The 41,987-nt window shown below is 42.7% G+C and carries 35 protein-coding genes and 2 pseudogenes; 28 read left to right on the forward strand and 9 right to left on the reverse strand.

Features of this window, described 5'->3' with window-relative positions; all coding sequences use genetic code 11:
• The 5 genes and pseudogenes from AC5JM2_RS10460 to AC5JM2_RS10480 form a co-directional block, all read left to right on the forward strand.
• Positions 1-1,973: COR domain-containing protein (locus AC5JM2_RS10460; RefSeq protein WP_495834825.1), on the forward strand; the 1,973-nt coding region annotated here is incomplete at its 5' end.
• Between the two features lie 20 nt (positions 1,974-1,993).
• Positions 1,994-2,284 (forward strand): DUF6883 domain-containing protein, encoded by a 291-nt coding sequence (locus AC5JM2_RS10465; RefSeq protein ID WP_495834857.1) that lies wholly within the window; start codon positions 1,994-1,996, stop codon positions 2,282-2,284.
• 5 nt (positions 2,285-2,289) lie between these two features.
• Entirely contained in the window at positions 2,290-2,976 is a 687-nt protein-coding gene (locus tag AC5JM2_RS10470; protein ID WP_495834826.1) for a DUF4926 domain-containing protein, read from the forward strand.
• Between the two features lie 739 nt (positions 2,977-3,715).
• Positions 3,716-5,389, forward strand: a complete 1,674-nt coding sequence (locus AC5JM2_RS10475) for a right-handed parallel beta-helix repeat-containing protein (protein ID WP_495834827.1) — start codon at positions 3,716-3,718, stop codon at positions 5,387-5,389.
• A 39-nt stretch (positions 5,390-5,428) separates the two neighbouring features.
• Positions 5,429-5,566, forward strand: a pseudogene (locus AC5JM2_RS10480) (choice-of-anchor Q domain-containing protein); the annotation flags it as partial.
• Positions 5,567-6,149: 583 nt separating this feature from the next.
• On the opposite strand, the gene AC5JM2_RS10485 reads toward AC5JM2_RS10480, so the two are convergent.
• Both AC5JM2_RS10485 and AC5JM2_RS10490 read right to left on the reverse strand, forming a co-directional pair.
• Entirely contained in the window at positions 6,150-6,377 is a 228-nt protein-coding gene (locus AC5JM2_RS10485) for a hypothetical protein (protein ID WP_495834828.1), read from the reverse strand.
• A 557-nt stretch (positions 6,378-6,934) separates the two neighbouring features.
• Positions 6,935-7,426, reverse strand: a complete 492-nt coding sequence (locus AC5JM2_RS10490) for an orange carotenoid protein N-terminal domain-containing protein (RefSeq protein WP_495834829.1) — start codon at positions 7,424-7,426, stop codon at positions 6,935-6,937.
• A gap of 295 nt (positions 7,427-7,721) precedes the next feature.
• Here AC5JM2_RS10490 and AC5JM2_RS10495 point away from each other — a divergent pair, with 295 nt between their 5' ends.
• The gene (locus AC5JM2_RS10495; RefSeq protein ID WP_495834858.1) at positions 7,722-7,934 is read left to right on the forward strand and encodes an SDR family NAD(P)-dependent oxidoreductase; all 213 of its coding nucleotides are present in this window, start codon (positions 7,722-7,724) and stop codon (positions 7,932-7,934) included.
• 55 nt (positions 7,935-7,989) lie between these two features.
• Here AC5JM2_RS10495 and AC5JM2_RS10500 read toward each other — a convergent pair whose 3' ends face one another.
• Positions 7,990-8,406, reverse strand: coding sequence for a DUF6335 family protein (locus AC5JM2_RS10500; protein ID WP_495834830.1), 417 nt, complete (start codon positions 8,404-8,406; stop codon positions 7,990-7,992).
• A gap of 749 nt (positions 8,407-9,155) precedes the next feature.
• Between AC5JM2_RS10500 and AC5JM2_RS10505 the strand changes: the two genes are divergently transcribed.
• From AC5JM2_RS10505 to AC5JM2_RS10545, 9 genes and pseudogenes are all read left to right on the forward strand, one after another.
• Positions 9,156-10,247 (forward strand): DJ-1/PfpI/YhbO family deglycase/protease, encoded by a 1,092-nt coding sequence (locus tag AC5JM2_RS10505; protein WP_495834831.1) that lies wholly within the window; start codon positions 9,156-9,158, stop codon positions 10,245-10,247.
• A gap of 214 nt (positions 10,248-10,461) precedes the next feature.
• Positions 10,462-10,989, forward strand: a pseudogene (locus tag AC5JM2_RS10510) (SRPBCC family protein); the annotation flags it as partial.
• A 156-nt stretch (positions 10,990-11,145) separates the two neighbouring features.
• On the forward strand, positions 11,146-11,667 hold the full coding sequence (locus AC5JM2_RS10515) for a hypothetical protein (protein WP_495834832.1): 522 nt from the start codon (positions 11,146-11,148) through the stop codon (positions 11,665-11,667).
• A gap of 76 nt (positions 11,668-11,743) precedes the next feature.
• A complete protein-coding gene (locus tag AC5JM2_RS10520; protein WP_495834833.1) occupies positions 11,744-12,913 on the forward strand; it encodes a zinc-dependent alcohol dehydrogenase in 1,170 nt (389 codons plus the stop codon).
• A 95-nt stretch (positions 12,914-13,008) separates the two neighbouring features.
• Positions 13,009-14,193, forward strand: coding sequence for a Gfo/Idh/MocA family protein (locus AC5JM2_RS10525; protein ID WP_495834834.1), 1,185 nt, complete (start codon positions 13,009-13,011; stop codon positions 14,191-14,193).
• 103 nt (positions 14,194-14,296) lie between these two features.
• Entirely contained in the window at positions 14,297-14,638 is a 342-nt protein-coding gene (locus tag AC5JM2_RS10530) for a cupin domain-containing protein (protein WP_210616558.1), read from the forward strand.
• A 355-nt stretch (positions 14,639-14,993) separates the two neighbouring features.
• Positions 14,994-16,646, forward strand: a complete 1,653-nt coding sequence (locus AC5JM2_RS10535; RefSeq protein ID WP_495834835.1) for a flavin monoamine oxidase family protein — start codon at positions 14,994-14,996, stop codon at positions 16,644-16,646.
• A 97-nt stretch (positions 16,647-16,743) separates the two neighbouring features.
• Positions 16,744-17,385, forward strand: coding sequence for a beta-carboxysome protein CcmP (ccmP, locus tag AC5JM2_RS10540; protein WP_495834836.1), 642 nt, complete (start codon positions 16,744-16,746; stop codon positions 17,383-17,385).
• 3 nt (positions 17,386-17,388) lie between these two features.
• Positions 17,389-18,075, forward strand: coding sequence for a pentapeptide repeat-containing protein (locus AC5JM2_RS10545; RefSeq protein ID WP_495834837.1), 687 nt, complete (start codon positions 17,389-17,391; stop codon positions 18,073-18,075).
• Between the two features lie 55 nt (positions 18,076-18,130).
• On the opposite strand, the gene AC5JM2_RS10550 is transcribed toward AC5JM2_RS10545, so the two are convergent.
• On the reverse strand, positions 18,131-18,997 hold the full coding sequence (locus AC5JM2_RS10550) for an NmrA/HSCARG family protein (RefSeq protein ID WP_495834838.1): 867 nt from the start codon (positions 18,995-18,997) through the stop codon (positions 18,131-18,133).
• A 246-nt stretch (positions 18,998-19,243) separates the two neighbouring features.
• Between AC5JM2_RS10550 and AC5JM2_RS10555 the strand changes: the two genes are divergently transcribed.
• The gene (locus AC5JM2_RS10555; protein ID WP_495834839.1) at positions 19,244-20,161 is read left to right on the forward strand and encodes a LysR family transcriptional regulator; all 918 of its coding nucleotides are present in this window, start codon (positions 19,244-19,246) and stop codon (positions 20,159-20,161) included.
• Positions 20,162-20,702: 541 nt separating this feature from the next.
• Here the strand turns inward: AC5JM2_RS10555 and AC5JM2_RS10560 are convergent.
• From AC5JM2_RS10560 to AC5JM2_RS10570, 3 genes are all read right to left on the reverse strand, one after another.
• Positions 20,703-21,743 (reverse strand): GUN4 domain-containing protein, encoded by a 1,041-nt coding sequence (locus tag AC5JM2_RS10560; RefSeq protein ID WP_495834840.1) that lies wholly within the window; start codon positions 21,741-21,743, stop codon positions 20,703-20,705.
• 4 nt (positions 21,744-21,747) lie between these two features.
• On the reverse strand, positions 21,748-22,695 hold the full coding sequence (locus AC5JM2_RS10565; RefSeq protein ID WP_495834841.1) for a CHAT domain-containing protein: 948 nt from the start codon (positions 22,693-22,695) through the stop codon (positions 21,748-21,750).
• 81 nt (positions 22,696-22,776) lie between these two features.
• Positions 22,777-22,926 (reverse strand): plasmid partition protein ParG, encoded by a 150-nt coding sequence (locus tag AC5JM2_RS10570; RefSeq protein WP_495834842.1) that lies wholly within the window; start codon positions 22,924-22,926, stop codon positions 22,777-22,779.
• 604 nt (positions 22,927-23,530) lie between these two features.
• Between AC5JM2_RS10570 and AC5JM2_RS10575 the strand changes: the two genes are divergently transcribed.
• A complete protein-coding gene (locus AC5JM2_RS10575) occupies positions 23,531-24,115 on the forward strand; it encodes a CIA30 family protein (RefSeq protein ID WP_495834843.1) in 585 nt (194 codons plus the stop codon).
• Between the two features lie 140 nt (positions 24,116-24,255).
• Entirely contained in the window at positions 24,256-26,487 is a 2,232-nt protein-coding gene (locus AC5JM2_RS10580; protein WP_495834844.1) for an FdhF/YdeP family oxidoreductase, read from the forward strand.
• A 238-nt stretch (positions 26,488-26,725) separates the two neighbouring features.
• Here AC5JM2_RS10580 and AC5JM2_RS10585 read toward each other — a convergent pair whose 3' ends face one another.
• Positions 26,726-28,063 (reverse strand): glycerophosphodiester phosphodiesterase, encoded by a 1,338-nt coding sequence (locus tag AC5JM2_RS10585; protein WP_495834845.1) that lies wholly within the window; start codon positions 28,061-28,063, stop codon positions 26,726-26,728.
• A 264-nt stretch (positions 28,064-28,327) separates the two neighbouring features.
• Here AC5JM2_RS10585 and fdhD point away from each other — a divergent pair, with 264 nt between their 5' ends.
• The 7 genes from fdhD to AC5JM2_RS10620 all read left to right on the forward strand — a co-directional run bounded on the left by fdhD (position 28,328) and on the right by AC5JM2_RS10620 (position 36,801).
• Positions 28,328-29,179 (forward strand): formate dehydrogenase accessory sulfurtransferase FdhD, encoded by an 852-nt coding sequence (gene fdhD, locus AC5JM2_RS10590; protein ID WP_495834846.1) that lies wholly within the window; start codon positions 28,328-28,330, stop codon positions 29,177-29,179.
• Between the two features lie 2 nt (positions 29,180-29,181).
• A complete protein-coding gene (locus AC5JM2_RS10595; RefSeq protein WP_495834847.1) occupies positions 29,182-29,730 on the forward strand; it encodes a VOC family protein in 549 nt (182 codons plus the stop codon).
• A gap of 176 nt (positions 29,731-29,906) precedes the next feature.
• Positions 29,907-30,278 (forward strand): VOC family protein, encoded by a 372-nt coding sequence (locus tag AC5JM2_RS10600; RefSeq protein ID WP_495834848.1) that lies wholly within the window; start codon positions 29,907-29,909, stop codon positions 30,276-30,278.
• A 426-nt stretch (positions 30,279-30,704) separates the two neighbouring features.
• Positions 30,705-31,586: a ribosome biogenesis GTPase YlqF gene (gene ylqF, locus AC5JM2_RS10605; RefSeq protein WP_495834849.1), complete on the forward strand. Its 882-nt coding sequence runs from the start codon at positions 30,705-30,707 to the stop codon at positions 31,584-31,586.
• A gap of 180 nt (positions 31,587-31,766) precedes the next feature.
• Positions 31,767-33,371, forward strand: a complete 1,605-nt coding sequence (locus tag AC5JM2_RS10610) for an adenylate/guanylate cyclase domain-containing protein (protein ID WP_495834850.1) — start codon at positions 31,767-31,769, stop codon at positions 33,369-33,371.
• Positions 33,372-33,742: 371 nt separating this feature from the next.
• Complete coding sequence (locus AC5JM2_RS10615) at positions 33,743-35,110, forward strand: NAD-dependent succinate-semialdehyde dehydrogenase (protein ID WP_495834851.1); 1,368 nt, start codon at positions 33,743-33,745, stop codon at positions 35,108-35,110.
• Between the two features lie 47 nt (positions 35,111-35,157).
• Entirely contained in the window at positions 35,158-36,801 is a 1,644-nt protein-coding gene (locus AC5JM2_RS10620) for an acetolactate synthase large subunit (RefSeq protein WP_495834852.1), read from the forward strand.
• Positions 36,802-36,990: 189 nt separating this feature from the next.
• On the opposite strand, the gene AC5JM2_RS10625 is transcribed toward AC5JM2_RS10620, so the two are convergent.
• Complete coding sequence (locus AC5JM2_RS10625; protein ID WP_495834853.1) at positions 36,991-37,332, reverse strand: TRADD-N-associated membrane domain-containing protein; 342 nt, start codon at positions 37,330-37,332, stop codon at positions 36,991-36,993.
• Between the two features lie 137 nt (positions 37,333-37,469).
• On the opposite strand from AC5JM2_RS10625, the gene AC5JM2_RS10630 reads away from it, so the two are divergent.
• From AC5JM2_RS10630 to AC5JM2_RS10640, 3 genes are all read left to right on the forward strand, one after another.
• Complete coding sequence (locus AC5JM2_RS10630) at positions 37,470-38,555, forward strand: ATP-binding protein (protein ID WP_495834854.1); 1,086 nt, start codon at positions 37,470-37,472, stop codon at positions 38,553-38,555.
• A 19-nt stretch (positions 38,556-38,574) separates the two neighbouring features.
• Positions 38,575-39,192, forward strand: coding sequence for a hypothetical protein (locus AC5JM2_RS10635; RefSeq protein ID WP_495834855.1), 618 nt, complete (start codon positions 38,575-38,577; stop codon positions 39,190-39,192).
• 243 nt (positions 39,193-39,435) lie between these two features.
• The gene (locus AC5JM2_RS10640; RefSeq protein ID WP_495834856.1) at positions 39,436-41,796 is read left to right on the forward strand and encodes an AAA family ATPase; all 2,361 of its coding nucleotides are present in this window, start codon (positions 39,436-39,438) and stop codon (positions 41,794-41,796) included.
• Positions 41,797-41,987 lie beyond the last annotated feature (191 nt).

Genomic DNA, 41,987 nt, shown 5'->3' on the forward strand with positions numbered 1-41,987 from the left:
CGCAGCTTAACCTCAGTTACAACCAAATAACCCAGATTCCAGAGGCGCTGGCTAATTTAACCAATCTGAGGGAGCTTCACCTCAAGGGCAACCAAATAACCCAGATTCCAGAGGCGCTGGCTAATTTAACCAATCTGAGGGAGCTTCACCTCAAGGGCAACCAAATAACCCAGATTCCAGAGGCGCTGGCTAATTTAACCAATCTGAGGGAGCTTCACCTCAAGGGCAACCAAATAACCCAGATTCCAGAGGCGATCGAAAGTTTGCCGAAATTGGAAAAACTAGATTTACGAGGAAATCCGCTTCCTATTTCACCAGAGATTTTAGGAGCTTTTGAAAATGTTGGTTCAGTTAAAGACATTTTCAATTACTTGCGATTACTCCGAAGCGCTGAAGTGCGTCCACTCCACGAAGCCAAACTGTTGCTCATCGGACAAGGCAGCGTCGGCAAAACATCCCTGATCGAGCGACTAATCCGCGATAAATATGATAAAAATCAACCCCAAACCGACGGACTCAATGTGGAAACTTGGAACGTGCAGGTCAATAGCAAAGATATCCGCCTGAATGTTTGGGACTTTGGCGGACAAGAAATTTATCATGCCACCCATCAGTTTTTTCTGACTAAGCGCAGCCTCTATCTCCTCGTTTGTAATTGTCGCACCAGCGAAGAAGAAAACCGCATCGAATATTGGCTCAAACTCATCGAAAGCTTCGGCGGACAGTCTCCGGTAATTATCGTTGGCAACAAAAAAGACGAACAACCCCTCGACATCAACCGCAAGGCATTACGCGAAAAATATCCTAACATCCAAGCGATTATCGAAACCTCCTGCCAAGACAATATCGGCATTGATGAACTTCGCACCGCAATTTTGCAGCAAATCGCCAAACTCAAAGAAGTCTACGACCTTTTACCCCTCTCATGGTTTGAGGTTAAACAAAAACTTGAATCCATGCCCCAAGACTTCATCAGCTACAACAGCTACATCGGCATCTGCCACCAAAAAGAGATTCCCGAAGAACAAAACCAAGAGCAACTAATCGACTTGCTGCATCGACTCGGCTTAGTTCTCAACTTCCGCGATCATCCCATCCTCAAAGATAGCAACTCCCTCCAAGATACCAAAGTCCTCAAACCCAACTGGGTGACAGAAGGTATTTACGCGCTCCTGAGCGATGAAAACCTCAAAACTAAAACCAAAGGCATTTTCACCCCCGCCGATCTCACCCGCATTCTCGATCCAAAGCGTTACCCCACCAAGCGTCACAACTATCTGATCGAGTTGATGAAAGGATTTGAGCTTTGCTTTGCACTAGAATGTCAACCACCACAATTTTTGATTCCAGGACTTCTGCCCAAAGACCAACCAGACGAAACACAACTCCACGGCGAAACCCTGGAATTTCAATACCATTACAAAGTTCTCCCCGAAAGCATCATCTCCCGCTTCATCGTCATCACCCACGAAAAAATTTATAAGCAAATCTATTGGCGCAGTGGCGTAATGCTGCAATATCAAGAAAACAACGAAATCTACAACATCGCTCGCATCAAAGCCGATCCCGAAGACAAAAAAATCTTCATCACCATTAGCGGACGCAAAGAAACCCGCCGCTTATTTCTCGGCATCCTCCGCGATGTCTTCCAAAAAATCCACAATAATCTTAACCTCGAAATCACCGAATGGGTTCCCGTCCCCAAATATCCCAAACATCCACCCCTCGACTACCAAGAACTTCTCGGACTTGAGGCAATGGGTGAAAGCACAATCACCATCGGCAAACTAAAATTAAAACTCGATTTGCGTCAACTTTTAGATGGCTATGAATCCAAGGAAGAAAGGCAAAAACAGTTTTCTATTCATAATCAGTACAATACCACTTATCATCAATATGGAAAAGGCGATAATTTTGCTGGCGATGAGGTCGAAGGCAATAAAACAGGATCAAGTTACCCAACTTTGAATTAGCCTTTATTGATCGCAACAAACTGCAAAACTATAGCCTCAACTCCCAACATGATCGCGGAAAGCACAAAGCCAGATTATTTGCCGCTATCCTAGATTTAGGTAGCGATGATCCAGAAATTCTGCAACTGCTAATCGAAGATGCGATTCAAAATTATCAAGCAATTCCCAGCCTGTTAGATGAATATGGTCAACGCTATATCGTCGATTTCCCCATCACCCGCAACCAAAACACTGCTAACATCCGCACAACTTGGATCGTCCGCCCCACCGAAGATTTTCCCCGTCTCGTTAGTTGCTATATTTTGAAGTAATGCCCATGTTTGCAACTCCAAACAAACTCAATTTATTAGATATTGTTGCTCTTAAAACTCCCTTATCCGAACATAACCTCCTTGCAGGTCAAGTGGGAACCATTGTCGAAATCCTCGCCCCCGAAGTGTACGAAGTAGAATTCAGCGATGATGACGGTCAAACCTATGCCATGCAAGCTTTACCAGCCCATCAACTCCTAAAACTCCATTACAAACCCCTAAAAACTATGTCTAACACCATCCATCAATACGGCAAAGGCGATAACGTTGCAGGTGATAAAATCCAAGGTGATAAAATCCAAGGTGATAAAAACCAAAATGACTTCAAAGACGCAACTATTGGATTTGTCGCTCAAAACCAAGCCCAAGCCACAGTAAGCAATCTTAATCAAACAAGCGGCGCAAACATCACCGAAATTCTGCAACTGATCGGCAACCTGCGCCAAACTGCCGCCCAATTCCCACCAGATGACCGCGAAGGCATCATCATTGATATTGATGATGTAGAAGCAGAAATTCAAAAGCCAGAAAAAGAACGCGATTTACCCAAACTCAAAAAGCGTCTACTAGCTTTACTAGCTGCTGCTACTCTAGTCGCTGCCCCGATTGCAGGTATGACAGACTTTGCAAACAATGTTATGGAAATAGGGAGCAAATTAAATCTCGAACTAAAGCTTCCCTCTGGTAAATAGACTTTTCTCACTCCAGAGGCGATTGCGCGGAGCGCAGACGCCAAGGGCGTATCGCAATCTATCCAAGCTCCCTGTCATTTGTGATTACATTAGTAATACTAAAATGCTACATAGACTCGTGGTGTTCCTGTTGCTGTGGTAGTTGTCATTTTTGTTTCCTTTGCTTTCTCTATGTTTTTATCGTAGCTTTATTTGGACTTTAGATTAATTTCTATATAAACGCCAAGCTGTTTACATAGAAAGAGTTTTGGACAAATAGCTCAAATTCTCGCTGGGTGAAGAAAGCGAACCTCAAAAACCTTACATAGACGATGATTGGTGAGAATTAATCAAATTGTTAGTCTAAACTCCAGTTAGATGCAGTTGGCAGAAAAATCACTTAAGTGCTTGACCGTTGCATAAGTCCTGATATAATGTACAAAGGAAAAAAATTCATCCCAACTTCAAGGGTGCTTAGGCCAAATCTCTCAATAAATTCACCAAACAATGGCTAAGCCCAAAATGAGTGAAGCATTTACCTAATTCCTGTTGCATAATTACCTAACTTTGAAAAAGCTTCAAAAACAGAAGCGTTGTTTCTGTTGTTGAAGATTTGGGTTGAACGTGCGTTGCTCCAGTAAGCACGTAATTTCCGCGAGCTTTTAGAGCTGAATTCAATTGCTCTAACATTCAGGGTTCTGCCTTTCTTCGGGTCATCTCCAGTTAAGACGTTAACGAAGAACTTGATGGAGGCAAAATAATGAACATTACAGATTCTCAATCTCAGGCACTTCAAAGCAATGTCTCGGGTCAACAAATTCCCGATGTCATTCCTAATCCCAGCAATCATCAAAATTCCACTCTTAATGCGAATGGAGAAGGTACTGGAATTTCCAAAGGTGTACAAGATACCATCGATTCTTGGACCAACAACGCCTCTGGTGGGAATGGGACTCAGATTAATGGCAATAATGCAAGCAGTACTCTGCCTGGTCTATCTAGTCATGATCCGAGCCTCGTCAACAATGGTAACAACAATCTTTCTGGTGGTAGCAATGGAGACCCTCTAACTGGAGGACAAGACACCCTCGTCGGTGACTCTAATTCAGACCAGCTCACTCAGGACTTTAACAATTCTAGTGGGACATCTCCATCCCCTAATTCTGCACCGACACCTGCATCCCCCTCTTCTTCAACGCCAACAGCAAATAACTCTGGTGGTATGTACTACGTTTCACCGGATGGTAATGATAGCAATCCAGGTACAAGTGATAAACCTTGGAAAACTGTTAATTATGCGGTTGGGGAGAACTCTGTTGTCAAAGCTGGTGACACTATTATGGTTCAACCAGGTACATACAATGAGCAAATTACCCTTGGTAAATCTGGTAATAGTCAGTCAGGTAATATCACACTTAAAGCCAATGGTAATGTCACACTAGATGACCCTGACTCTAGTAGTGGAGCCTTCGGAGAAGGAGTTATTCAGTCAGCTGGCAAAGGCTATTGGACTATTGATGGCTTCAATATTCAGAATAGTGCCTGGGCTGGAATCGCTTTACGTGATGCCAACAATATGACTGTTCAAAACAACCATACTTACAATACTGGCTCTTCAGGTATCATCGTCATGCCTGACCATTACTTCCAGGGTGGAGATGCTGAGGTTACTAGTAAAAATATCAAGGTGCTCAACAACACTGTCGAAAAAAGCAATGCGAAATGGCCAGGTGGCACAGGCGACAATTCTGTATCTGACCCAACTGGCACGCAAGAGTCCCTGAGCATTTGGGGTGTTGATGGTTTTGAGGTGGCTAATAATACCGTTAAAGATGGCAAACGTGAAGGTATCGACATCAAAACCGGTTCTCGCAATGGCTCTGTTCATGACAACAATATAAGTGGTCAAGCCTCGCTTTCTGGTACATATGGAGGCTATCAAGGTGGTCCTGCTCTTTACATAGAGGGTAACCGTGCTGCTTCATTTAACATTGATGTCTACAAGAATGTAGTCACTGGAAACACTGCTGATGGAATTGTTGTTGCAGATGAAGTGCCTCAGCAAGGGGATGTTTCTAATGTCCGAATCCATGACAATGTTGTTTCTGGAAATGGAAAACAAGGTATGAATCCTGGTAACGGCATTGCCGTGACTAGTAACGTTCGTAACGTTGAAATTTTCAACAATACCGTTGATAATAATGTCCAAGCCCTTAACATTGATGGCAGTGGTTATGTCACTGGCGGCTATAAACCAACCGACATTGTGGTACGCAACAATAAGTTTACTAATAGTACATACCGGAATGGGTTGATTGAAGATGCAGGCAATGTGACTTTGGATGGTAACTCGTTTTCAAACAAGTTTGACAAGCTGTATGAAGGTGGAACTGGAATTGACAACATGAAGGATACCAACAACATCAAGGTTTAGTCAGTAGGATTTGTCAATTCAAGTGGCAATGATTTCCACCTCAGATCTGGATCGCCAGCAATTGATACTGCTTCCTCAGCAATTGGTCAGTACGATCAACATGACAAGGATGGTGTACAACGACCTCAAGGTGCTGGCACTGATATGGGTGCTTACGAGTATGGAAGTCATGCTTAAGAATACAGCTGTGTGAATGGTTCGAGCAAAAGTTAGGGATGAGGCAACATATTGTCTGTGGGTAGGCTGGATGCTAACCAAAACAGTGTTTGTGATCCACACATACACTGACACTCATCCTTAAAACGTTGCTAACAAGAGGAGTGATTTTACAAAGCGGATTCAGCTTTAGTGAAATAACTCTCTTGAACCAAAGTTTTTCATAGCAAGGAGCGATCGCGCAGAGCACACCGTTTTTTGAGCGGTGCGCTCCTTTTCTTTATTAATCTGGGTTCATCTGCGTGTTCTAAGTAGCCCTCAAACTCAAATTTTTGTAAAAAAATCGGCATTGCTGATTTGAAGTATGAATTCAGCAATGCCTGTGCTGAATGCAGCGGAGCGAAATGTAGGCACGTTTGCGCAGCGCCCCCTTAGGGGGTGCCTTCCCGCAGGGTAGCATCTGCGAGATTCTAAGCGCCAAAGGCGCACGCTGAGTCCCAAGGGGACACGCTACGCGAACGCTTCACTCCACGTATGCCCTACGAGCACGCTACGCTAACAGAATGACAATTCATACCCTGATTCAGCAACGCCAAAAAATCTATTAAAATTCTCGACCACACATAGAATCAACAACTGCAAGTGGTTTATTTTTATTCTGTTCACGACATAGCAAAGTCTGAGCTAGACGTTGCTGATAATAGTATTGATGAGCAGTCCAGCCCACAGGCGTACCAGCAATTATACCAATTATTAGACCAGTAAATAGGCTCTGAATAAGGTGTTTTCTTTTGATAATATTTTGTCTAACAGATGTCTCTTCTTTAAACATAAAATTATTATTTTATATTAACTGAAAAAACTACGATACAATTAAAATGGCGAAAGACTAATTTCATTTATGAGTATTTTACCTTTTAACTTACACTTGTTTCCATAGCAATCCTAAACTATTGGTGATAAATTTGGAAACAATTGGGCTAATAAAATTCGCTAGTACACAAAAAAAGTTCACGTACGTGGACTTAATAAAATAACCTGCGCCAGCGGGTTTGGTTTGTGTAGCCGCGATTTATAATCGCCAGGACTGAATAAAATTTCATATTAAGATTTGATGTTAAACTACGTATTTTCTCAGAATTCAATTCGGACTGCTATATATTGAATGTTTGTTTATACTATCACATAATCTCCGTCTCAAAGTTTAATGATTATGTAAAAATACTTTCTTAGTACTATCTAAAGACAGGCGAGAAAAATACAACTCTTCAATATTAATAAGCATAGATAAACACAGATGTAAATAGTAGAGTATATTAACTCTGTGCTTATCTATAGTTTTTTCTTTGCTAAATAACAAAGATTATGCCATCTGACAATTTGAGAATTTTAAATTTCCGCACCTGGTTTGGGTTCAGCACCCATTGGTGAAACGTAATCGCGGAAAAGAGTGATTTGTTGCTCATATTCTATTTGGATAATTTTGCCGAGCAGTTGTTGAGCTTGCTCGGAAAGCTTATAGTCTGGAGGCATAGGCTTGATAATAATTTGATCCATACCTTGGGCTAAGCGATACCAAAACAGTAGTTTGGTTGTATCAGCCAATGAGCCATACATCCGGGTATAATCACTATCTGCTTTGTTAATCAAATCACGCTGAAATTGCAACTGCTCATCGTCGGATAATTCTTTTATTTGATTGAACAAACCGTCAGCAATTTCTGGAGAAACAGTACTAGCACCAGGTGCAGCAGGTGTGATGGAACCACCCATCTCTTTGTAAACGAACCAAAATAAAGCTAGTTGTTCATCTACGTCCAACCCTTGCCAAGCTGTAACATATTCACGAATAGTTGGATCGCCCGTTTGGATGGATGTCATAAAAAACTCCGATTGCCATAAATTACTAACATTAAAAAGAGTATCAAACATTTATTGAGTATTTAACCCCACTCAAGGCAGATGTATCGAAATCAAACAGAAGAATAAGAAAACAAACAATGGAGTGAGATTTTAGAAAAATTCTAGATTTTTTGTGATGAATTCTCAGAAGGCGCTCAAAAGATCAAACAGAAAACATCTATCAAATGGCTTGTTTATTCTAAAATTCGAGTTTTTGACAGAATTTTCAGGAGGTTAAAACATGGAAAGACGTTTATAATCGAAAGTAGCTATTATTACATGCCCTTCCACTGAAATTGGAAAAGCGATCGCCCATAAATTTGCCAAACAAGGAGGATCAGTTGTTGTTAATCGACTACCTAATGATCCAATTGAGCACGTAGTCAATTCAATTAAACGTTACAGTGGTAAAGGAATACCCTATGCAGGAGATGTTTCACAACAATTCCACCCTCAAAACTGGGTGGAAACAGCAATTAATGCTTAGCAAAGAAGAAAGGGAAGGAAGCCCCGACTCCCTGACTCCCTCATCCTTTTGTTATTCAGTCTCTTCTGTTTTCATAATCTTGCGATGACTTTGGATCTAATTCCCAACGGTTGTCATCGCGCTGATCTAAAATTTCTGTTGTGCGTAAAAAGGCTTTGTCGTCCATTTCCATTCCAACAGCAGCACCGAGTTCATCTACAATATCTTGATCAGGAGTAGGAGCGGTACCACCTACAGCTTCATCACCTTCATCTGCTGCTGTTTCCCAAGCTGCATCCACATCCCCTGCTGTTAGTTCTGGATTGACATCAGAATTTCTTTTGGTTTCAGCCCGCAGTTTATGATCGCCAATATTATACCCCGGTTCTGTCTTAACACCAGTGCCGTAAGATTCGGTAATTTCTTCTGGCAAATCATCTGTTTCAAGTTCGTTATAACTATTTTGCTTTGCTAAATCTTTTTTTTCTGCCATAATCCTAGTCCTTGCTGCATCCTCAAGATAACGCTTTATCCTCAAAGGGTAGTCTTCCTAAAGATGTATGACTTTTGAAATAAAACAATATCTTCCTTAAGAATGAAGAGAAGCAACTTATTGATGCATAGTCTTATATGTATCAATTCACGTTATAGCCACTTCATGGAGAGTTATGGGTTGAAAGAGGTGGAAATTAGAAAATATTTTTTCTGATGACCATTACCTCCTTACAACTCATAACTATTTTTTTTGATATTTTGTGAAAAGTGCTCGTTCAAAAGCAACATTTGTATCTCACTTAATAAATCAAAAATATATCCCTAAAGAACGACGAATAAAAGCTTTTGAAATGTCATAAAGTAAGTAAGTACATGAATTCATGGTCGAGTGATAAGGTAGTTAGGAACTATGACTTTAAGCTTTGAGCAAATTGAACTCAAAATCATAGCTCCTGACTGTTTTCTAAAATCACTAATAAATGGATAAAGTAATTGACAATAATATAAATACTTATACTTATATTATTGTGTTAAGGAATGCTATCATATTTACTAAGTTTGAATAATTTCAAGCTAAGTTATCAGCAGAATTACGTTTAACTCTTCCCAGTATCACTAACAAGTGAAGTCACTGTAAGAGTGTAGGTGATTAAGTCCTGAGTGACAGGTTAAAACTCACAAAAAAAGTTAAGGAATGATACTTGAACCACTGAATATTCTAGTAAGTTGAGGAATTAAGGAAAACCAATGGTCAACAATAGTAGTGGAAACAAAAAAGTTGCTATCCTCATCGAAAATGATGTAGAAGATGCAGAATTTCAAGTACCATTCAATGCATTAAAGCAAGCGGGAATGGAAGTCGTTGTCCTTGGTTCTCGTGTTAACGAAACTTATAAAGGGAAACAAGGGAAAGTTTCTAAGCAAGCCGACGGGACTACAACTGAAGCAATAGCTTCTGAATTTGATGCTGTAGTCATTCCCGGTGGTGTGGCTCCCGATAAAATGCGGCTCAACCCCAATACTGTCAGATTTGTGCAAGAAGCGATGCAGCAAGGAAAATTAATAGCTGCTGTTTGCCACGGACTACAACTTCTAATTGAAGGCGACTTACTCAAAGGAAAACAAGCCACTGGTTTCTTAGCAATTCGCAAAGATATAATTAATGCTGGTGCTAACTATGTAGATGAGCCTTTAGTAGTTGACGGAAATTTGATTACTTCACGTCAACCCGGAGATTTGCCAATTTTCACCACAGCTTTATTGAGTCGTTTGGGTTATGGTGGTAAAGATGCGGCTTTACCAGATGAGAGAGATCCAAAAGCCGAATGGTGGAAATTGGCTAATGCTTGGGGTGGTTCTACCAAGGGTGAGGTTGTTAAGGCTTTGAATACAGCTCTTTCTGGTGAACGTTATTCCCAAGAAGCGTTGGAGAAGTACTCAGAGAAAGAATCTGATGCACAAATAAAATCTCTGTTTCAGCAGATGATTAGTAATAAACAGCGCCACATCGAATTTTTGGAAGCGCGTCTAAATGAACTAAGCGAAAAACCTTCTTTAGCAGCAAATATTGCTAACCAGTACGCGAAAGTCAAAACCGCTCTTACAGGAAGTGACGATATCTATCAGTTGCGATCTGCGTTGGGCGATGTGCAAACGGGTATTGGTGATATTGGCAACTTGATACCAGCAACGACTGACCCAGTATCAACTGCAATGTTCACACAAATTCACAAAGACCTGTTGACAGACGAGCAGCAACTGGTAGAGCTGTATCGGACTCGGGTGGGTGCAGACGTCAAGCCTGCTAAACCGACTACAGGATCTGCTGTGTCAATGTAACGTCTTTGTGGAACAAGCACCTGGGCGGGGTATCGTACCTTTGGGGAGTAGCCACTCTGCCCTTGCGAGCAAACTCGACTAGTAGACGTCTTTTGAGCGGTGAGACAGCATGACGCAGGAGGGCTTGCCGTTTTCTTAGAAGGCGGCGTAATTTTTGTCGTGAAGAACCGCTATTGTCAGAAAGTAGACTGATTTATCAGAGTAATATCACATACAACGAAGCACAATTAAATCAGCACAGCAAGTAATTGGCGGAGGCATAAGTCAAGTGATAAAAGTGGAAAAGACGGTCACGATTGATAAGGGGGCAGACGAGCTTTACCGCTTTTGGCATAACTTCGAGAATCTGCCCAATTTTATGAAGCATCTCAAGTCTGTGAAAGTGTACGATAATAAGCGTTCTCACTGGATCGCAAATGCACCTTTGGGTGGAAGTGTGGAGTGGGATGCAAATATTATTGAAGACCGGGAAAACGAATTTATTTATTGGACTTCAGTACAAGGTGCAGATGTTGACAACTCTGGTTTTGTCCGCTTCAAAAAAGCGCCTGGTGATCGTGGAACTGAGGTCAAAGTTGTTCTTCAATATAACCCGCCTGGTGGTGTTTTAGCATCTGTATTTGCTAAATTTTTGGGTGAAGAACCAGAACAGCAAATAGGTGATGATTTACGCCGTTTCAAGATGTTAATGGAAGCAGGCGAAATTGCGACTAATGAGGGACAACCAACAGGCGAAAAATGAAGTTGTTAGTTAATAACTTTGACTAGCGACGAATGACTTTGAATGCAAAAAAAACTGCAATAAAAAGTTTCAGATATAGTAACTTATTCATAGTATTTTCAGATATTATGATGAGCATATTATCTGACTGAAAAGGAAAAAAAACGGAGATTTTGTATGACTGGCTTACGTAAGATTTTGACAGTTTTTCTAGTTGGATTAACATTTTTCGTCACGCAAGCTTTTGGCTATGGCGCATTACAAGCCCAAGCTAATGACACCGTAAGCAGCCCACAAGGTGTTTATTACAAAGGAACACCTGAAGGCGCTGGCAGAATTAATCACAACGACAACAACGTAGTTGACAAAACAAAACAGAACTTAAAAGAAACTGCTGATAATGTCCGCGAAAAAGTCAACAAAGTGGGTGATGCCGTAAAAACTCCAGAAGCTACTCATTACAACGCAACACCCGATGAGGACAATTTCAGCAAAGGCAATAAGCTATCTCAAAATAGTGGTTCAAACCCCTTAAAAGGAGCTGCTGAGAATATCCGCGAAAAACTCAATCTTGATCAAGAACCTCCTCGCGCTACAAAAGAATTTTTGAGGTCAACTGAAAAAAAAGTTGAAAATACTGTTGAACCAGTAACTGGAAGACGAGAAGGATACTATCAAGATTCTGCCAGAGTCAGATAAGTAGAGTCTATGGTGTAGGGTACGGTAACTCCCTACACCATAATGACGAATCAGCAATTATTAAGGACTAAAGACTATGAAAGCAGTTTGCTGGCATGGTGCTAACGATGTGCGAGTCGAAACGGTACCAGACCCCAAAATCATTAACCCACGAGATGCTATTGTCAAAATTACCTCGACGGCAATTTGCGGCTCTGATTTGCATCTTTACAACGGCTACATCCCCACAATGGAAAAGGGGGATATCCTCGGTCATGAATTCATGGGGGAAGTCGTTGAAGTTGGTAGTGCAGTAAAAAATATTAAAGTGGGCGATCGCGTTGTCGTTCCCTTCACAATAGCCTGTGGTAACTGCTATTTTTGCAAACATGATTACTGGTCCCTGTGTGACAACTCCAACCCCAATAGTTGGATGGCAGAAAAGTTGATGGGTTATTCACCATCAGGTCTATTTGGTTACTCCCATATGTTAGGTGGTTACGCTGGAGGTCAAGCAGAATACGCCAGAGTTCCCTTTGCCGATGTAGGCTTGTTCAAAATACCTGATGGTTTAACGGATGAACAGGTACTATTTTTGACAGATATTTTTCCGACTGGTTACATGGCAGCGGAAAACTGTAACATCCAACCTGGTGATATCGTTGCTATCTGGGGTTGTGGGCCAGTTGGGCAGTTCGCCATCAGGAGCGCTTATTTGCTGGGTGCAGAGCGTGTGATCGCCATTGACCGTGTCCCCGAACGCCTACAAATGGCGAAAGAATACGGCAAAGCAGAAGTCCTCAACTACGAAGAAGTGGATGTTGGTGAAGCCCTTAAAGAAATGACAGGGGGTCGTGGTCCTGATGCTGTGATGGATGCAGTAGGAATGGAAGCGCACGGCACAGACTTTATGGCGTTATACGACAAAGCAAAGCAAGCAGTACGTCTAGAAACAGACAGACCTACAGCCTTGCGCCAAGTGCTTCTTTCTTGTCGTAAAGGCGGTCATGTATCAATTCCGGGTGTTTACGGAGGCTTTGTGGACAAAGTGCCAATGGGTGCTGTTGTGAACAAAGGTTTGACCATTAAGACGGGACAAACTCACGTCCATAAGTATTTACGTCCTTTACTTGAGCACATCCAGAATGGCGACATTGACCCATCATTTATTATCACCCATAGCTTACCTCTAGAACAAGCACCTCACGGTTACGAAATTTTCAAGGATAAGAAAGACAACTGCATCAAAGTTGTATTGAAACCATAAGGGCATTGATCATTTGTGCTTTGCTGCAAATGACCCTTACCGGTCTCCCACTGTAAGGAACTGGCGAACCAATGACTCATGACTAATGACTAACTATGTTTGACTCTGTAAAAAAAGAACTATCTCGGCGTGCTCTTTTATATAAGGCAGGTTTTGGGTTCATGGGACTGAGTGTTGTTGGGGCAGTCGGAAACATTATCAAACCCACCCGTATTCTAGCCCAAGCAGCACCAGCGCCATCCAATGAACCTTCTTTATCTCCGGAAAAAAAGCTCGGATGGGCAATTGTTGGTTTAGGTGAGTTTGCCACCAAACAGATAATGCCCTCGTTTGCAGAGTGCAAGAAGTCGAAGTTGGTAGCATTGGTGAGTGGCGATCGCGCCAAAGCCGAAAAGTATGCCCAGCAATACAGCGTCAACCCCAAAAATATTTACAATTACCAGAACTATGACTCTATCCGCAATAACCCGGAAGTAGATATTATTTATATCATCTTACCCAACGCGTTACATGCGGAATACACTATTCGTGGAGTGCAAGCAGGCAAACACATAATGTGTGAAAAGCCGATGGCGATTACTGTAGCAGAATGCCAAGCAATGATTGATGCGGCAAAAAAAGCAAACCGCAAATTGATGATTGCTTACCGCGCCCAATACGAACCATACAACCTCGCAGCCATTGAACTTGCTCGTAGTGGAAAACTAGGTAAGCTCAAGTTAATTACCTCAGATCACGGACGAAACCTCAACCCCAAAGAACCTCAAGATCGGTGGCGCGTGCAAAAAAAATTAGCTGGCGGCGGTTCTCTCTACGACATTGGTATCTACAGCTTACAAGCAGCACGGTACATCACAGGCGATGAACCTGTAGCAATTAGTGCCATGATATACAGTACCCCTAACGACCCCCGGTTTCGGGAAGTCGAGGAAAATGTCAACTTCGTGCTACGTTTTCCTAGCGGCGTTCTTGCTAACTGCAGCTCCAGCTACGGCTACTCCAATACCAAACGGATACAAGTTTTCGGGTCTGACGCCGTCTTGGAATTAGATCCAGCCACAGATTACTACAAACATCGCTTGATTATAAAAAGCAAAAACGGTAACCAAGAGCAAAAAATTGAAGACAACAATCAGTTCGCCCTAGAGATAGATCACTTATCCGAGTCCATCATACAGAACAAACAACCCAAAACTCCCGGCGAAGAAGGCTTACAAGACGTTAAACTTATGCAGCTTATTTACGAAGCAGCCCGCACAGGCAAAACCATCAAAGTTTAGTCATTAGTCATGAGTCATTAGTCATGAGTCATTAGTCATGAGTCATTAGTCATTGGTTTTTTTTTCTACACACCCAGATATAAACCTAACTGAGGAAACAAATATGTCTGACACAAGCGTTAAAAAAGTAGACTCCGCCCATTCTCCCAAAGGTCAACAGGGTCAAAAGTATCTTGCATCTGGTAAATCTGTTTCAATGCGTCTTTGGGAGAACGAACAACCTGATGAATCCAAAGAACCCGCAACACGGGAATATGAAACTGTTGGTTATGTCATCAGTGGTCGTGCCGAGTTGCATATTGAAGGTCAAGTCGTTTCATTAGAGCCTGGAAATTCCTGGGTAGTGCCAAAAGGAGCATCCCACACTTACAAAATTCTAGAACCATTTACCGCTGTTGAGGCAACCAGTCCACCTGCTGAAGTTCACGGTCGAGACGAGAGTTAATTTATATATTTTTACAATACTTTTTGATCGAAATTGCTTTTATCCAAATATTACCAGAGGCTCAGTCTCTGGTTTTTTCTTTATTTTGCAACACTCTATCCTAATGTTTGCATAGGTAACTAATGTTCTATTTCAATACTATAGAGGAACGGTGTTACACTCATGAAAGTAGCTAATTATCTAGAACACCGATTCACTAATCCCAAAAACCAGGTTTCTGTTACTGGGAAGACCGAAATTTGGTTGATTCAACAAGAAGAAACCGGGTTTTTTAGTCACAATTATGAATACTCAATCGGTGTTCTAGCTGGTGTGTTTTGTCTTGAAATAACAATAAACAATAAAGGCAAATGCAATGGCGAGATCGGCGTTGATGGCATTCTTACAGCGAGCTTACAAAATAACTCAGGTATCTTTAGAAACAGGAATTCCTGCGGACGAAATAGTTGAGATTCTCCAGCAAAAGACCACTCGTCGTCACTTGATATATGGAGGCTTGGGATTAGCAAGTGCCATCAGTGCAGTGACGTGGGATGATGGAGGTGACGGCGTTGCATATGCCACAATTCCTAAAGTCTTGGTAGTAGGTGCGGGAATTGCTGGACTCGTAGCTGCTTATCGCCTTTCTCAAGCAGGGGTTCCTGTGGATATTGTTGAGGCAAGAAATCGTATTGGTGGTCGGATATATACAGTACAAAATGCTTTAGGTACTTCTATACCCGTAGACTTGGGTGGAGAATTTATTGACACAATCCATACTAGCTTACGCTCTCTGGCACAGGAATTAGGTTTGCAAATTGCAGATTTGTATGCAGATGATAAGGATTTGATACAATCAACATCGTATTTTCAAGGGCGTCACATCTCAGAAAAAGAAACTCTACAATGGTTTGCTCCATTAGTACAAAAAATAAAGCGAGATTTAGCTGCTATCGGCAAGACACCTATTACTTATCGCACACACAATCAGGCTGCTAGTAAGTTAGATCATACCTCTATCACTCAGTATTTAGAGTCAGCGCAAGTTCACCCGCTTCTGAGTCAGAGAATACAAGCTGCTTATACTGGTTTATACGGTCGAGAAGCGAAGGAGCAGTCTAGTATAAATATGCTGCTTTTTATTGGCACAGATCCGAACAGCTTCCAGATTAGTGCCGAAAGTGATGAACGTTTTCAGATTGTTGGTGGAAATGACCAAGTCCCTCGTTTATTAGCACGAATTTTAACCAATTCTATCGAAACAGGAACGGAATTAGAAGCGATCGCAACTCGAAGTGATGGCAGTTACCGAGTCAGTTTGCGTTCTGGTAACCGCTCTTTTGAACGAACATATGAACGAGTTTTGCTGGCGCTACCTTTTAGTACTTTGCGTCAAGTCTCGTTAAATGTAGATTTGCCAGAAGTAAAAAAGAAGGCGATCGCTCAACTAGGTTATGGTAACAATGCCAAGTTAATTACCGCTTATCGAGAACGCATCTGGCGCACACGCTATAACTCAACTGCATTTGTCTCTACCGACTTAGACTTTGAATACATCTACGAAGCTTCTCGTTATCAACCAGGTTCAAGTGGTCTACTCACCAATTTTACTGGCGGTCAAAGCAGTTTACTTCTTGGGCAAGGTTCCGCTGAATCTCAAGCTCAAAAACTGCTCACACAATTAGAAAAGATATTCCCAGGAATTCCTAGTGTGCGCAAAGGTCAAGCTATTCGTGCGTATTGGCCCACAGAACCTTATACAAGAGCCTCCTATGCTTGCTATCTTGTTGGACAGTGGACAACAATTGCAGGAGCTGAACAAGAAAATGTAGGTAATCTATTTTTTGCTGGCGAACATTGCTCCCAAAAATTCCAAGGTTATATGGAAGGTGGTTGTAGAACAGGTGAAATGGCTGCTGTCCAAATTCTACGTTCTTTGGGTTTGAAAAAGAGCGCGGCTCAACAACAAGCGCGAATGACCAGAACTAGGGGTGTAGGGGAAAAGGATACTGAAAAACAAACTTCGTAACCCAGCAATTCTAGTACCCAGCCTATGGTAGTTTAAGGTTGGTTGCACTTAACATATTGCAACAGATAACTTTTGCCTTTATGACTGGAGCACAACCTTGGGAATAGAACTACGCAGTTTCGTATTTCTTGACAACCTGCAACCTCAACATGCAGCATATATGGGAACAGTCTCTCAAGGTTTCTTGCCATTACCAGGCGATACATCGCTATGGATTGAAATCTCTCCTGGTATCGAAATTAATCGGATTACGGATGTTGCATTGAAAGCAGCCTCTGTCCGTCCGGGAGCACTGGTCGTCGAACGACTGTACGGTCTATTGGAAATTCATTCTAGTTCCCAAGGCGAAACGCGAGCTGCTGGTCAAGCCATTTTGGCGACACTAGGAGTCCAAAAACACGAATCTCTCAAACCGCGTGTTGTCTCTAACCAGATTATCCGTAACATTGATGCTTACCAAGCACAGCTTCTCAATCGCACGAACCGGGGACAAATGCTGCTAGCAGGGCAAACACTGTATGTATTAGAAGTTGAGCCTGCTGCTTATGCTGCACTGGCTGCGAATGAAGCGGAGAAAGCGGCGGCGATTAATATCCTTGCGGTTCAACCTGTAGGGAGCTTTGGACGGCTTTACTTAGGTGGATCAGAACAAGATATTCTTGCAGGTGCTCAAGGAGCATTAACGGCGATTGAAAATGTAGCTGGTCGGGTAAATTCTCAGAGTGGGCGTCAGGAGTAGAACATGGCAAATCTTCAGCATGAAGCTTTACTAGAAATAGGTGCGCTGGCATGGAATGAGTGGAGAAGGAGAAATCCCCAAATTGAACCAGATCTTAGAGATGCTGAACTCAATGGCGCTAACCTCTACAGAGCCAACCTCATAAAAGCCAATTTAAGCGCTGCTAACTTCAGTGTTGCTAACTTAAGCGCTGCTACACTGACACAAGCTGATTTAAGTCATGCCAATCTGATTGGAGCTGATTTGACTGAGGCGAATCTCAAAGGCGCTTTCCTGTGTGAGGCTAACTTGATTGGGACTGAGTTGAAAGGCGCTAACTTGAGAGATGCCGATTTGGGTCATGCAAAGCTAATTCGTGCTAACCTCTGTTTTGCAAACTTAATCGCAGCGAACTTAATTGCGGCTGACTTAAGTCAGGCAAACCTGTACGAAGCAGAAGTGATTGGCGCTTACCTTTACAAAGCTGACTTGTACAAAGCTAATCTCAGGCAAGCTCACCTTAGTGGTGCATACTTGTTACGAGCTAATTTGAGTGAAGCTGACTTGAGTAAAGCTGACTTGAGATGGACTAACCTCCAAGGAGCGAACTTAGCAGGAGCTAATCTCAGAGGAGCTAAGCTTGAGGGAGCGAAACTCAGGGGAGCCAACCTTAGTGGTGTGGATTTTCAGGACACAGTAATACCTGAGTAAATACCTGTTTTCTTCAAGTGAACAATCTATTGTTTGACCCAACAGCAGACGCGTTTCAGGCTGGTTTTGCCCAGTTGTGGTCGCGCAAATAGGACTCAAAGTCAGTCGGGGCAGGAAACTCGCGTTTCAACTGATCCAAATCTGCCTTGTAGCCAAAGTTCTCTAACCAGCGAAACATGATGGTCACCTCCTCTCCAGCTTGCTGCTCAAACGCTTCAAACGGAATTTGTTGGTAGTTAACGGTTTTGCCCAGAACGCGGCTGAACGCGGCAGCGATTTGGGTCATGCTCATGTCCACACTGGCGACTTCCTTTTCGCGGTTCAAGAAATCTGCGGGACGTGAGAAAACCTCGGCGACCATTTCCCCGTAATCTTCTTCGGAAAGTTGCTGCAATTTCGTCTCGGGACTAAGCGGCTGGGAAAGCGTTCCCTTTTCAACCATCGGACGCATTTCGTTGTAATTGTAAAAAAAGAAAACCGGACGCATCATCGTGTAAGGCAAACCCAGCGATTGAATGTATTCTTCGACTTGAAACTTACTGTCGAAATGCGGAATGCCCGTGTTGCGTTCGGCGCTTCCTACCGAACTGTAGACGAAATGCTGAACACCCGCCGCTTTTGCTGCATCTGCTACCCTTTTGCCATCGCGAACTTCAGCTTCCAATCCGCCTTTGAGGAAGGTCTGCAACGAAAAAACGCCATAGGCACCTTGCAGAGCGCGGTCAAGTGAAGCGCGATCGCTAAAATCTCCTTCTACCAGTTCTGCACCCGCTTGTTTGAGTGCTTGGGCAGCGGGCTTGTTTTGGTCGCGCACGAAAGCGCGAACCGTGAAATTTCCGCGCTGCAAAAGATGACGCGCCACCGCACCGCCTTGGTTGCCAGTCGCGCCAGTCACGAGAATTGTTTGATTTGAATTTTCCATTTTTATTGCTGTTTGTGTATTTGAAATTCCTAGGACTTACGCACTCAAAACCCGAAACTTGGATCCCCCCTAGCCCCCCTTAAAAAGGGGGGGATCTTAAAAGCCCCTTTTTTAAGGGGGTTGGGGGATCTCTTGTGCGTAAGTCCTAATTCCATTTTGTCTAAATAGTAGCTTGTACAGAAAAAGGGAAAAAGTAGTTAAAATTCAAAACAGTTATGCAAAAAATTCAAAAATGCGTGTGCGTGAATGGACAAGCTGAAAAGCGTGATGATTTTTATGCGCTCCGCTCAATGTTGCAGCTTTTCGGAGGCAGCACGACAGTTAGGAATGGCTCCTTCAGCCGTGAGTCGAGCCGTATTGCGCTTAGAAGATGAATTGGGGGTGCGCTTGCTCCAGCGGACGACTCGCAGTTTGACGCTGACCGAAGATGGCAACCGATTTTATGAACGTTGTCAGCAAATTCTCAACGACTTGGAAGAAGCCGAACTCGAAGTCAAACAATCGCAGTCAATGCCGCGCGGAACATTGCGGCTCGATCTGAGCTTTGTGTTTGGCAAAATGCATATCGCTCCGGCTCTGCTGCGATTTGCTACACAATATCGTGATCTCAACCTGAATGTTTCTTTTAACGATCGCGTGATCGATCTGATTGAGGAAGGCATCGATGCGACTGTGCGGATTGGAATAAGCAACGATAGCCGTTTAATCATGCACCACCTGGCAACTGCACGCTACATTACTTGTGCCTCGCCGCAGTATCTCGCCCAGTATGGTACACCCACAACGCCCACAGAACTGTTGCAGCATCGCTGTGTCAACTTTATCTATCCACAGACCGGGCGAGAGCCTAAATGGAAGTTTGAACAAGACGGAAAATCTATTGACCTTTGCGTTGACAGTTATCTGCGATTCGATCATTCGGAAGTCATTTTAGAGGCGGTGATTCAAGGAGCTGGTGTGGTTCAATTTCCCAAATTTATTGCAGCGAAAGCGATCGCGCGTGGAGATCTCCAACCAATTCTCCAATCCTACACGACCCAAGTTGGATTACCGATCGCAGTGTTATATCCGCAAAAACGCTATCTCTCGGCTAAAGTTCGCGTCTTTGTTGAGTTTATGACAGAATTGACGGCTGCATTAAAGCGAGTTGATGTTGTAGATTGAAAGTTTGAATAAGTTAGCGTAGTGTACACCAGTTCCCACGTCAGGAAATTCAGTCTACCCCTCTTCTGTCACTTTCCAGAAAGACGATTGCCCAAAGGGCAGACGCCTCTGACGTATCGCTAGAAGCTTCATAAGGCAATCAATACAAGCTATGCTATTAGAAAAAAATGGATCTTGTATTTGTTATTAGAAAAGAATCGCGCAATTACTTGCTATACAAAAGCTCTAGAATTCAGAAATGGCAAATGTTTTCGGAGAGTGATAAATGAGGGATAAGAAATAAATTTTTGTCAAGCAAGCAAGAAACGCGAGCGTGGGCAAGCAATATAGGAATCATACTTGATTCTTGCTAGGTATACTGAGAACTAAACCTTTGTACGGTAAGCTCTTAGCTCATTTGGTTTTTCAAAAATCAAATACTAGTCCTATAGAAGTTGAATGACTCATTCAATAAGCCTTCTTATAAGATAAATTAAGCAATACTAACATAATATCTATAAAGTTTTAACTCATAAAAGCGGAACTAAGTAAGCTTTCGCATTTAGTGTATGTTGCACTGTTCAAGTCGCACAGAAAGAGAAGAACCACCAATCCCTCCACCATTACCATAACCAAACCACCATACACCTATGCTATGAACCGTTGGTAAATGACCCTTGGGAGCGTTTATATTATAATATATATCGTCTGGTGAAATTTGCTGGTACTTTAGGTTATTATCTGGAGACCAGGGTCTCTTACGCCACCCAACCTTCTGAGCAAAGTCCTCTAATACAGAAATATTGTCGTCTACCTTTGTTGGTATACCACCAACGTCTTCCCAGATACGCTTTTGCACAGTAAAACCAAACTTCCCATCACTATATTTTATCCAAAGTTTGTCTATAGTGCGGAGATCTTCACAGGGAAACTTAGCAAGATCATTCGAGTTTAACCAATTTTCTTTTTGTTTGCCAGATACTTCCAGCATTTTTTTAGCTGTTTCCTCATCAGCCATTTTCCAATTTTTATTTTTTAGCAGACTTTGTAGTTGAGCATATTCTGGTGAATATGATATATTCTGCTCATAGAAATAAAACCCTGTAAACCCAATTAAAAGAACTACTCCACCTGCAAATAACTTGTATTTAGCAGTAAAAATTTTTTTTAGCCATGATTGAGGTTCTGATACATCTACTTGATTAAGTATATTGAAGTTAAATTCATCAGTGGAACTAGATATTCGAGAATTTAGTTGTTCTTCTGCTTTATTATTTGGATAATTCTGTCTAAGTTCCAGATTACAATTGAGTTTTTTTGCAATTTCTTCTAAGAAATTTCCATATGTTCCTTTATTAAAAATAGGAATTAGTTCTTTGTTACAAAGCTTGCAAAGAGCTTCTTGATCGCCTATTTCATTTAAATATCTAATCAGGAGTAGAAAAAAGTCAGAATCTGAAGAATCTCTTAAAAATGAAAGTCGCTTTGGGTCGATTCCAATACTAAAACATAGTGCTTCTCGTGTTCTTGATTGCTGGCTACGGAGCAAAAGGTTTATTAATGTATCTACATCAGATTCAGTTAGTAAGTCTTGTTGGGACATATTTTTAACTTCCTACATTATTACAATTTAGTTTTAACTTAATTTTTTCTAACTCAACCGAGTATTTACCTCTTTTAAAGACAATCTCTAGTTCCTTGCAGATTTTACAAAGAGCTTGTTTGTCATCAATATTATGTAAATAACTAATTAGCTCTAAGGCAAAGTCAGTATCAGTAGATTGTCTGATAAATCCAAGTTGATTAGATTCAATTCCAATTTTTATACATAATGCTTTTCGTGCTGAATACTCTGCACGTCCGCTACGTATTAAGAGTTCTGTAATTATTTCTCTGTCAAAGTCGTTTAGTTCTTGAGATTCCTCAGATGTAGCTTCGTTCGCTCCTGAAAGCTCCTCTTCAAGCAAATTTATCTTAGCTACCGTCTCACCACTATTTGGCTTCTTCTTGAGAATCGGGGTTAGTTGCTCTGGAATATCTGCTAACCGAATTGCAGCACAACCAAATTTGTGGGCAAATTCAACGGGTCGTCCTGCTCCTAGGGCATCGTAAAAGCCCACAGTAAATTCAATTGCTGCTCTATCTCCAATTGCCTTGCTCATACCAATCACATAGTTAATGTGTTGAGAGATCGCGTTTGCCTGTATCTCTGAGTAACAACCGTTAAGGACAATACACTCAACGTGATCAGCAAACAAATCAAACAGTCCCGCTAAAGCTTCTCCATCGACTAGCTTTGCCGAACCAGTTTCATCTTCAAATACCAAACCTTCATCTCCCGTCCCATGCCCAGAAAAATGAATAATTTGTGGATTGATATCCAGCATTGCTCGCTGGATATCCCTCGGTCGGACTGCCCACTTCTGCTCCAAGACAAATTGATCGCGCTGCTTAGCTCGCTGTAGTCCAGCATCAATTTCACGCACTTCCTGATCCAAACGTAACGGTGTTGTGCCTTTAGGATTTGCTGCCAAAATTAAGATTGTTTGCACCATTTCCTTACTTCAGTTATGGTTGACATAGTTTTCTCACTCGGTTTTACTCATAGACAGAGCATCTGATTTGACACTAGCCTTTTACTTTTTGTCTGACCAATTTGACGAACTGTGTTGTTTTTCTAGCCATTGTTCGATTAACTCATTGACTACTTGACTCATCTTCAAACCCTGAAGAGCGCAAGTCGCATGGAATCGTTTTTTGAGTTTGTCCGTAATACTGATGTGCATAATAGTTACAGGTAATAAGGGTTACAAATATTGAACGGCACAAAATTCCAAATGTACAAACTTATATCTTTATAGAGATAAGTAAAACTAACTTATGCACTTATAAAGTCATAAGCTGAGACGCACTTAGTTTTTCAAGCTGAAAATCTCACAGCAAGGCTTTAAACATTTAAAAAGTATAATCTGTCAACCGTATGTTTATGCTTTTTAGTGTAGCTTTTTTAAAATGGCTAAAAAGTAGATATGACAAAGGTTTTCAGACCAGGTTGGATGATTTTACAAACATCTCGGCTCAACGCCTATTCCTGGGAGCTTAGCTCGATTACAACACGGCTATGAAATGATTCCCGTAGAGTAGCGAAACGCGATACGCAAAGCGTCAAGCGTTCGACTGACTTGTGCTGAGCAGTTCGATAAACTCAGTGTAAAACCTGTCGAAGTAGCTTTACCGAACGTCCGAAGTCCTCCGGCTTATCGCTCGCTTGGACGACATTGGGGATTTGGCAAGACGATTTGCCGCCATGTTATGAACAAGTGGTAGCAATCTTGTATAATTCTTAACATGATAAAAAAGTTAGTTGTAGCCTCTATTCTCCTTTGTCTAATGAACTCTTCTTTGGCAAGCGCAGAAGTTAATCATTTTGAAGACCCCAGACTGACAGTCTCAACTATTGAGGCAGATTGGTCGATCAAGACTGATAAAACTGAAAGACCGCAAGTTGGTGCTAGCGTTGCAACATTGCTCAAAGCTCAAAAGGAATTACAATTTCAGGGTACACTGGCTGCGATTGAGGGTAATGGGGGACTTGTCGGGTTTGCGTTTGTAGAAACACCTTTATCCCAAGATTTGAGCCAATACAAGTACATAGAATTCTACGCTAAATCTAAAGAAGCCAGAGTTGTTTACACGCTAACACTCAAAGACGAGCAAACTCAGCAGGACGCTGGAACTCTCACATTTGAGCAAGAGTTTGTTGTTGGGACAGACTGGACGAAAGTGAAGTTGCCTTTGAGTGAGTTTCAACCAAAAATTCGTGGCAGACTTGTAGATAGCTTTCAATTGGATCTTAAGCAGGTGCGATCGCTCTCTTTTCAAATCAATCGCAGCAAGCAGGAACCAGATTCACCCATTCCACTGGAGTTTGGTTTAGATGTAGGTTCAGAGGTATTGGTCACAAATCAGGAGTAAAGTCAAAAGCTGGTTAAATATTTGCTTCATTTGCTCGTACTTCGTCAAGCATCTGATAATCGGTCTTGACAATAGAGACATATAATAGTAAGTGCGTCAACGAGTACATACTCAGCTAATAGTTTCTGCGCTCCTTCATTATGTTGCCTAAACCCAAAAAGCATTGGACACCCTCACATTGGGCAAGTTGGAAGCCCTTTGGTATTGGCGAGCAATATCCAAATAACTACTGGGAAGTTTTTCGTGCCATTTGGCTATCTCGTCACAAGTTGCCTTATGCGTGGAACATCTTGAATAAGGGTGTTTGTGATGGTTGCGCTTTGGGGACAACCGGGATGAAAGATTGGACAGTTGATGGAATTCATGTCTGCAATGTCCGATTGCGGCTTTTGCAGATGAACACAATGCCAGCTTTTGACCCTGCAATTTTGGCGGATGTCTCTGCGTTGCAGACAAAAAAAAGTGCTGAACTACGCGAGTTGGGACGGCTTCCTTACCCAATGATCCGCCAGAGTGGGGAAAAAGGCTTTCGCCGAGTCAATTGGGATGAGGCATTGGAAGCGATCGCCAGTCGCATTCACGCCACAACGCCAGACCGCTTAAGCTTTTATATTACCAGCAGAGGCACCGTCAACGAAACATACTACGCCACTCAAAAAGCTGTGCGGGCGATGGGAACCAACAACATTGACAACGCCGCCCGTATCTGTCATTCTCCTAGTACCGCTGGTTTAAAAGGTGCAATCGGTGCTGCTGCAACCACCTGCTCTTACAAAGACTGGATTGGCACAGATTTATTAGTTTTCATTGGTTCAAATGTAGCCAATAATCAACCAGTCACCGTTAAGTATCTGCACAATGCCAAGAAGGCAGGTACAAGAATAGTCGTGATTAATACCTACCGCGAGCCAGGGATGGAGCGATACTGGGTTCCCTCAATTCCAGAAAGTGCTTTGTTTGGTACTAAGTTTGCTGAAGATTTCTTTTTGGTAAACATGGGCGGGGACATGGCATTTTTTAATGGGACAATCAAGCATATGATTGCCAACGGCTGGGTAGACGAGTCGTTTATCAACCGCTACACTGCTGGATTTGATGAGCTTAAAGCTTTCCTTGAAACTCAATCTTGGGAAGAGTTAGAGCAGCTTTCAGGAGCGAAGCGCGATGAAATGTACGCTTTTGCCAAAATGGTTGGAGAAGCAAATAAAGCTGTCTTTGTCTGGAGCATGGGTATTACCCAGCATGAGTGTGGCGAAGACAATGTCAGAGCTATTATTAACTTGGCTCTTACCAAAGGTTTTGTTGGTCGCGAAGGTTGCGGTTTGATGCCCATTCGCGGTCACTCTGGGGTACAAGGTGGTGCAGAAATGGGATGTTACGCGACAGTCTTTCCAGGTGGTAAGCCTATTATCCCAGAAAATGCTGCTCAGTTGAGCAAACTCTGGGGCTTTGATGTGCCAGTTACAAAAGGTTTAATTGCTCCAGAAATGATTCATGCAGCATCTGAGGGACAGTTAGACGTGTTGTTCTCCGTAGGTGGGAATTTCCTAGAAGTCTTGCCAGAACCTGATTATGTAGAAGATGCCTTGAAGCGAGTACCGATGCGAGTACACATGGATATTGTTCTTTCTAGCCAAATGCTTGTGGAACCAATAGATACTGTGGTGCTGTTACCTGCAACAACTCGCTACGAAATACCAGGAGGAGTCACAGAAACTAGCACTGAACGGCGAGTCATTTTTAGCCCAGAAATTCCAGGTCCCCGTATTGGGGAGGCGCGTTCAGAGTGGGAAGTGTTTATGGAATTGGCAAGGCGGGTGCGTGTAGAGACGTTGCATGCAACGTCTCTACATTTCGCTGATACTGCTGCTATTCGTCAAGAAATTGCCCAAGTTGTCCTGCAATACGCTGGAATTCAACACCTCAAGGAAGCAGGCGACCAGTTTCAGTATAGTGGTTCACATCTGTGCTTTGGCTGGAATTTTCCAACTGCTGATGGTAAAGCTCATTTTGCGGTGGTGTCTCGTGGAGAGCGAGAATTACCTGAAGGTTGCTTCCTAGTAGCTACGCGTCGAGGTAAGCAGTTTAATTCTATGGTACAAGAGCGTAAGGATGCGATTACAGGGGCAGTACGCGAGGCGGTTTTGATCAATGAGGTAGATGCAAAGCACTTTGGATTGAAGGATGGCGATGTAGTTATTCTGACAAACGAGCTTGGTAATTTAAAAGGAAAAGTTTACACAGCACCCATTAAACCAGGAAATTTGCAGGTACATTGGCCTGAGGGGAATGTGTTGCTGGATAAAAGTAAGCGATCGCGTGAAGGAGTGCCAGATTATAATACTGTGGTGCGTTTGGAAAAGGTTGATTAGTGAGTCAGACAATTTTGGATTTTAGATTTTAGATTTTGAATTGGGTTAATTAGTTAAAATCTAAAATCTATATAAAATCGCAAATCTAAAATTGCCGGATTTTAGATTTATTCTATGAAGAAATTCCCAGAGAAGTTCCGTGCGCGGGTTAAGCGCGCCGTTGGAAACTTCGGCAGGCGAGTCACCTTTTTAAATTTTGGATTTTGAACCTTTAAATCCAAAATTCAAAATTTAAAATCTAAAATTCGGTCAGTAAGCCACGTATTGCTTCTTGCTTCGCTGCGTATCCATAATTGGCAAAGTCAGTAAAGTAGCCATCTATCCCCAGTTGGATGAACTGCTCGTACTCACGAAGCGGTTCACCTTGGTAGTCAGGTGACAGAAAATATGAATCGCTGCGGAAGGTGTAGGGATGCAATAGTAAACCCGCTTTGTGGGCATCACTAACTAAGGAAGTTGGCTGTCGCAAGAATCTATCAGCATCGCTGATCTGTCCATCTCCATTAATATCAATCGGTTGACCATTATTATCCAATCGTGGAGAAGCGGGTACAATCAGTCGCTTGTCAGGACCAATTCCTGCTGCATAAGTCTTAATTTGTGTCAAGCCATTCGGGGTAATAATATCGGCGTAGGTTTTCCCAACGTTGTGGTAAACAAAGTCATAGGGAGCGCCACTGCTATCTATTAATTGAATCAGAGGAATATTGACTCCAGCAGCCGGCATAATATTCTCTTTCAAGTCTTTGAGATTAGAAACCTCAAAGGATTGGATGAAAATGCGATCAGGATCGGTATAGTTGTTGGCAACCAGATTATCAATCAACAGTTGTGAAGTATTGACATGGATAGGAGTACCATCCAGGTAGTTACCAGCTTCAGCGAAGTATGTGGGGTGCTTGGTTTCGGGATAAATACCAATTTTGCGACCAGTTTCTGCTTCGCGCTTTCTGGCGAGGTTGATAACTTCATCTAAAGTAGGAATTTGGAACAGACCATTGTACTTGGTATTATTAGGGCGAATATTGGGAAGACGCTCGATCGCACGTAGTGTCTTAATCTCAGCTAAAGTAAAATCTTCTGCGAACCAGCCTGTCACACGATTCCCATCAAGGAGTTTTGTAGTCAGGCGTGAAGCAAATTCTGGAAAATCGACGACGTTTGTTGTGGCTTCTTGGATAATGGGTTTACCATTATTATCGTAAGTAATATTGCCATTGTTATCAGTCTTCACTGTTGCCAACAGAGGTTCGTGGCGAACAATGAGGACTCCGTCTTTGGTCACTACTAAGTCAGGTTCGATGTAGTCTGCACCGAATTGGATACCTAGATTGTGAGAACCAATTTTGTCACCTCCAAAATCTCCCACCGTATGTTCTGGACGATACCCAGTTCCACCTCCTCGGTGACCGATGACTATGGGAACTTGTCCGTTGAGAGTATTGAGCTTGGAAACGTTCGAGTTGGAACTTGGGGGATTCATAGCACCAGCAAAATTGATACTTCCTAGGATTATTGAGACAGATAATGCCAGGAAAAAGCATAGAAGCAACAGATAACCTTTGATTCGTAGCATATTTAAAACCTAACGAGTCTAAGGTTTTAATATCAAAGTTTTTGGTTAAGAAAATAGAGTTTTGGGTTAAAACAAGGTTTAAAAGAGTTTAACCTTGACACTGGTGTGCTCAAAGCTGACAACCGAAGTGATATTGTTCCACACTCACTCCTTCATACCTGCAATGATTGCTAACGCATCCACACACTGTTCTAAATCAGGAGAGCAATATTAAATTCTTCTTTGAATTAATGATACTTTGTGTACATATGGAGAGATGGAAGCATGAAAACGCAAACTGGTAGTAAAAGCAAAGCTACTGTCTGGGTAGTAGAAAAAGGTCAAGGACGCCCTCGACAAGACCAACTAACCACAGAAGAACCCTTGGAAATTCGCCTAGTCTCTCCTGAAAAAACAATAGCTGTTACCATGCGAACACCAGGGGCAGATTTTGAACTGGCTGCTGGTTTTCTTTACAGTGAGGGGGTTATTAGTTGTAAAGAAGATATCCAACGCATGAGTTACTGCGTGGATAAATCTGTAGATATTGAGCAACGCTACAACATTGTGAATGTTACCCTTCGAGAGGGTTTGAATCCAGATTTACAGCCTTTGGAAAGACATTTTTATACAACAAGTGCCTGTGGAGTTTGTGGTAAGGCAAGTCTAGAGGCTTTGCGTTTACGAGGTTGTCCGGTTATTCTTCCACAACCCATTGTAACTGCTGAGATGATTTATGATTTACCAGATAAGCTGCGGGCGGCTCAAGGTATATTTAAGGCTACAGGAGGTTTGCACGCTGCGGCTTTGTTTGATGCCCAAGGACAGCTGCTGAATTTGCATGAAGACGTGGGGCGTCACAATGCTTTGGATAAATTAATAGGTTCAGCATTGCTGAGTCAGCAGTTACCATTAAGCGATCATATCGTCATGGTAAGCGGACGCTCTAGTTTTGAGATTTTGCAAAAGTCTACAGCTGCTGGTGTTCCCATTGTTTGTTCTGTTTCAGCCCCTAGTAGTTTAGCAGTGTCTGTAGCAAAAGAATTTGGGATTACTCTCATTGGATTTTTGCGAGGGGAACGGTTCAATGTCTACACTGGTTTTGAGAGAATAAACGTTTCTAAAAACAAGGGATAGCAATGAACGAGTTTCAAATACAAGGAATAAATCATATTGCCTTAGTGTGTAAAGACATGGCACGCACTGTGGACTTTTACACCAACACACTGGGTATGAAGTTAATAAAAACTATAGCTTTCCCAAATGGTGGACAGCACTTTTTCTTTGATATTGGCACTGGAGAGGCGATCGCTTTTTTCTGGTTTCCACAAGCACCAGAAGCCGCTCCTGGTATAGCATCCGTGAGACCTGATGCTTTGCAAAGTGGTAATCTCATGACCGCTCATGCTTCATTAAACCATTTGGCGTTCAATGTTCCGTTTGAAAAACTTCAGGAGTATCGAGAAAAACTTATTGCTAAGGGTGTTGAAGTAACACCTGTTTTACACCACGCAGATGTTCCCTCTGGTATGGTTCCCGAAGTTGACGAAACTACATTTATTTCCTCTGTTTATTTCTTTGATCCTGACGGTATTTTGCTAGAGTTTGCAGCAAATTTGCGCGAGTTGGGTGATCCAGACAGGGATATTCAACACAAACCAGCCACAGCAGTTACTACAGCAGAATAATACTAAGTTGCACTCAAAGAGCGAATCTGTCATTGCGTTAGCGTAGCGTGCCCGTTAGGCGCAGCCGTGGCGTTAGCCATAGGGCATACGTAACGGAGTGAAGCGAAGCAATCTCAGCCACACTAAATTCTCCATTAGAACGCAATTTAGTATAAAGATTTTACTTTCTGCTTGAGATGACTTTTCAATACACTGATGCATTCATTGCTCTGGCAACTTTTCAGATAGAAAACTTAGTTGATTTCTATACCCAATTTCTCAGTATAGAACCAACTACCTATATCCCAAATATTTATGCTGAGTTCCGACTACCTAGTTTAAAATTAGGTATTTTTCAACCAAAACAAACTGACTTTTCTGAATTTGAACATTCAGCTAAAAGTAAAGTGAGTTTGTGTTTAGAGGTGAGTGATTTAGAAAGTGTTATTGCTCACCTGACCATACTGGGGTATTCACCACCAGGAAAGATTATCACTGCTTCTCATGGTAGGGAAATTTACGCTTATGATCCTGATGGTAATAGAATAATTATACATCAGTCAAAGTAGATACGCCCTTTGCTACTGTATGCCTAAAATTTTATAATAAGGCTCTTACAAACGTTAATGTCATGAAATTCCAACGATACACTAACACAAATGTACGCGGATGATTTATCTGTGCTAATCTGTATGCATCTGTGGTTTTTAACACTTATCAGTTATCAGTTAGCAGTCATAAATTTCATCACTTGGATAAAGACCTGTCTACCAAATCGTGGAATGCGTTGGTCGCGGGTCGGGCATCGTCCACTATACGCCTCTTAACTGCGTCGGTAGCTGTTCACTATTTTAATATTCTTGTATTCAGTTTTCTTCAGTGATGGGTTACAATTTGCTAACACAACCTACAGATTTCATTTCATCAGTTTGCTAGGCAATATTAACAGTCTTTCGTCATTGGACAAAGGACAAAAAACCAAGGAAAAAGAATAAATGTCAATAACTCAAAACTATAAATTAAATCTTATTCAATGGTACCCAGGACACATCGCTAAAGCTGAAAAAAAATTAACAGAATATCTCAAGCTTGTTGATGTCGTACTGGAAGTACGCGACGCCCGCATTCCTTTGGCAACACACCATCCCCGAATCGGAGAATGGGTGACAGGTAAAACACGGGTATTAGTATTAAACCGAGTTGATATGATTTTGCCTCAAGTCCAGCAAGTGTGGACAAAGTGGTTCAAGAGTCAGGGAGAAATATCTTATTTTACCAATGCTCAACAAGGTCAAGGGGTGGGTGCGGTGTTAAAAGCGGCACAAGCAGCTGGAGTTGCGATTAATGAACGTCGGAACAGTCGCGGAATGTTACCTCGTCCAGTCCGTGCTGTGGTAATTGGCTTTCCCAATGTTGGTAAATCAGCTTTGATCAACCGTCTGTTGAAACGGCGAGTGGTGGAAAGTGCAGCGCGTCCTGGGGTAACTCGCCAACTGCGTTGGGTGCGAATTTCTGAGGAATTGGAATTGCTGGATGCCCCTGGTGTTATTCCTCTTAAGTTGGAAAATCAAGAAGCAGCTTTGAAGTTAGCCATTTGTGACGATATCGGTGACGCATCTTACGACAATCAAATAGTCGCAGCAACTTTAGTAGATATCTTGAAAAATCTCCGAGTTAATACTGCTGATTTTATACCAGAAAATCCGTTAGAATCACGTTACAAACTTGACCCGACTCCCCTAACCGGAGATGAATATATGTTTGCTTTAGCAGAGTATCGCTATAAAGGTGATGTGGAAAAAACTGCACGTAGCTTACTAACAGATTTTCGTAAGGGTTTGCTAGGTGAAATTCCTTTAGAGTTACCACCTGGATAAGGAGTAGGGCGAGATTTTGAGTATAGTCGCGAGGAATTCATGCGTTGGGTAATCTATTTGTGGTCGTTGGAATGCTATTGAGAGTGCAATCTTTGAAAAAGTGAAAGGTGAACCCTGAATATATCCTTTGCTTTAGCAATGATGGCATTCTCTGCGTCCAGAATGGATTTTATAGAAATCATGACTAAACTGAAACTGCGCCTACAAGAGGATCATTCTGAAAAAACGGTCACAGTGCATCAAGATGTTTTTACTATCGGTCGTTTGCCACAATGTGATTTATACTTACTCTCCGGAGGAGTTTCACGTTACCATGCCCGCATTATGAAAACTCCTTCCGATACGTGGACTGTTGAGGATTTGGGCAGCAAAAACGGGACTCAATTAAACGAACATCTGATTAGTTCTCCTCAACAGTTGCAAGACGGCGATATTATTTGGGTTGGGGATGTGTGTCTGACAATCGTGTTGAGTTCTGTTGACTCATCAATATTCAGTCAGGGAGTTGTTTCGCCAGGAATAACTATTCTTCGCAACGTTGAACAACTCCAACAGCAATGGATTCTCGCTGATCATGTCTGTGGTGATGTTGGGATTAAAGACAAAACGATCGCCCGCCTGAAAGACTTAGTCAATATAGCCAAAAGTCTATCTGCAGCAGCTTCAATAAAAGAAATTTTCTCTCAAGTTCAGGAAGTGGTGTTTCGTTACCTCAATAGTATTGACCGTTTGGGATTATTAATTGATGTTAGTGGATCTGGCAAACTAGAACTCTTAAACGCTGCTACGAGAGATATTTCTTACCAAGAATATCTGCCAACTGATGGCAGTTGGATTAGTCGTAGTATATGTCAAAAAGTCTTCGAGGAAAAAGTTGCCATTCAAACTGCTGATGCTCAAAACGATGAAAGGTTTGCAGGAGAAAATAGTCTTCTAGTCAAAGGTATTCGTAGTGCGATGGCAGTGCCTTTATGGGATGAGAATAAGGTTGTTGGTGTTCTTTATGCTGATGCTCATTTGTCTTCTCACCATTGGGCAGAAGAAGGTGAAGAAGAACTGAGCTTTTTTTCTGCTTTAGCAAACCTTGTGGCTTCTAGTGTACAACGTTGGCTGTTGGCCGAGAAACTCAAAAGCGAAGAACTCATTCGCCGAAGACTCGAACGCTATCATTCACCAGCAGTTGTACAGCAGTTGATCGCTGTTGGTGCATTGCCAAATGGACGTTTACCTCCACAAGAAAGTGAAATTAGTATCTTATTTGCTGATTTGGTCGGTTTTACAGCAATTTCAGAAAGATTGACGCCAACTCACATTGCCGACTTGCTCAATAATTTATTTGAGGAGATGTTGCAAGAAGTGTTTGCTGGCGGTGGCACTTTGGATAAGTATATTGGCGATTGTATTATGGCATTTTTTGGTGCTCCGGAACCACAACCGGATCATGCCGATCGCGCTGTCACTGCTGCTATGGGTATGTTAACTCGTCTGGAACGTCTTAATGCAAAAAATTTTTGGACAGAACCACTACAATTGCGAATTGCTATTAACAGCGGGAAGGCTGTGGTTGGAGATGTTGGTAGTTCTCAAAGGGTTGAGTATACAGCATTAGGAGCCACAATTAATCTGGCTGCACGGATGGAAGCAATTTGCCCACCAGGTGAATGTGTTGTCAGTGAAGATACTTACACAATACTGTCACAACCCTCCTGCTTCTTAGAAATGGGAGATTATCGCTTTAAAGGTATTAATCGACTAGTCAAGATTTATCGAACAAAGATGCACTAATCAAAGTTTTTTTGAGGAAAATTGCCAAAAGAGCCTGATTAACGTTATAATTTAACATTTAAGAGTTATTGAGACCTAATTTCACAATTAAAATTAAAAAAAAATATTAAATTTGAAATTTATTTTTCATCACAGTGTCACATCCTGTTAAAATCAACCAGGGTCAGTGAAATGCATACTTGCTTAGGGGAGATTGTAAGCATAAATACATAAAAAATATGTATAGTTTGTTTCAATTTTCATTGCCAAATTTTAATATAAGTAAAGTAAGCATTTTTTGAAAGACTACAATTTGAAATGTAGCTTCCATAAAAGGTGTCTGCAACGTATGGATGCTAACTTAGGTAAATTTTTAACGGGGAGGTCAGGGTATGGCTATCGCCACAGTTAATCCTGCAACTGGAGAGTTGCTGAAAACTTTTGAGCCATTAAACGATGCAGAAATTGCTGAGAAACTAGATTTGGCACAACAGGCTTTTGAGAAGTACCAGAAAATTTCTTTTCAAGAACGTTCTGTTTGGATGCAAAAAGCTGCTGACATTTTAGACCAAGAAAAAGCAGATTTTGGCAAGATTATGACACTGGAGATGGGCAAGCCTTTCAAAGCAGCGATCGCCGAAGTAGAAAAATGTGCCCACGTCTGTCGTTACTACGCTGAACACGCTGCTGAATTCCTAGCTGATGTTAGTGTAAAAACCGATGCAAGCCATAGTTTTGTAAAATACCAACCACTAGGGATTATTCTCGCAGTTATGCCGTGGAATTTTCCTTTTTGGCAAGTGTTCCGATTTGTTGCACCTGCACTGATGGCTGGAAATGTAGGATTACTCAAACACGCTTCCAACGTTCCGCAGTGTGCTTTAGCAATAGAAGAAATTATACAAAGAGCAGGTTTCCCAAAAGGCGTATTTCAAACTCTATTAATAGGTGCTGCCAAAGTTGCTGACTTGATGAGTGATGATCGAGTGAAAGCAGCTACATTGACAGGAAGCGAACCAGCAGGCGCAAGTTTAGCCGCAGCCTCAGGAAAACAAATTAAAAAAACCGTCCTAGAATTGGGAGGAAGTGATCCATTTATTGTATTGGAAAGTGCAGACCTGGAAGCAGCAGTTGCCACCGCAACGACAGCCCGAATGTTAAATAACGGACAATCATGTATTGCAGCAAAACGTTTTATAGTTGTTGAGACAATAGCAGACAAGTTTGAAAAGCTACTACTAGAGAAATTTCAAGCGCTGAAAGTTGGTGATCCGATGGAAAGCGAAACTGACTTGGGTCCATTGGCAACTCCTGATATTATCAAAGACTTAGACCAGCAAGTCCAAACAGGTGTCAAGAATGGGGCAAAAGTTTTAACCGGTGGACATGCTTTATCAGATCGTCCTGGTAACTTCTATCCACCAACCATTCTCACGAATATTTCCCCAGATAATCCCGTGGCGCAGGAAGAATTTTTTGGTCCGGTGGCGATGTTATTTCGTGTACCGGATATTGACGCAGCGATAAAAATCGCAAACGCCACACCATTTGGCTTAGGCGCGAGTGCTTGGACAACCAACTCCCAAGAACGCGATCGCCTGATCGAAGAAATCGAAGCAGGTTCGGTATTTATCAACGGTATGGTAAAGTCCGATCCCCGCTTACCCTTTGGTGGGATCAAGCGTTCTGGATATGGCAGGGAACTGAGTATCCAAGGTATACATGAGTTCGTCAATGTGAAAACTGTGTGGGTGAAATAACAAACCACATCAGGTGCAATCAACCCAGAGGAACAATAAGAGGAGACATGAACACAGCTGAATTACTCGTACAGTGTTTGGAAAATGAAGGAGTGCAATACGTTTTCGGACTCCCTGGGGAAGAAAATCTACACGTTTTAGAAGCGCTGAAACATTCTTCCATTCAGTTTATTACTACCCGTCACGAACAAGGTGCAGCATTCATGGCAGATGTCTACGGACGTCTGACAGGAAAAGCAGGAGTTTGTCTTTCGACTCTAGGCCCTGGGGCAACAAACTTGATGACTGGGGTAGCAGATGCTAACCTTGATGGTGCGCCTTTGGTAGCAATTACCGGACAAGTCGGCACAGATAGAATGCACATCGAATCCCATCAATATTTAGATTTGGTGGCGATGTTTGCCCCAGTGACAAAGTGGAATAAACAGATTGTGCGCCCCAGTATTACACCAGAACTTGTGCGCAAAGCATTTAAGCGGGCACAAAGTGAAAAACCAGGCGCAGTTCACATTGATTTGCCAGAAAATATAGCCGCTATGCCTGCAGAAGGCTATCCCTTACGTAAGGATAATATTGAAAAAACCTTCGCTTCTTTTGCAAGTATTAGGGCAGCAGGCGCAGCAATTTCCCAAGCAGTTAACCCAATTATATTAGTTGGTAACGGGGCAATTCGCGACCAAGCAAGCGATGCCGTCACACAATTTGCCAGTCAGATGAATATTCCTGTTGTTAACACTTTCATGGGCAAAGGTGTGATTCCCTACACTCATTCCTTAGCTTTGTGGTCAGTTGGATTGCAACAGCGAGATTTCATTACCTGTGGTTTTGATAGCACAGATTTAGTGATTGCCATTGGCTATGATTTGATTGAATTTTCCCCGAAAAAATGGAATCCCGATGGCAGAATTCCTATTATTCATGTTGGCGCAACCCCAGCAGAAATTGATAGTAGTTATATCCCTAATGTTGAAGTCGTAGGCAATATTTCTGATTCTTTGTTTGAAATCTTAAAGTTCGCAGACCGGGAAGGTAAGCCTAATCCTCATGCTATCAGTTTACGAACAAATATTCGTGCTGACTACGAAGAGTATGCCAATGATGACGGGTTTCCCATTAAGCCTCAAAAGTTAATTTATGACTTGCGACAAGTGATGGGACCAGAAGATATCGTCATCTCTGACGTTGGCGCACACAAAATGTGGATTGCCCGCCATTATCACTGCCATAGTCCTAATACTTGCCTTATATCCAATGGCTTTGCCGCAATGGGTATTGCTATTCCTGGGGCTGTAGCCGCAAAACTCGTGCACCCCAACCGCAAAGTTATTGCTGCAACAGGCGATGGTGGTTTTATGATGAATTGCCAGGAATTAGAAACAGCTTTACGTGTTGGTACACCCTTTGTTACTCTCATCTTTAATGATGGTGGTTATGGCTTAGTCGAGTGGAAGCAAGAAAATTACTTCGGCAAAGGCAGATCATCTTTTGTACATTTTGGCAACCCTGATTTTGTTAAATTTGCTGAAAGTATGGGTCTAAAAGGCTACCGCGTTGAATCGGTTACTGATTTTGTTCCTATCCTGAAAGAGGCTTTGGCACAGGATGTCCCAGCAGTGATAGATTGTCCTGTTGACTACCGGGAGAATGCCCGTTTCTCCAGAAAAGCCGTCGAGTTGAATTGTACGGTGTAGGAAGATTTTCCTTACGCCAAGACGACGCCGAGATGCTAAGATTTCTTGGCGTTCTTGGCGTCTTGGTGAGTCCAGCCTCCGTCTTGGCGGTTTCCGTCACGTTAGCGTTTGCGCAGCGCCCCCTTAGGGGCTAGCGTCTCCGCAGGAGATTGGGGGACTAGCGTATGCGCAAAGCGCACGCCCAAAGGTCTAAAGCGCAGCGAGACCGGAGGTCTTCCCCGAAGGGCGGTTCGTTTTTGTTAACTTGTCTTCTAGCGCCCTTGCAATCTTTTCCAAGCTGTCATCAGTATCTTTAGTCATTTTCCGCCATGAGGTACTAACAAATGTATACATACCTCCTGCGGTAGCAGTAAATGCTCCTTCGGAAACTTTTCCAAACAATAGTAGTACAACACTTGCAATACCAATTATCGCACCGAGAATTGTTAAACTGTAAGCGAGATTAAATGCTTTACGATCTTGCAGGCGTTGCTGGCGATAAATACTAAAGAGTTCTTCAGACATCATTCTTTGAATTTGCTGATCGTACATTTGTCGTCTCCGTTCACTCTACAATTTCATTAAAATCTGTCAGGAGACGACATCCTGGTTGGGAAATCGTTGAGTTGTGGCTGACTTATCGTTGACTGGAGGTTGATATACTCAAAGTAGTTTTGTAATGATAAGTGATGGCGCGATCGCTTAAAGTTGCCCAAGAGTACCTGCAAAAAGTTAAATCAGCACTCCAGCGTAACAGCTATCCCAGCCAGAAAGCTTTAGCTGATGATCTGAGGATATCTCTATCCACCGTCAAAAACTTTCTTAGTAGCAAACCCGTTGACTACCTGAATTTTGTAGAAATTTGCCAGAAATTAGGGCTAGACTGGCAAGAAATTGCATTTAAAGAATCAGACACTCAACCCAACTCAAGCACAACCTTTGAGGTAACCTCACCTTTCATCACTGGTTCACCCATCACCCATCCTCGCCACTTTTTCGGACGACAAAAAGAACTCAAACGCCTGTTCGACTTACTCAAACGCCATCCCTTGCAAAACGCTGCAATTATCGGTAAGCGGCGCATCGGCAAAACTTCTCTGCTGCACTACCTGAAAAACATCACCACCACTCCACCAGAACAGTTACGTTCCAGTCAAAAGTACGACTGGCTACCGCATCCAGAGAATTATAAGTGGATATTCGTAGACTTCCAAGATACGCGTATGGCTGGTAGAGAAAGACTTTTAAGCTATATCCTCGAATGTCTGAGTTTCAAAGTGCCAACGCCTTGTAATTTGGATTACTTTATGGATGTAGTCAGCGATAATCTACATTCCCCCACAGTCATCTTACTGGATGAAATTGGCGTTGGCTTGCAACGCTGTCCAGAATTAGATGATGAGTTTTGGGAGTGTTTGCGATCGTTGGCGACGAACCACACAAGGGGAAATCTGGCGTTTGTCTTAGCTACCCACGAATCACCGATTGAACTTGCTCGCAATACAGGGCATAGTTCGCCTTTCTTTAATATTTTTGGTTATACCGCAACTTTGGGAGCGCTGACTGAGCCAGAAGCACGGGAATTGATTGCTAGTTCACCTATTACCTTCGCTAAGGAAGATGTAGAGTGGATTTTGCAACAAAGTCAACGCTTACCACTTTTGCTGCAAATTCTTTGTCGAGAAAGATTGTTTAATTTAGAAGATGGGGAGACTGACGACTGGTGTGAGGAGGGATTGCGACAGATAGAACCATTTGCTCATTTGTTGGAATGAAACAGGGAGAGGTGAAAAAATGCCTTTTAGCAGCTACAAGAGTATTGGGGCTGTTGCCAAAGAATTTCAAATTAAGTATGTGCGGGATAATTTTATTATTGAAACAAAATTTTCAATCAGTGATACTTTTCGTCAAGAATTAGATTTAATTTTCAACGAAGGAGTTTTTGATAATTCCGAAATTGCGATTTGTGAAAATATCATTTATCCGATTTTGAAAGAAGTTTGGAAAGCTTACCGGAGTAACTTTCTTCTCTGGAGTCATCAAACATTGATTTATGATGAGAAATTGTGTGGGGTTCCTGATTACATAGTGGCAAAGCGATCGCCCCTTGGAACAGTGGTTTTTGACAAGCCATATTTTGTTTTAGTTGAGGCAAAGAAAGAAAGCGATTTTACTGAAGGCTGGGGTCAGTGTTTGGCAGAAATGTTGGCAGTGCAGCGGCTGAATAATGAGCCAGAACAAACTATCTTTGGAATTGTTTCTAATGGGGCAGTATGGCAGTTCGGCAAGCTACATTTAGATATTTTTACACAAAATAAAACTTTTTATACAATTCAGGATTTAGAGCGGCTATTTGCTGCGGTTAATTATGTTTTTCAACAGTGTGATTTGCAATTGGATGAGCAAAGGTAAACATTTACCCATATTTTTAGAGAAATGCCATGACAATTAACTTCCCCGATTATATTGGATACGCTCACACCCACCCGGAAATCAATTTCCGGGCTAATAGCTCAAGTCGGTTCAAACCGACTGAAACCATCAAAAAATTAACTTTTTCAGTCCTCTTGAGAGGACTTTCGCTATCAGCCAGGGAATTTATTCCTTGGCGGGCGTGGACTTAGACTGAGAAACCTGAAAAAATCCCAACCTCCCATGACACTTCCCATCGACTACAGCAAAATCTACACCGATGCACCCCAGCAGCACCCCAACTTGATACTGGGTAGCCTGCAACTGTTGTTCTGGCTTTTTTTTCGTCCCACAGCTTTCCGTAATCACCTCCAACGTATTCATCCTGACCTAGAAACTGATTTACCTGTGCTATTTTTTATTCGACAAGGGCGATGGCGACAATTTGCGGTCTGGCGGTTGCTGCTACAGGCATACATAATATTACCTGTTTTAGCTAATTTAACTTTCGGCTTGCTGCTGTGGGCATTGGGTTTTCCAATAGAAGAGGTGGCGTGGGGCGTGGCGTGGGGCGTGGCGTTCGGCGTGGCGTTCGGCGTGGTGTTGGGCGGCGTGGCGTTCGGCGTGGCGTCGGGCGTGGTGTTCGGCGTGGCGTCGGGCGTGGCGTGGGGCGTGGCGTCGGGCGTGGCGTTCGGCGTGGCGTTGGTCGTGGCGTCAGGCGTGGTGTGGGGCGTGGCGTTGAGCGTGGCGTCGGGCGTGGCGTTTAGCGTGGCGTGGAGCGTGGCGTTGACGTGGAGCGTGAGGTTGGTCGTGACGTGGAGCGTGACGTCGGTCGTGGGGTTGGTCGTGGGGTTGGTCGTGACGTCGAGCGTAGCGTCAGTCGTGGCGTTTGGCGTGGGAGTAACTATCAACTTGTGGCTTTGTGTAGTACTCTTTCCTTTGTTAACAGTATGGAATCTCTGGCTTTATCGGTTGGAGCAACAACTTACAAACAATAAACCCAGTTTATTGCGTTGGCATTCTGCTTTTTGGTATGAATGGCAGCGCCTACCTTTATATAACTTGGACAAGCACCTGCTTTTAGTCATCGAACGTAACCCAATTGAAGGAAAAGCTGCCCTAGAATACCTAACTACCAGTCGCCAGCGCTGGGCGGCTCAAGCTGTGCAGATTGAACTTGATGCACACAAATTAGAACGCTGTACAGATGTCGAAGCTATCCGTAACGTTCACCGCAGTTTAGAAAATGGCGAACTCCAAAGCCCAGTCAGCGACTTACTAAACATCTTCACTCGCATCAGTGAAGATGTGGACGCTGCTTTAAAACAGCAAAGTTCTTACAACCAGCGTCTAGCACTCAGGGCTGTTATTGAGCGTTTAGAACCACAGTTGCAAAACTTGACTCGCAGTAGCGACAAATACGCCCCCCGCTTCTACCCCATCGCCCAAAGTTGGCGTGAAATAATAGTTAACTATGTAGAGGAACTCGCTAAAGCTACCGAACTCCGTCAAGAAATTGATTCTCCCTACATCATTGGCGTTCCCCTCACACTAGAGCAAGAAATCTTCACCGGACGCGATGACATCGGTACGCGCATTGAGCAATTAATTTTAGACCGCCGCCGCCCACCCTTGCTACTCTACGGTCAACGGCGTATGGGCAAAACTTCTCTGCTGAACAATTTGGGAAAGTTGCTACCCAATAGCATTATCCCCTTATTTATTGACTTGCAAAGCGCACCCTCATCAGCAAGCAACAATGCAGGTTTTCTCTACAACCTTGCTAAAGGTATGATAAACTCAGCGAAAAAACAAAGCGCCTTAACTTTACCATCCTTGACACGGGAAGATTTAGAAAAAGACCCCTTCACCTGCTTTGATGAATGGTTAGATAAAGTAGAAGAAGCGTTACAGGATAATACAGCACTGCTTTCCCTAGACGAGTTCGAGGTGTTAGACAGCGCCATAACCAAAGGACGCTTTGATGAACAAGACGTTCTGGGAATGCTGCGTCACCTCATACAGCATCGTCCTCGCTTCAAAGTGCTACTAGCAGGTTCTCATACTATAGAAGAATATCAGCGCTGGGCTAGCTACCTCATCAACGTGCAAGTCGTGCATATCAGCTACCTTAAGAAAGACGAAGCCCGTCAACTCATTGAACGCCCTATCAAAGATTTTACCCTACGCTATGAACCAGACGCTGTTGAGCGAGTACTGCAACTCACCCGTTGTCACCCTTTCCTAGTACAACTGCTGTGTGGTGAAATTGTCGCCCTCAAAAATGAGCAAGACACTTCTGTCCGCCGACTGGCAATTTTAGCAGACGTGGAAGCTGCAGTTCCAGAAGCTTTGAGTAGTGGTGGTTTCTTTTTTGCAGATATTCAAAATAACCAAGTAGATACTGTTGGATTAGCTATCCTGAAATATTTGGCGGCACAAGGAGAAGGGGCAATAGTTAGTAAAAATACTATATTAAAACAACTTCCTGATATATCGGAAAGCGCTTTTAAACTGTTGTTGCAACGCGAGTTGATTGAAGAAGTTGAGGACGGCTTTCGCTTCCAAGTAGAGTTGATTCGACGGTGGTTTGCTCAAATGTAGAGATGACTCGTACTAATACCAGTTCTATATGAAGATGCAACAAATTAGATCCCCCCAACCCCCCTTAAAAAGGGGGGCTAAGAAATTATTTAGCGCAGCTTCATGGAGAAACTGAAAACTTGAAACCTCGATCCCTCCTAGCCCACGCCAGGTGCTACAAGTCGGCAGAGCCGCCCAACGCACTGGCTCCC

This window comes from Brasilonema angustatum (assembly GCF_059505445.1).

Excerpts from the sequence above, each read along its gene's own strand:
- AC5JM2_RS10615 (WP_495834851.1), top strand. The coding sequence starts at position 33,743 with ATGGCTATCGCCACAGTTAATCCTGCAACTGGAGAGTTGCTGAAAACT.
- AC5JM2_RS10595 (WP_495834847.1), top strand. The coding sequence starts at position 29,182 with ATGAACGAGTTTCAAATACAAGGAATAAATCATATTGCCTTAGTGTGT.
- AC5JM2_RS10535 (WP_495834835.1), top strand. The coding sequence starts at position 14,994 with ATGGCGAGATCGGCGTTGATGGCATTCTTACAGCGAGCTTACAAAATA.
- fdhD (WP_495834846.1), top strand. The coding sequence starts at position 28,328 with ATGAAAACGCAAACTGGTAGTAAAAGCAAAGCTACTGTCTGGGTAGTA.
- AC5JM2_RS10560 (WP_495834840.1), bottom strand. The coding sequence starts at position 21,743 with ATGTCCCAACAAGACTTACTAACTGAATCTGATGTAGATACATTAATA.
- AC5JM2_RS10515 (WP_495834832.1), top strand. The coding sequence starts at position 11,146 with ATGACTGGCTTACGTAAGATTTTGACAGTTTTTCTAGTTGGATTAACA.
- AC5JM2_RS10545 (WP_495834837.1), top strand. The coding sequence starts at position 17,389 with ATGGCAAATCTTCAGCATGAAGCTTTACTAGAAATAGGTGCGCTGGCA.
- AC5JM2_RS10585 (WP_495834845.1), bottom strand. The coding sequence starts at position 28,063 with ATGCTACGAATCAAAGGTTATCTGTTGCTTCTATGCTTTTTCCTGGCA.
- AC5JM2_RS10470 (WP_495834826.1), top strand. The coding sequence starts at position 2,290 with ATGTTTGCAACTCCAAACAAACTCAATTTATTAGATATTGTTGCTCTT.
- AC5JM2_RS10505 (WP_495834831.1), top strand. The coding sequence starts at position 9,156 with ATGGTCAACAATAGTAGTGGAAACAAAAAAGTTGCTATCCTCATCGAA.
- AC5JM2_RS10520 (WP_495834833.1), top strand. The coding sequence starts at position 11,744 with ATGAAAGCAGTTTGCTGGCATGGTGCTAACGATGTGCGAGTCGAAACG.
- AC5JM2_RS10485 (WP_495834828.1), bottom strand. The coding sequence starts at position 6,377 with ATGTTTAAAGAAGAGACATCTGTTAGACAAAATATTATCAAAAGAAAA.
- AC5JM2_RS10625 (WP_495834853.1), bottom strand. The coding sequence starts at position 37,332 with ATGTACGATCAGCAAATTCAAAGAATGATGTCTGAAGAACTCTTTAGT.
- AC5JM2_RS10475 (WP_495834827.1), top strand. The coding sequence starts at position 3,716 with ATGAACATTACAGATTCTCAATCTCAGGCACTTCAAAGCAATGTCTCG.
- AC5JM2_RS10630 (WP_495834854.1), top strand. The coding sequence starts at position 37,470 with ATGGCGCGATCGCTTAAAGTTGCCCAAGAGTACCTGCAAAAAGTTAAA.
- AC5JM2_RS10550 (WP_495834838.1), bottom strand. The coding sequence starts at position 18,997 with ATGGAAAATTCAAATCAAACAATTCTCGTGACTGGCGCGACTGGCAAC.
- AC5JM2_RS10500 (WP_495834830.1), bottom strand. The coding sequence starts at position 8,406 with ATGGCAGAAAAAAAAGATTTAGCAAAGCAAAATAGTTATAACGAACTT.
- AC5JM2_RS10555 (WP_495834839.1), top strand. The coding sequence starts at position 19,244 with ATGGACAAGCTGAAAAGCGTGATGATTTTTATGCGCTCCGCTCAATGT.
- AC5JM2_RS10635 (WP_495834855.1), top strand. The coding sequence starts at position 38,575 with ATGCCTTTTAGCAGCTACAAGAGTATTGGGGCTGTTGCCAAAGAATTT.
- AC5JM2_RS10490 (WP_495834829.1), bottom strand. The coding sequence starts at position 7,426 with ATGACATCCATCCAAACGGGCGATCCAACTATTCGTGAATATGTTACA.
- AC5JM2_RS10525 (WP_495834834.1), top strand. The coding sequence starts at position 13,009 with ATGTTTGACTCTGTAAAAAAAGAACTATCTCGGCGTGCTCTTTTATAT.
- AC5JM2_RS10610 (WP_495834850.1), top strand. The coding sequence starts at position 31,767 with ATGACTAAACTGAAACTGCGCCTACAAGAGGATCATTCTGAAAAAACG.
- AC5JM2_RS10580 (WP_495834844.1), top strand. The coding sequence starts at position 24,256 with ATGTTGCCTAAACCCAAAAAGCATTGGACACCCTCACATTGGGCAAGT.
- AC5JM2_RS10600 (WP_495834848.1), top strand. The coding sequence starts at position 29,907 with ATGACTTTTCAATACACTGATGCATTCATTGCTCTGGCAACTTTTCAG.
- ylqF (WP_495834849.1), top strand. The coding sequence starts at position 30,705 with ATGTCAATAACTCAAAACTATAAATTAAATCTTATTCAATGGTACCCA.
- AC5JM2_RS10640 (WP_495834856.1), top strand. The coding sequence starts at position 39,436 with ATGACACTTCCCATCGACTACAGCAAAATCTACACCGATGCACCCCAG.
- AC5JM2_RS10575 (WP_495834843.1), top strand. The coding sequence starts at position 23,531 with ATGAACTCTTCTTTGGCAAGCGCAGAAGTTAATCATTTTGAAGACCCC.
- AC5JM2_RS10565 (WP_495834841.1), bottom strand. The coding sequence starts at position 22,695 with ATGGTGCAAACAATCTTAATTTTGGCAGCAAATCCTAAAGGCACAACA.
- AC5JM2_RS10570 (WP_495834842.1), bottom strand. The coding sequence starts at position 22,926 with ATGCACATCAGTATTACGGACAAACTCAAAAAACGATTCCATGCGACT.
- AC5JM2_RS10530 (WP_210616558.1), top strand. The coding sequence starts at position 14,297 with ATGTCTGACACAAGCGTTAAAAAAGTAGACTCCGCCCATTCTCCCAAA.
- AC5JM2_RS10620 (WP_495834852.1), top strand. The coding sequence starts at position 35,158 with ATGAACACAGCTGAATTACTCGTACAGTGTTTGGAAAATGAAGGAGTG.